Origin of the sequence: Streptomyces sp. NPDC102279, from assembly GCF_044766365.1 — a bacterium.
Classification (GTDB): Bacteria; Actinomycetota; Actinomycetes; order Streptomycetales; family Streptomycetaceae; genus Streptomyces.
This window is the reverse complement of record NZ_JBIWLU010000005.1, coordinates 571,922-623,869: the sequence shown is the minus strand read 5'-3', so window position 1 is coordinate 623,869 and position 51,948 is coordinate 571,922. Positions and strand designations below refer to the sequence as shown.

General features: G+C 72.2%; 50 protein-coding genes. 27 read left to right on the top strand and 23 right to left on the bottom strand.

The window, feature by feature from the left end; all coding sequences use genetic code 11:
• Positions 1-258: 258 nt before the first annotated feature.
• Both ACIRQH_RS15605 and ACIRQH_RS15600 read left to right on the top strand, forming a co-directional pair.
• Positions 259-486 (top strand): DUF3107 domain-containing protein, encoded by a 228-nt coding sequence (locus tag ACIRQH_RS15605; RefSeq protein WP_028801993.1) that lies wholly within the window; start codon positions 259-261, stop codon positions 484-486.
• A gap of 198 nt (positions 487-684) precedes the next feature.
• Positions 685-954: a hypothetical protein gene (locus tag ACIRQH_RS15600; RefSeq protein ID WP_358815613.1), complete on the top strand. Its 270-nt coding sequence runs from the start codon at positions 685-687 to the stop codon at positions 952-954.
• A gap of 164 nt (positions 955-1,118) precedes the next feature.
• On the opposite strand, the gene ACIRQH_RS15595 is transcribed toward ACIRQH_RS15600, so the two are convergent.
• A complete protein-coding gene (locus ACIRQH_RS15595; protein ID WP_388866890.1) occupies positions 1,119-1,880 on the bottom strand; it encodes a ferritin-like fold-containing protein in 762 nt (253 codons plus the stop codon).
• A 472-nt stretch (positions 1,881-2,352) separates the two neighbouring features.
• Between ACIRQH_RS15595 and ACIRQH_RS15590 the strand changes: the two genes are divergently transcribed.
• Positions 2,353-4,644, top strand: a complete 2,292-nt coding sequence (locus ACIRQH_RS15590) for a DEAD/DEAH box helicase (RefSeq protein WP_404226134.1) — start codon at positions 2,353-2,355, stop codon at positions 4,642-4,644.
• 169 nt (positions 4,645-4,813) lie between these two features.
• Complete coding sequence (locus tag ACIRQH_RS15585) at positions 4,814-5,683, top strand: alpha/beta fold hydrolase (protein ID WP_388866895.1); 870 nt, start codon at positions 4,814-4,816, stop codon at positions 5,681-5,683.
• Between the two features lie 145 nt (positions 5,684-5,828).
• Here ACIRQH_RS15585 and ACIRQH_RS15580 read toward each other — a convergent pair whose 3' ends face one another.
• Positions 5,829-6,725, bottom strand: coding sequence for an NYN domain-containing protein (locus ACIRQH_RS15580; RefSeq protein ID WP_358815609.1), 897 nt, complete (start codon positions 6,723-6,725; stop codon positions 5,829-5,831).
• Between the two features lie 226 nt (positions 6,726-6,951).
• On the opposite strand from ACIRQH_RS15580, the gene ACIRQH_RS15575 reads away from it, so the two are divergent.
• Positions 6,952-7,104, top strand: coding sequence for a hypothetical protein (locus tag ACIRQH_RS15575; protein WP_106983652.1), 153 nt, complete (start codon positions 6,952-6,954; stop codon positions 7,102-7,104).
• A 145-nt stretch (positions 7,105-7,249) separates the two neighbouring features.
• Here ACIRQH_RS15575 and ACIRQH_RS15570 read toward each other — a convergent pair whose 3' ends face one another.
• The 3 genes from ACIRQH_RS15570 to ACIRQH_RS15560 form a co-directional block, all read right to left on the bottom strand.
• Entirely contained in the window at positions 7,250-7,855 is a 606-nt protein-coding gene (locus ACIRQH_RS15570; protein WP_358815608.1) for a MarC family protein, read from the bottom strand.
• A gap of 367 nt (positions 7,856-8,222) precedes the next feature.
• Positions 8,223-9,080, bottom strand: coding sequence for a PHP domain-containing protein (locus tag ACIRQH_RS15565; RefSeq protein ID WP_388866899.1), 858 nt, complete (start codon positions 9,078-9,080; stop codon positions 8,223-8,225).
• Positions 9,081-9,259: 179 nt separating this feature from the next.
• The gene (locus ACIRQH_RS15560) at positions 9,260-9,901 is read right to left on the bottom strand and encodes a DUF6758 family protein (RefSeq protein WP_355864996.1); all 642 of its coding nucleotides are present in this window, start codon (positions 9,899-9,901) and stop codon (positions 9,260-9,262) included.
• Between the two features lie 161 nt (positions 9,902-10,062).
• Between ACIRQH_RS15560 and ACIRQH_RS15555 the strand changes: the two genes are divergently transcribed.
• Positions 10,063-11,316 carry an MFS transporter gene (locus tag ACIRQH_RS15555; protein WP_358815606.1) on the top strand — a complete coding sequence of 418 codons (1,254 nt, stop codon included), beginning with the start codon at positions 10,063-10,065 and terminating at the stop codon, positions 11,314-11,316.
• 92 nt (positions 11,317-11,408) lie between these two features.
• Here the strand turns inward: ACIRQH_RS15555 and ACIRQH_RS15550 are convergent, their stop codons facing one another.
• On the bottom strand, positions 11,409-11,993 hold the full coding sequence (locus tag ACIRQH_RS15550; protein ID WP_358815605.1) for a suppressor of fused domain protein: 585 nt from the start codon (positions 11,991-11,993) through the stop codon (positions 11,409-11,411).
• Positions 11,994-12,613: 620 nt separating this feature from the next.
• Here ACIRQH_RS15550 and ACIRQH_RS15545 point away from each other — a divergent pair.
• Positions 12,614-13,726: a magnesium and cobalt transport protein CorA gene (locus tag ACIRQH_RS15545; protein ID WP_358815604.1), complete on the top strand. Its 1,113-nt coding sequence runs from the start codon at positions 12,614-12,616 to the stop codon at positions 13,724-13,726.
• A 24-nt stretch (positions 13,727-13,750) separates the two neighbouring features.
• On the top strand, positions 13,751-14,293 hold the full coding sequence (locus ACIRQH_RS15540) for a hypothetical protein (RefSeq protein WP_388866903.1): 543 nt from the start codon (positions 13,751-13,753) through the stop codon (positions 14,291-14,293).
• 28 nt (positions 14,294-14,321) lie between these two features.
• Here ACIRQH_RS15540 and ACIRQH_RS15535 read toward each other — a convergent pair whose 3' ends face one another.
• Positions 14,322-15,083 (bottom strand): hypothetical protein, encoded by a 762-nt coding sequence (locus tag ACIRQH_RS15535; RefSeq protein WP_388866906.1) that lies wholly within the window; start codon positions 15,081-15,083, stop codon positions 14,322-14,324.
• Positions 15,084-15,269: 186 nt separating this feature from the next.
• Between ACIRQH_RS15535 and ACIRQH_RS15530 the strand changes: the two genes are divergently transcribed.
• Genes ACIRQH_RS15530 through ACIRQH_RS15520 form a run of 3 tightly spaced genes read left to right on the top strand, consistent with a single transcriptional unit; the run spans position 15,270 to position 18,431 of the window.
• Positions 15,270-16,667: a magnesium transporter MgtE N-terminal domain-containing protein gene (locus tag ACIRQH_RS15530; protein ID WP_388866908.1), complete on the top strand. Its 1,398-nt coding sequence runs from the start codon at positions 15,270-15,272 to the stop codon at positions 16,665-16,667.
• Positions 16,657-17,253 (top strand): DUF1003 domain-containing protein, encoded by a 597-nt coding sequence (locus tag ACIRQH_RS15525; protein ID WP_358815600.1) that lies wholly within the window; start codon positions 16,657-16,659, stop codon positions 17,251-17,253. Before ACIRQH_RS15530 ends, ACIRQH_RS15525 begins: the two co-directional genes overlap by 11 nt.
• A 44-nt stretch (positions 17,254-17,297) precedes the next feature.
• On the top strand, positions 17,298-18,431 hold the full coding sequence (locus ACIRQH_RS15520) for an Mrp/NBP35 family ATP-binding protein (protein ID WP_388866911.1): 1,134 nt from the start codon (positions 17,298-17,300) through the stop codon (positions 18,429-18,431).
• Between the two features lie 86 nt (positions 18,432-18,517).
• Here ACIRQH_RS15520 and ACIRQH_RS15515 read toward each other — a convergent pair whose 3' ends face one another.
• The 5 genes from ACIRQH_RS15515 to sigE all read right to left on the bottom strand — a co-directional run bounded on the left by ACIRQH_RS15515 (position 18,518) and on the right by sigE (position 24,303).
• Positions 18,518-19,174, bottom strand: a complete 657-nt coding sequence (locus tag ACIRQH_RS15515; protein ID WP_358815598.1) for a hypothetical protein — start codon at positions 19,172-19,174, stop codon at positions 18,518-18,520.
• Between the two features lie 297 nt (positions 19,175-19,471).
• Entirely contained in the window at positions 19,472-19,909 is a 438-nt protein-coding gene (locus ACIRQH_RS15510; protein WP_358815597.1) for a sec-independent translocase, read from the bottom strand.
• A 218-nt stretch (positions 19,910-20,127) separates the two neighbouring features.
• Positions 20,128-22,137: a trypsin-like peptidase domain-containing protein gene (locus ACIRQH_RS15505; RefSeq protein WP_404226124.1), complete on the bottom strand. Its 2,010-nt coding sequence runs from the start codon at positions 22,135-22,137 to the stop codon at positions 20,128-20,130.
• Positions 22,138-22,621: 484 nt separating this feature from the next.
• On the bottom strand, positions 22,622-23,608 hold the full coding sequence (locus ACIRQH_RS15500) for an anti-sigma factor family protein (RefSeq protein ID WP_404226121.1): 987 nt from the start codon (positions 23,606-23,608) through the stop codon (positions 22,622-22,624).
• Positions 23,605-24,303, bottom strand: coding sequence for an RNA polymerase sigma factor SigE (sigE, locus tag ACIRQH_RS15495; RefSeq protein ID WP_388867089.1), 699 nt, complete (start codon positions 24,301-24,303; stop codon positions 23,605-23,607). Before sigE ends, ACIRQH_RS15500 begins: the two co-directional genes overlap by 4 nt.
• A 392-nt stretch (positions 24,304-24,695) precedes the next feature.
• On the opposite strand from sigE, the gene ACIRQH_RS15490 reads away from it, so the two are divergent.
• A complete protein-coding gene (locus tag ACIRQH_RS15490) occupies positions 24,696-25,229 on the top strand; it encodes an O-methyltransferase (protein WP_388929674.1) in 534 nt (177 codons plus the stop codon).
• A 178-nt stretch (positions 25,230-25,407) separates the two neighbouring features.
• On the opposite strand, the gene ACIRQH_RS15485 is transcribed toward ACIRQH_RS15490, so the two are convergent.
• Positions 25,408-25,575: a DUF3117 domain-containing protein gene (locus ACIRQH_RS15485; protein WP_003966491.1), complete on the bottom strand. Its 168-nt coding sequence runs from the start codon at positions 25,573-25,575 to the stop codon at positions 25,408-25,410.
• A 362-nt stretch (positions 25,576-25,937) separates the two neighbouring features.
• On the opposite strand from ACIRQH_RS15485, the gene ACIRQH_RS15480 reads away from it, so the two are divergent.
• The gene (locus ACIRQH_RS15480; protein ID WP_404226118.1) at positions 25,938-26,741 is read left to right on the top strand and encodes an enoyl-CoA hydratase/isomerase family protein; all 804 of its coding nucleotides are present in this window, start codon (positions 25,938-25,940) and stop codon (positions 26,739-26,741) included.
• Positions 26,742-26,895: 154 nt separating this feature from the next.
• On the opposite strand, the gene hutI is transcribed toward ACIRQH_RS15480, so the two are convergent.
• The 4 genes from hutI to hutU form a co-directional block, all read right to left on the bottom strand.
• Positions 26,896-28,071 (bottom strand): imidazolonepropionase, encoded by a 1,176-nt coding sequence (gene hutI / locus ACIRQH_RS15475; protein WP_388874309.1) that lies wholly within the window; start codon positions 28,069-28,071, stop codon positions 26,896-26,898.
• A 101-nt stretch (positions 28,072-28,172) separates the two neighbouring features.
• A complete protein-coding gene (locus ACIRQH_RS15470; protein ID WP_388874312.1) occupies positions 28,173-29,531 on the bottom strand; it encodes a formimidoylglutamate deiminase in 1,359 nt (452 codons plus the stop codon).
• Positions 29,528-30,751 (bottom strand): allantoate amidohydrolase, encoded by a 1,224-nt coding sequence (locus tag ACIRQH_RS15465; RefSeq protein WP_388874315.1) that lies wholly within the window; start codon positions 30,749-30,751, stop codon positions 29,528-29,530. Before ACIRQH_RS15465 ends, ACIRQH_RS15470 begins: the two co-directional genes overlap by 4 nt.
• Positions 30,748-32,421 (bottom strand): urocanate hydratase, encoded by a 1,674-nt coding sequence (gene hutU / locus ACIRQH_RS15460; RefSeq protein ID WP_388874318.1) that lies wholly within the window; start codon positions 32,419-32,421, stop codon positions 30,748-30,750. The genes ACIRQH_RS15465 and hutU overlap by 4 nt, the downstream gene beginning before the upstream one ends.
• 409 nt (positions 32,422-32,830) lie before the next feature.
• Between hutU and ACIRQH_RS15455 the strand changes: the two genes are divergently transcribed.
• From ACIRQH_RS15455 to ACIRQH_RS15435, 5 genes are all read left to right on the top strand, one after another.
• Positions 32,831-34,216, top strand: coding sequence for a diaminopimelate decarboxylase (locus ACIRQH_RS15455; protein WP_388930799.1), 1,386 nt, complete (start codon positions 32,831-32,833; stop codon positions 34,214-34,216).
• A gap of 485 nt (positions 34,217-34,701) precedes the next feature.
• A complete protein-coding gene (locus tag ACIRQH_RS15450; protein ID WP_358817591.1) occupies positions 34,702-35,109 on the top strand; it encodes a hypothetical protein in 408 nt (135 codons plus the stop codon).
• Positions 35,106-35,921 carry a transcriptional regulator gene (locus ACIRQH_RS15445; RefSeq protein ID WP_404226115.1) on the top strand — a complete coding sequence of 272 codons (816 nt, stop codon included), beginning with the start codon at positions 35,106-35,108 and terminating at the stop codon, positions 35,919-35,921. The genes ACIRQH_RS15450 and ACIRQH_RS15445 overlap by 4 nt, the downstream gene beginning before the upstream one ends.
• A gap of 64 nt (positions 35,922-35,985) precedes the next feature.
• Positions 35,986-36,504, top strand: coding sequence for a roadblock/LC7 domain-containing protein (locus ACIRQH_RS15440; protein WP_358817589.1), 519 nt, complete (start codon positions 35,986-35,988; stop codon positions 36,502-36,504).
• A gap of 16 nt (positions 36,505-36,520) precedes the next feature.
• On the top strand, positions 36,521-36,895 hold the full coding sequence (locus tag ACIRQH_RS15435) for a hypothetical protein (protein ID WP_081217684.1): 375 nt from the start codon (positions 36,521-36,523) through the stop codon (positions 36,893-36,895).
• Positions 36,896-36,917: 22 nt separating this feature from the next.
• On the opposite strand, the gene ACIRQH_RS15430 is transcribed toward ACIRQH_RS15435, so the two are convergent.
• The 3 genes from ACIRQH_RS15430 to ACIRQH_RS15420 all read right to left on the bottom strand — a co-directional run bounded on the left by ACIRQH_RS15430 (position 36,918) and on the right by ACIRQH_RS15420 (position 40,190).
• Positions 36,918-37,487: a hypothetical protein gene (locus tag ACIRQH_RS15430; protein ID WP_388874330.1), complete on the bottom strand. Its 570-nt coding sequence runs from the start codon at positions 37,485-37,487 to the stop codon at positions 36,918-36,920.
• 166 nt (positions 37,488-37,653) lie between these two features.
• Positions 37,654-38,652: a MurR/RpiR family transcriptional regulator gene (locus ACIRQH_RS15425; protein ID WP_388874333.1), complete on the bottom strand. Its 999-nt coding sequence runs from the start codon at positions 38,650-38,652 to the stop codon at positions 37,654-37,656.
• Positions 38,649-40,190 carry an aromatic amino acid ammonia-lyase gene (locus ACIRQH_RS15420; RefSeq protein WP_358817586.1) on the bottom strand — a complete coding sequence of 514 codons (1,542 nt, stop codon included), beginning with the start codon at positions 40,188-40,190 and terminating at the stop codon, positions 38,649-38,651. The genes ACIRQH_RS15425 and ACIRQH_RS15420 overlap by 4 nt, the downstream gene beginning before the upstream one ends.
• Before the next feature lie 142 nt (positions 40,191-40,332).
• Here ACIRQH_RS15420 and ACIRQH_RS15415 point away from each other — a divergent pair, with 142 nt between their 5' ends.
• The 5 genes from ACIRQH_RS15415 (at position 40,333) to ACIRQH_RS15395 (ending at position 44,147) form a co-directional block, all read left to right on the top strand.
• Positions 40,333-41,367 carry an ABC transporter ATP-binding protein gene (locus ACIRQH_RS15415; RefSeq protein WP_404226110.1) on the top strand — a complete coding sequence of 345 codons (1,035 nt, stop codon included), beginning with the start codon at positions 40,333-40,335 and terminating at the stop codon, positions 41,365-41,367.
• Positions 41,364-42,005 (top strand): ABC transporter permease, encoded by a 642-nt coding sequence (locus tag ACIRQH_RS15410; RefSeq protein WP_358817584.1) that lies wholly within the window; start codon positions 41,364-41,366, stop codon positions 42,003-42,005. Before ACIRQH_RS15415 ends, ACIRQH_RS15410 begins: the two co-directional genes overlap by 4 nt.
• Entirely contained in the window at positions 42,005-42,667 is a 663-nt protein-coding gene (locus ACIRQH_RS15405; RefSeq protein WP_358817583.1) for an ABC transporter permease, read from the top strand. The genes ACIRQH_RS15410 and ACIRQH_RS15405 overlap by 1 nt, the downstream gene beginning before the upstream one ends.
• A 13-nt stretch (positions 42,668-42,680) precedes the next feature.
• Positions 42,681-43,616 (top strand): ABC transporter substrate-binding protein, encoded by a 936-nt coding sequence (locus tag ACIRQH_RS15400; RefSeq protein WP_388874338.1) that lies wholly within the window; start codon positions 42,681-42,683, stop codon positions 43,614-43,616.
• A 93-nt stretch (positions 43,617-43,709) separates the two neighbouring features.
• Positions 43,710-44,147: a hypothetical protein gene (locus tag ACIRQH_RS15395; protein ID WP_358817581.1), complete on the top strand. Its 438-nt coding sequence runs from the start codon at positions 43,710-43,712 to the stop codon at positions 44,145-44,147.
• A gap of 452 nt (positions 44,148-44,599) precedes the next feature.
• On the opposite strand, the gene ACIRQH_RS15390 is transcribed toward ACIRQH_RS15395, so the two are convergent.
• Positions 44,600-45,994, bottom strand: a complete 1,395-nt coding sequence (locus tag ACIRQH_RS15390) for a cystathionine beta-synthase (RefSeq protein ID WP_358817580.1) — start codon at positions 45,992-45,994, stop codon at positions 44,600-44,602.
• Between the two features lie 144 nt (positions 45,995-46,138).
• On the opposite strand from ACIRQH_RS15390, the gene ACIRQH_RS15385 reads away from it, so the two are divergent.
• The 3 genes from ACIRQH_RS15385 to ACIRQH_RS15375 all read left to right on the top strand — a co-directional run bounded on the left by ACIRQH_RS15385 (position 46,139) and on the right by ACIRQH_RS15375 (position 50,041).
• Positions 46,139-47,167 carry an SGNH/GDSL hydrolase family protein gene (locus tag ACIRQH_RS15385; protein WP_358817579.1) on the top strand — a complete coding sequence of 343 codons (1,029 nt, stop codon included), beginning with the start codon at positions 46,139-46,141 and terminating at the stop codon, positions 47,165-47,167.
• Positions 47,168-47,719: 552 nt separating this feature from the next.
• Entirely contained in the window at positions 47,720-48,940 is a 1,221-nt protein-coding gene (locus ACIRQH_RS15380) for an acetyl-CoA C-acetyltransferase (RefSeq protein WP_404226105.1), read from the top strand.
• Between the two features lie 294 nt (positions 48,941-49,234).
• Positions 49,235-50,041: a hypothetical protein gene (locus ACIRQH_RS15375; RefSeq protein WP_404226103.1), complete on the top strand. Its 807-nt coding sequence runs from the start codon at positions 49,235-49,237 to the stop codon at positions 50,039-50,041.
• A 60-nt stretch (positions 50,042-50,101) separates the two neighbouring features.
• Here the strand turns inward: ACIRQH_RS15375 and ACIRQH_RS15370 are convergent, their stop codons facing one another.
• Positions 50,102-50,413: a hypothetical protein gene (locus tag ACIRQH_RS15370; RefSeq protein WP_404226101.1), complete on the bottom strand. Its 312-nt coding sequence runs from the start codon at positions 50,411-50,413 to the stop codon at positions 50,102-50,104.
• Between the two features lie 104 nt (positions 50,414-50,517).
• On the opposite strand from ACIRQH_RS15370, the gene ACIRQH_RS15365 reads away from it, so the two are divergent.
• Entirely contained in the window at positions 50,518-50,748 is a 231-nt protein-coding gene (locus tag ACIRQH_RS15365; protein ID WP_355872289.1) for a DUF4287 domain-containing protein, read from the top strand.
• 107 nt (positions 50,749-50,855) lie between these two features.
• Here the strand turns inward: ACIRQH_RS15365 and ACIRQH_RS15360 are convergent, their stop codons facing one another.
• On the bottom strand, positions 50,856-51,737 hold the full coding sequence (locus ACIRQH_RS15360; protein WP_358817575.1) for a Bax inhibitor-1/YccA family protein: 882 nt from the start codon (positions 51,735-51,737) through the stop codon (positions 50,856-50,858).
• Positions 51,738-51,948: the final 211 nt, after the last annotated feature.

Below are 51,948 nucleotides of genomic sequence, written 5' to 3'. Positions count from 1 at the left end.
GTGGCGCGCGCTGGCGGGGGGGGGTTTGGGGGTTGCCCGGGTGCCCGGATTCGCCCCCAATTGCGGGGGCCCGGCGCGGTTCAACCCCCCCCCCCCCCCGGGGGGGGGGGCCCCCCCCCCCGCCCGCTTCTTTGTTCCCGCCCCCTGTTCGCTCCTGGCGTTCCCGGGCGGAACGTGCGGGCCCCCTCACCGGGCTAATGTGTGCTGCGTACGGCGCGTACGAACGCGCACATGACTGACCGTCGGAGGGACAAAGCCGTGGAGGTCAAGATCGGCGTGCAGCACGCGCCCCGCGAGATCGTTCTGGAGAGCGGTCAGACCCCGGAAGAGGTCGAGCGCGCGGTGTCGGAGGCGCTGGCCGGCAAGTCGCAGCTGCTCAGCCTCGTGGACGACCACGGCCGCAAGGTCCTGGTTCCGGCCGACCGCCTGGCCTACGTGGAGCTCGGCGAGCCCACGCAGCGCAAGGTCGGATTCAGCGCTCTGTAAGAGGTTCGCAGAGCGGCACGGAGGTACACGAAGGGTCCGGTGGCGATGTCACCGGACCCTTCGCGTGCATTCCGCCCCGCGCGAACTCCTCCACAGATGGAGCACAGTTCGAGCACAGGGGAGGGTTGCGTTCCGCACGCCACGGGTAGGACCGGCTACGACCGATTTGCACCGGCCGTGAGGGAGGGACACCCCGCCATGTTCTTGGAAGCGCTCGGCTCCGCACTGCTGGGTCTGGCTCTGGCGTGGGCGGCCTCGTACCGCCTGCCCCACCGTCTGCCGGCCCGCAGTCTGGTCCTGTCGACGGGAGTGGCGGGAGGACTGTTCGGCGCCTTCCTGACGCACACCGCGCTCGGCTCGGGCCACTACCTCGTCATCCTCGTCGGAGCGGTGGCCGTCTCCGCGGCGCTGCTGTCGCTGCTGCTCCGCCCGGAGGAGCGTTTTCGCCGGCACTCGGCGACCGCCTGATCCGTTCCGCGGCATCCGCGGATTCCGATCGCGCGGGCGCCACGGCGAACGCGAGAGGGAGCGGCAGCCGCGCGGATAGCCGCCGCGCAGCCGTCCGCCGCACCCAGCACCCAGGACGGGTCCGTGACCCCGGAGGCCAGGACCCCTGTCCGAGCCCGCCCGTCCTAGGCCGCCAGCCCCAGCGCGGCCATCCGCTTGGTGTGCGCCTCGGTGATGCGGGAGAACATCCGGCCGACCTCCGCGAGGTCGAACCCGTCCGCCACGCCGCCCACGAGCATCGTCGACAGGGCGTCGCGGTCGGCGACCACACGCTGCGACTGCGACAGGGCCTCGCCCATCAGCCGTCGCGCCCACAGCGCGAGCCGGCCGCCCACGCGCGGGTCGGCGTCGATCGCGGCGCGCACCTTCTCGATGGCGAAGCTCGCGTGCCCGGTGTCGTCGAGGACGCCGAGGACCAGCCCACGGGTGTCCGAGTCGAGGCGGGCGGCGACCTCACGGTAGAAGTCACTGGCGATCGAGTCGCCGACGTACGCCTTGACGAGACCCTCCAGCCAGTCCGAGGGAGCCGTCTGCTTGTGGAAGCCGTCGAGGGCGGCGACGAAGGGGTCCATGGCCTGCCCGGCGTCGGCGCCGACCGCGGAGAGCCGGTCCGACAGCTGCTCGAAGTGGTGGAACTCGGCCGACGCCATCTTCGCCAGCTCCGCCTTGTCGCTGAGCGTGGGCGCCAGCTTGGCGTCCTCGGCGAGGCGCTCGAACGCCGCCAGCTCGCCGTACGCGAGCGCTCCGAGCAGGTCCACCACCGCGGCGCGGTACTGCGGGTCGGCGGAGGCCGTGTCCCAGTTCTGCGCGGCGACTGCGGTGGCCGTCGGAGCGGTGTCTGCGGGGGCGTCGGCGGGCTTCTCAGCGGCGTTGTCAGGCGTCGTCATGAAGCGCACAATAGCCCTCTCACCGCACGGGGGAAGTCCCTGGTCAACCAGCGTGACGGCGACTACGTGACCAAACCGGCCATCGCATATGCGCGATTCCGGGGTATGGTGGTAATGCGCCCGGCGAGTACGTGTCGGGCCGCACGAATGAGGATGCCCGGTCGGTGGCCCGATCGGCTCCGACCCGACAGCCCTCCTCGTCGGTACGGCACATTGCGTACGACATCCGGAGGGAACCCTCAGCGGCACGAGAGCTCGAGCGTCGGCAGTGGTCCCATGCCACTCGGCCCGCCCGTCACAGAGCGGCCGACGTCCCCGGCACGGTCCCGTCACGACCCCCGCGCTCGCCTCGCACCGCGTACACAGAAGAGGCAGCACCCTGACTACGACTTTCCGAGAGCTCGGAATCCTTCCCGAGACGGCCGAAGCCCTTGAGGCCGTCGGCATCATCAACCCCTTCCCCATCCAGGCGATGACGCTCCCGGTGGCCCTTTCCGGCTCCGACGTCATCGGCCAGGCCAAGACCGGCACCGGCAAGACGCTGGGCTTCGGCCTCCCGCTCCTGGAGCGCGTCACCGTCCCCGCGGACGTCGAGGCGGGCCGGGCGACGCCCGAGCAGCTGACCGACGCCCCGCAGGCCCTCGTCGTCGTCCCGACGCGCGAGCTGTGCACCCAGGTGACCAACGACCTGCTGACCGCCGGCAAGGTCCGCAACGTGCGCGTCCTCGCCATCTACGGCGGCCGCGCCTACGAGCCCCAGGTCGAGGCCCTGAAGAAGGGCGTCGACGTCATCGTCGGCACCCCGGGCCGCCTGCTGGACCTCGCGGGTCAGAAGAAACTCAACCTCGGCCACATCAGGGCGCTCGTCCTCGACGAGGCCGACGAGATGCTCGACCTGGGCTTCCTGCCCGACGTCGAGAAGATCATGAACATGCTGCCGCCCCGCCGCCAGACGATGCTGTTCTCGGCGACCATGCCGGGCGCGGTCATCGGTCTCGCGCGCCGCTACATGTCGCAGCCCACGCACATCCGCGCCTCGGAGCCGGACGACGTGGGCGCGACGGTCGCGAACACGAAGCAGTTCGTCTACCGCGCGCACAACATGGACAAGCCGGAGATGGTCTCGCGGATCCTGCAGGCCGACGGCCGCGGTCTCGCGATGGTCTTCTGCCGCACCAAGCGCACGGCGGCCGACCTCGCCGACCAGCTCCAGCAGCGCGGTTTCGCGTCCGGCGCGGTCCACGGCGACCTCGGCCAGGGCGCCCGCGAGCAGGCGCTGCGCGCCTTCCGCAACGGCAAGGTCGACGTGCTGGTCTGCACCGACGTCGCCGCCCGCGGTATCGACGTCGAGGGCGTGACCCACGTCATCAACTACCAGTCCCCCGAGGACGAGAAGACGTACCTGCACCGCATCGGCCGCACCGGCCGCGCGGGTGCCAAGGGCATCGCGATCACCCTCGTCGACTGGGACGACATCCCGCGCTGGCAGCTGATCAACAAGGCGCTGGACCTCGGTTTCCCGGCCCCGCCGGAGACCTACTCGACCTCTCCTCACTTCTTCGAGGAGCTGAGCATCCCGGCCGGCACCAAGGGTGTCCTGCCGCGTTCCGAGCGCACCCGCGCCGGGCTCGCGGCCGAGGTGGTCGAGGACCTGGGCGAGACCGGTGGCCGTGGCGGTCCGCGTGGCCGCGGTGGCCGTTCGGCCGCGCCGGCGACCCCCGCCACCACCGAGCACGAGCGTGACCGTTCGGAGCGCACCCCGCGCCGTCGGCGTCGTACGCGTAACGGTGAGCCGTCCGCGGCGCCTTCCGCGGCTCCCGAGGGCACCACGGAGGCTCCCGCGTCGGAAGGGGCCACCGAGCCCCGGACGCCGCGCCGCCGCCGTCGTACGCGCGGTTCATCGGGCTCCGAGCAGGTGGCCCCCGCGGCCGCTCCGGTGGCCGAGGCCGCGGTGACCGCCGTGGCGACGGCCGAGGGCGTCACCGACGAGGCGGCCAGGCCGCGCCGTCGCCGGGCCCGCAAGACCGCTGAGAGCATCGAGGCGATCGAGAACGCCGAAGCCGCGGTGACCGCGGCCGAGGCCGTGGTCGAGAGCGTCGCCGCCGAGGTTGTCGCGGACGCCGTCGAGACGCCGGCCAAGCCGGCCCGCCGTCGGACCCGCAAGACCGCCGAGGCCGCGCCCGTCACCGAGGCGGTCGTCGAGACCGCCGAGGTGACCGAAGCGCCGGCCAAGCCCGTGCGGCGCCGGACCCGCAAGGCCGCGGAGGCCGTCGTCGACACCGTCGAGGCCGCCGCGACCGAGGTTGCCGAGGCGGTCGCCGAGACCAAGCCGCGGCGCACCCGCGCCAAGGCCGCGACCACCGACACGGACACGGCCGAGACGGCCGAGGCCAAGCCCGTCCGCCGACGCACCCGCAAGGCCGTCGCCGACGCCGACATCCCGGCCCAGGCCACGGACGACGCGGAGGCCAAGCCGGCCACCGGCCGCCGCACCCGCAAGGCCGCCGAGGCCGTGGTCGACACGGCGGAGGGTGTCGCGGAGGCCCCGGCCAAGCCGCGGCGCACCCGCGCCAAGGCCGCGACCACCGACACGGACACGGCCGAGACCGCCGAGACGGCCGAGGCCAAGCCCGTCCGCCGACGCACCCGCAAGGCCGTCGCCGACGCCGACATCCCGGCCCAGGCGACCGACGACGCGGAGGCCAAGCCGGCCACCCGCCGCCGCACCCGCAAGGCGGTCGCCACGGAGCCCGCGGAGAGCTGATCCCCTGCCCGACGGCCCGGTCCCACCTCCCGGTGGGACCGGGCCGTCGGCGTTTTTGGCCCCGGACGGTGCACCCGTCCGGGCGTGGGCCGCCCTGCCACGGCGGGCCGGGCCCCGGGCCCCTCACCTCCCCGAGCGGCCTTCACCGGTGCCCTATAGCCTCCTGTTCATGAGCAGGCCCCACACGTTCGTCCCGCCCGCAGGTGTCCGCGCATACCGCCTGGCGACCGCCCGCGGTGAGTTCGCCGTGCTCGACGCGGCGGGGCACGGGGCTCTGAAGGGGACCGTGCTGCTGCTGCCCGGGTTCACCGGCAGCAAGGAGGACTTCATCGCGCTGCACACGCCGCTCGCCGCGGCGGGCTACCGGACGGTGGCCGTCGACGGGCGCGGGCAGTACGAGAGCAGCGGGCCACTGGACGACGAAACTCCCTACGCGCAAAGCGAGTTGGCGCGGGACGTCCTCGCGCAGGCCGCCGCGATCGGCGTCCCCGTCCACCTGTTGGGGCACTCCCTGGGCGGTCACATCGCCCGGGCGGCGGTGCTGCTCGACCCCTCGCCGTTCCTCTCGCTGACCGTCATGGCCACCGGTCCCGCGCAGGTCTCCACGCCCCAGCAGCAGCGCGTGAAGCTGCTGCGGGACGCGCTCGCGGTGATGGGCATGGACGAGGTGTGGGAGGCGATGCGGGCGATGGAACCGCCCGAGGAGACCGACACCGGCGGACTCGACGCGGGGCTCGACGACCTCGACGCCCTGCGCCGCCGCTGGCTCGCCAACAGCCCGGCCCAGCTCGTCGCCACGGGCCGCCAGCTCTGCACGGAACCCGACCGCGTCGCCGAACTGGCCGCCGTGCCGCTGCCCAAGCACGTGGTCTCCGGCGAGCACGACGACGCCTGGCCCGTGCACCTGCTGGACGACATGGCCGTACGGCTCGACGCCCGGCGTACGGTCGTGGAAGGGGCGGAGCACTCCCCCAACACGGATCAGCCGCTGGAGACCGCCCGCGCCTTGGCCGCCTTCTGGGACACGACGGCCGACTGACGGCACGCGACGGACGGCTGACGGAGGACCGCCAGAGGACCGGCGGAGGACCGGCGGACGGCCGGGGCACGCGTCGCCGAACGGTGGCACTCGAACACCACCCCGCAGCACGGACGTCTGCTCCGCGCCGCACGCCCGGACCCGTCTAGTACTGCGCCTGAAGGTGCTCCCAGAATCCGTCCCGCAGGGCGCGGCGCAGGTCCGACTGTCCGCGCAACGAGTACTGGAGCAGCCCCTCGGCCTCGACCAGCAGGTCCTGGTCGACCGATCCCGGGAGGTAGGGATGACCGGGCAGCAGCTCCACGAGGGACTCCCGGCCTCGCGCGGCGAGCCACTTCGCGGCGATCTGGGCGCCCACGAAACGCACGTCCTCCCGGCTGGGCCGTACCGCCGCCGTCGGGTCGTACGACTGGGCGGTTCGCCGGGACACGTACGGCTTGAAGAAGTCGAGGTCGAACGTGCGCTGGCTGTCGACCTCCCAGAGCAGCGGCTCCGCCTGGTTGCGGCCCTCGGGCGCCTCGATACCCCAGAGGTGGACCCGGGCCCCGTACCCCTGCGCCGCCTCGACCGCGGAGACCAGGTCCTCGTCGCCGCCGAGCAGGGCCGCGTCGCTGATGGCGCGGTGCCGGGCGAGGGATTCCAGGTCGGACCTGATGAGTGAGTCGACGCCCTTCTGCTGGTTGTTGGCGTTCAGGTTGCCCAACCGGACCTTCACGTCCGGGAGTTCGGCGATCGACTGCTGCTCCGAGGTGTGGATGCGGCGCCGGGCGCCGTCGTACCAGTAGACGCGGAGCAGCCGGCTGTCGGCGAAGATCGTGCGGGCCCGGTCGATGAGTGCCTCGATGAGGCCCTCGGTGTCCAGGTCGAACGAACGGCGGTCCTCCGTGCCGGCGACGAGCCGTCCCGCCGCCGCGTACAGATAGCCGGCGTCGACGAAGATCGCGTGCGTGGAGGGAGTCTTCGCCACCTCGGCGAGCATGCGCTGGAGCAGCTCGTTCGTGCGGTCGATGCGGGCGGCGAGCGCCGCGTGGTCGTCGTTCATCAGCACCATTGTCCCGGCGGTCACGCTGCGAACACAACCGGCGGCGGTCAGTCTCCGCCACCCTGCTTACCACTCAGTAATTAGGTTCTCGAAAAATTTCCTTAGCGTAGGGAATGTTTGTAACAAGCATCCCGTTGGATACATACGGAGGCCGAGGCAGCGATGCCGCGGCCCCCTCATACAAGTAGTTCTCCTCAGGAGGATGACCAGACGAAGGGAGAAGCCCATGCGCTTCGAAATCATGCGACTCGACGATGTCGACGGAACCCCCGTGGACAGCACTGTCGTGGATGCCGCCTCCGTCAACAGGATCGTTCAGCAGGCCGCCGCCATCGGACAGCGCCTGTGGATCCGCCCCGCCGATTCGACCGCTTCGTAATACTTCCCGTAGTGCGAGGACGCGAGTGGTGGCGCCGAGACGCGGCGCTGCGGACCGCGGCCGTCTATTGATCCAGAGACTTCAGAACCCCGTACGGCATGTATGCCGTGCGGGGTTCTGCGTGTGTTCGGGGGGCGGCGGGGAGTCAGCTCCCGCGGATCACCTGGGTGACGCCGTTGATGATCTGCTGCACCGCGATCGCGGAGAGCATCATGCCCGCGAGCCGGGTCACGAGCACCACGCCGCCGTCCTTGATGACACGGATGATCAGCAGCGAGTAGCGCATCACGATCCAGAGCACGACATGGATGGCGAGGATCGCGGTCCACACCGAGACCTGGGTGGCGACCGTGTCGGCCTTCTGCACCGCGAGGATCACGGACACGATCGCTCCGGGCCCGGCGAGCAGCGGCATGCCGAGGGGGACGAGCGCGACGTTGACGTCCTTGGTCTGCTTCGGCTCGTCGGTCTTGCCGGTCAGCAGGTCGAGGGCGATGAGCAGGAGCAGCAGTCCGCCCGCGATCATCAGCGCGGGCACGGAGACGTGCAGGTAGTTCAGGATCTGGTGGCCGAGGAGCCCGAAGACGGTGATGACGCCGCCGGCGACGCAGACCGCCTGGAAGGCCATCCGCCGCTGCACCTTGGCGGGGCGGCCCGCGGTGAGCGCCAGGAAGATCGGGGTGATCCCGGGGGGATCCATGATGACGAAGAGCGTGAGGAAGAGGGAGCCGAAGACGGCGACGTCGAACATGGTGAGGAAGAGCCTTGCGCGTGGTGAGCGGGGGCGGACGGGTGTTCCGTCCGCCGGGGTGGGCGGGCGTCCCGCGGGGCGGGACGGGACCTGGCGCGTACGGGCCGCGTACGAGCGCCGGGCGGCGGGACCGGACCGGCACCGGGGGCCTGTGCGCCTCGACGGCACGGGACCGGCCCTGCGGGCCAGGTGTGCGGCGGGGCGGCACGGACCGTCCGGATCCGACGGAGCGCCTACAGGGAAGGACCGTCCGGTACGGCGGATGCGCCGTACCGGTGGGGATCCGGATCACGTCGGTCGCGCGTGGGCGACCGGTGGCCGGCGGGTGTCCGCCCGCCGTTACGGACCTGGAGCCGAGCGTCCGGGATCAGGCTCCGCCGGCGCCCGGGACGGGGAACGCCCCGGTGGAGCGGCGGGTGATCTCTCCGTAGACCTCGGGGTCGGTGGTGAACTCGCCGAGCACACAGGTCTTGCGGCTGCCGTGGTAGTCGGAGGAGCCCGTGGTGAGCAGCCCCAGTTCGGCGGCCAGGCCGCGCAGCCGGGCGCGGGTGGACGGCTCGTGGTCCATGTGGTCGACCTCGATGCCGTCGAGGCCGGCCGTGGCGAGCTCGGCGATCACCGGCTCGGGCACGGTGCGGCCCCGCTTGGCGGCCGCGGGGTGCGCGAAGACCGTGACGCCTCCGGCTCCCTTGACGAGCCGGATCGCCTCGAAGGGGTCGGTCTCGTGCTTGGGGACGTAGGCGCGGCCGCCGTCGGCGAGCCACTCCTCGGTGAAGGCGTCGGAGACGGTGTCGACGACGCCCAGTTCGACGAGCGCGGAGGCGATGTGCGGGCGGCCGACGGACCCGTCGCCCGCGATACGCGCCACCTGCTCCCAGCTGATCGGCACGCCCGCGTCCCGGAGCCTGGCGATCATGGCCTGGGCGCGCGGCAGCCGGTCGTCCCGCACCAGTTCGCGCTCGGCGAGCAGGGCGGGCTCCTCGGGGTCGAAGAGGTAGGCCAGCAGGTGCATGCTGATGCCGTCGATGCGGCAGGAGAGTTCGGCGCCGGTGACGAGGGTGAGCCCCTCGGGCAGGGCGGCGACGGCCTCGGCGTATCCGCGGGTGGTGTCGTGGTCGGTCAGCGCGACGACGTCCAGTCCGGCGGCGGCTGCGTTGCGCACCAGCTCGGCCGGGGTGTCCGTGCCGTCGGACGCGGTGGAGTGGGCGTGCAGGTCGATGCGCACTACGCGGACTCCAAGCGGTGACGGGACGGACGGGGACGCTCAAGGATAACGGGAACCCGAGGCACTCCTGTCACACCCGAACCGCCCGAGCACCCCCTACCGTCCACACCCGCCTCCCGGGCGGGAACACGGCACCTCCGGACATCGCGGCCCGGGGCGGAAGCCCCTCGAGGCAGGCCCTAGGGCTCCAGGATCCGGGGGGACAGCGCTCCGCAGGGCAGCAGATCGACCTCCGCGCCGGCGTCCCGCAGATCCGTCAGCACCAGTTCGTCGTACATCAGCAGCCCGGTCTGCTCGGGCCAGACGACGGCCCACAGCCACAGCCCGAGCGCCTCGCCCGCGAAGACGGCGCGGTCGTCGGGAGCGCTGGGCACATGCCAGAGGGGGGTGGGGCGGCCGGCCGCGAGGACCTTCGCCTGCGGGGGCTTCTCGACGTTCATGTACGGGCCGGGGTCCGGTCCGTCGACGCCCGCGTACCGGGCGCCGAGGCCCACGCCGAGTTCCTCGGCGACCAGGATCAGCTCACCCATGCCGCCGAGTGGTCCGGGGCCCGAACAGGCGACAGCGGTGGCCCGGCCTCCGCTGCGGTCGTCCCCGGCGAAGGAGGCGCCGGTGAACAGCCAGCCGACGGGCAGCGGCCAGGGCATCCACACCGGCACCCGGGCGCGGTGCACGACCACACCGAGGGCCTCGACGCTGGGCGGGATCACGGGCTGCAGCGGATGCACCGTGCCGTGCACATCGCACTGCCACGAGTCGGCAAAGAGGCCGGGAGCCCTGACCCGGCCACCACACTTCGGGCAACTGGGTTCGCCCCTCATAGGGTCCAACGGTCCTCCCCGTCCTTCCCCGCGTCAAGGACGATCACCCGTCCGGCGCGTGCCTGACACGGCAAAACTGCGTGTACCTTGCATTAATTAGCCCACCTAACTTATTGTGTGTATAACACAACGATCTGGCGGTACGCAGTGAAGGAGCGGGCATGATCATCACCACGGAAGCCCCCGCCGAAGGGGACACGTTCGACGCGGGTGCGGGCGGCCTCCTGCGTCAGCCCAGGGCCGTCTGGGCGACGGCCGGCGCGTCCGTCGTCGCCTTCATGGGCATCGGCCTCGTCGACCCGATCCTGCCGTCCATCGCCAAGGGCCTCGACGCCACCCCGAGCCAGGTGTCGCTCCTCTTCACCTCGTACTTCCTGATCACCGCCGTCGCGATGCTGGTGACCGGCTTCGTCTCCAGCCGCATCGGCGGCAAGAAGACCCTGCTGCTCGGCCTCGCGCTCGTCGTGGTCTTCGCCGGACTCGCGGGCACCTCGGGGTCGGTCGGCGAACTGGTCGGCTTCCGCGCGGGCTGGGGTCTCGGCAACGCGCTGTTCGTCTCCACGGCCCTGGCCGTGATCGTCGGCGCCGCGGCCGGCGGCAGCGCGGCGGCGATCCTGCTCTACGAGTCCGCGCTCGGCCTCGGCATGGCCTGCGGCCCGCTGCTCGGCGCTCTGCTCGGTGACGCGAGCTGGCGCTACCCGTTCTTCGGCACCGCGTTCCTGATGGCGATCGGCTTCCTGTGCATCACGGTGTTCCTCAAGGAGCAGCCGAAGCCCGCCCGCAAGACCTCCCTGCTCGACCCGCTGCGCGCCCTCGGACACGGCGGCCTCGCCTCGGCGGCGACGTCCGCGTTCTTCTACAACTACACGTTCTTCACCGTGCTGGCCTTCACCCCGTTCGTGCTGAACATGACGCCCTACAAGTCGGGTGCGGTGTTCTTCTGCTGGGGTGTGCTGCTCGCGGTCTTCTCGGTGATCGTGGCGCCGCGCATGCAGGCCCGGTTCGGCTCGCTCAAGGTGCTCGGCGGCTCGCTGGTGCTGCTCGCGGCCGACGTCCTGGTCCTCGGGTACGGCGACCACACCACCGCGATCGTCTGCACGATCCTGTCCGGCGCCTTCATCGGCGTGAACAACACCGTCTACACGGAGCTGGCCCTCGGGGTCTCCGACGCGCCGCGACCGGTGGCGAGCGCCGGCTACAACTTCGTGCGCTGGTTCGCGGCGGCCGCGGCGCCGTTCTTCGCTCCGAAGATCGAGGAGTGGACGAACATCCGCATCCCGTTCGTGGTGGCCGCCATCACCGCGCTGCTGGGCGCCCTGGTGGTCCTCGTCCGGCGGCACGCCCTGACCCACGAGGCGGAGGAACTGGAGCCGGCCCACGCCACCGAGGACGGCGTCACGGTCTTCGCGAACTGAGCCGGCCGGTCCGTGCCGGCCGGCACGGTCGCGCCCGAGATCACCGACTCACTTGAGGAACAGGACAGTTGACGTCCTGTCAGCCTCCGGGATCAGTCGAGCGGAACGGACTTGCGCAGCGGATCGCGCAGGTCCGTTCCACCGTTCAGCCAGCGCTCCTGAAGTGCGGCGGCGCCGTGCACGCGCTTCCAGGCCGCCTCGTTGGGTGTCATGGGGAGCAGCGGCAGGAACCGCACGGGATCGGCCGGCTCGTCGAGCTCCAGGTCCTCCACCAGGCCGCCGGACTCCGCGACCAGGACGGAGGTGAACGGCGCGCCGGGCCACAGGGGTTCCCCCACGTCGAGGGAGGCACCGGGGGCCACGATCAGGCCCTCGACCTGCGGCGAGGCGGCGAGCACGGCCAGCGGGCGGAGCACCTTGTCGGTGTCGGCACCGGCCGGGCGGACCGAGAGGATCAGCTCGGCGCGCGGGCCCTTCACCGGGTCGGCGAGCGCCTCGGCGGGGTCGGCCATCGGCTGGGCGGACATGCCGAGCGTGGCGTAGCGGACGACGTCGCCCTCCGTGAAGCGCACCACCTCGATGCGGTCCGTGCCGAGGAAGGTGACCGCGGCGCGCGCGTCGGGTTCGCCCAGCGCGGAGCGCAAACGGGCCTCGACCAGGGGAAGAACATCTGCCATGCACCGAGCATAGGCGGGGGCGCCCACCAGGGCGGGCGCCGCACCCCGTGGTCAACAACGCGCAAAGCGGCGCCTTGACACATCGGTGCGCTGATACTCTTGGCCGCTGGTCGGAGCAACTGGTATCGGACGCACCCCTCATGCCCTCATGGCGCTGCGGGAGTTGGCCCCGAAGGCTCCGGCGCACTGAGACTGATCCGACTCCCCTTCGGAGGGAGCCGGACTCCCCTTCGGGGGATGGCTCGTCCCTCACGGGGGACCGACCGGAGGAGGTGGGGCTGCAATGGATCGAAGTCGATCGTGCAGTACCACCCGCTCTTCCTGTCGCTGAGTCCGTAGCTGGTCCCGCTGGTTCTTCAGTCCTGCCGGCCGCCGTCTCAGGCAATCGTGTGCATACGTGTCAGCGTTGCCCGGTGCACCACGGAAGAGCGCTTCGTTTCCGCCTGATCTGTCCGATCTGAACCCCTGATCTGTCCGATCTGAATCAGTAGCGAAGCTGCCACCGCGACGGTGCGGTGCTCCCCGCTTTGTGGACGTGCCAAACATCCGCAGTCAGGACGTCCCCATTCCGGGTAGTTCCAACCGTCGCAGGCCGCCTCCGTTGCGAAAAGGAGCCTGCCATGTCGATGATCCGTGACCTGCGCGCCGCGGTCCGCCCCCGTCCGCCGCTGCGCAAGGACAGTGGCTCGTACGACACCACGCGTGACCCCGGGACCCCGTCGGCCGTGGTCGACTGCGCCGTCTACCGCGACGGTGCCCGCGTCCAGACGCGCACGCCGCTCACCCCGCACGAGGCGATGCGCCAGGTGCGGCGCGACGGCGGGTTCGTGTGGATCGGCCTGCACGAGCCCACCGAGGACGAATTCGCCGGTATCGCCCGGGAGTTCGGCCTGCACCCGTTGGCCGTCGAGGACGCCGTCCAGGCCCACCAGCGCCCCAAGCTGGAGCGCTACGACGACTCCTTGTTCACCGTGTTCAAGACCATCCACTACGTCGAGCACGACCGGCTCACCGCGACCAGCGAGATCGTCGAGACCGGTGAGGTGATGTGCTTCACCGGAGGGGACTTCTTCATCACCGTCCGGCACGGCGGGCAGGGCTCGCTGCGCGCGCTGCGGCACCGCCTCCAGGACGATCCCGAGCTGCTCTCCAAGGGCCCCTCGGCGGTGCTGCACGCGATCGCCGACCACGTCGTCGACGGGTACATCGCGGTCGCGGACGCCGTGCAGGACGACATCGACGAGGTCGAGACCGAGGTGTTCTCGCCCGGCCGCAAAGGCACTCCGCGCGGCACGGACGCCGGGCAGATCTACCAGCTCAAGCGCGAGGTGCTGGAGTTCAAGCGGGCGGTGTCGCCGCTGCTGCGCCCCATGCAGCTGCTGAGCGAGCGGCCGATGCGGCTCGTCGACCCCGACATCCAGAAGTACTTCCGCGACGTCGCCGACCACCTCGCGCGCGTCCAGGAGCAGGTCCTCGGCTTCGACGAACTGCTCAACTCGATCCTCCAGGCCAACCTCGCGCAGGCGTCCGTCGCGCAGAACGAGGACATGCGCAAGATCACGTCCTGGGCGGCGATCATCGCCGTACCGACGATGGTCTGTGGTGTGTACGGGATGAACTTCGAGCACATGCCCGAGCTGCACTGGCGCTACGGCTACCCGGTCGTCATGGCTGTCACCGTCGGGCTCTGCCTCTCCATCCACCGCATCCTGAAGCGCAACGGCTGGCTCTAGGAACGCCTGGATAGGCTGGTGCCCATGACGCACGAGCTGCTCGACCGGGCCCTCATCGAGGAGGCCACCAAGAAGTCCGGGCTGATCTGGGTGCGCGGCGGCGGCCTGCCGGCGCATCCAGGGCCGGGCCAGGAGGTGCCCACCCGTCCGCTCTGGCACGTGTGGGCGGACGGGGCCGCCTTCCTGGTCGGCGACGGGCCGGGCGAGCAGCCGCTGCCCGACCTGGCCGACGGGGGCGAAGCGGTCGTGACCGTACGCAGCAAGGACAAGGGCGGCCGGCTCGTCTCCTGGTCCGCACGCGTCACGGAACTCGCCGCGGGCACCCCGGAGTGGGAGGCCGCCGTCGGCGAGCTCAAGGGCAAGCGGCTGAACGCGCCCGACGGCGAGGCCATGCCCGAGCGCTGGGCCCGCGAGTGCCGGCTCGTCCGGCTGGAGCCGACCGGCGCGACCGCCGGACTGCCCGACGGATCGCTCGCACAGCGGCCGGTGCCGACCTCGGCGACCACCCGCCAGGAAATCCCCGCGGCGCTCCCGCGACTCCTGCTGAAGCGCCGCAAGCGCCGCTAGCGGGCCCGGGAGCGAGACCGGGCCGGGACTACGAGGAGGGCAGTTGCTGCCCGTAGTCCACCGTCTCCTTCTCCGAAGGCTCCTTTAGCGCGAAGTCCTTGCCCCAGTCGGTCAGCCGGAGCGTGCCGGCGTTGCCCGCGCGGACGAGCAACAGCGGGTACGGGATCCCCTTCAGCGAGACGTCCAGGGCGCCGCCCGATCCCTTGTCTCCGGTGATGCGGATGGTGCGGACCCCGGACTGCTCGTGGTGGCCGTCCGTGGCGAGCGCGCCGTGCAGGCCGAGCAGCCCGTCGAGCAGGACGTCCTTGTCGGTGAAGCCGCTGAACCGCTTGTACGCGGGGTCGCCGGTCGGCACCTTCACGTACATGCCCTCCAGCTTGTCGGCCGCTGCCGTGTCCCCCGGCTTGTCGCCGTTCTTGCCGTCCTGGTGCGCCCAGAACTCCGCGTCGGCCTTGAGGAAGAGGTGCTCACCGACGCGCAGCAGCCGGAAACTGGCGCCCTTGGAGGTGACCGAGCCGGTGCCGCCGTCGGACGTGAGGCGCATGTCGAGGGTGTACGTGGTCCCGTTCGACACGACGGTCCCGGACAGCCGTACGGTCTTCGCGTCCTCGGCGGCCTTCTTCGTCTTCGCCTGGATGGTGGCGGCGGGCAGCTTGCCGACCCCGTTCGTGCCCGCGTCCGGGTCCTCGCTGCCGCACCCCGTCAGCCCCGCCATCCCTGTCACGGCCAGGGCGCACACCGCGCTCGCCCTGGCGATTCTGCGGATACGGCCCGGGGGAATTGCAGTCACAGGTGGGGCTGCCTTTCGTGCGCGGTGCTGGGCGGCGTACGGCAGCGTACCGGTGCCGCGGCCGCCCGGCGGAGGCAGTCCGTCCGGACCGCCCACCAGGGCGTATCCGACCGGGACGGGCTAGCCTGAAGCCCACCCGAGCGGACAGACCGGCACAGAACGCTTCGAAGCGAAGGAGGCGCGGGCATGGCCGCAGGTGCCCCCCGGATCTTCGTCTCGCACCTGGCCGGTGTCGCCGTCTTCGACCCGAACGGCGACCAGGTGGGCCGCGTGCGGGACCTCGTCGCCATGCTGCGCGTGGGCCGGCGGCCGCCCCGGCTGCTCGGCCTGGTCGTCGAACTGTCCACGCGCCGCCGCATCTTCCTGCCCATGACCCGGGTGACCGGCATCGAGTCGGGCCAGGTCATCTCGACCGGGGTCCTGAACGTCCGCCGCTTCGAGCAACGGCCCACCGAACGGCTCATCTTCGGCGAACTTCTCGACCGGCTCGTGACCCTGGTCGAGACGGGCGAGGAGGTCACCGTCCTCGACGTGTCGATCCAGCAGCTCCCGGCCCGCCGCGACTGGGAGATCGACCGGGTCTTCGTGCGCAAGGGACGCACGGGCGGTGCCTTCCGTCGCGCCAAGGGCGAGACGCTGACCGTCGACTGGTCCGCCGTCACCGGCGTCGCGCTGGAGGAGGACGGGCAGGGCGCGGAGAGTCTGCTCGCCACCTTCGAGCAGCTGCGCCCGGCCGACCTGGCGAACGTCCTGCACCACCTGTCTCCGAAGCGGCGCGGCGAGGTGGCCGCGGCCCTCGACGACGACCGGCTCGCCGACGTGCTCGAAGAGCTGCCCGAGGACGACCAGATCGAGATCCTCGGCAAGCTCAAGGAGGAGCGCGCGGCCGACGTGCTGGAGGCGATGGACCCCGACGACGCGGCCGACCTGCTCGCCGAGCTGCCCGCCGAGGACGTGGAGCGGCTGCTCACGCTGATGCGTCCGGGCGACGCGGCCGACGTGCGCCGGCTGATGGCGTACGAGGAGCGGACGGCGGGTGGTCTGATGACCACCGAGCCGATCGTGCTGCGGCCCGACGCGACCGTCGCCGACGCGCTGGCCCGGGTCCGCAACCCCGACCTCTCCCCCGCGCTCGCCGCCCAGGTGTACGTGTGCCGCCCGCCCGACGAGACACCGACGGGCAAGTACCTGGGCGCCGTGCACTTCCAGCGGCTGCTGCGCGATCCGCCGTTCACGCTGGTCGGCTCGCTCGTCGACGACGATCTCCAGCCGCTCGCGCCGGAGGACGAACTGCCCGTGGTCGCCGGGTTCTTCGCCACGTACGACATGGTCGCGGCGCCCGTCGTCGACGAGAGCGGCTCGCTGCTGGGCGCGGTGACCGTGGACGACGTGCTGGACCACATGCTGCCCGACGACTGGCGGGAGACGGAGTTCCACCTCGACGAGAGCGTTCCCGAGGAGGTGCACCACGCCGTCCGCGACGACGAGCCGGCGGACGGCGCCCACGCCGTGGACGGCCGGGCGGACGCGGACCCCGGAGCGGGGCCGGGCGGCGGTTCCGGGGGGGGACGCCATGGGCACTGACCGCGAGACCCGGGAGCGGACCGCCACCGGGGCCACCGCCGCCCCCCGGCCCCGTGGCCGGCTCGACCAGCCGAAGCCGCAGCGGCGCCGGTTCCTGCCCGAGTGGGACCCCGAGGCCTTCGGACGGCTCTCGGAGCGCATCGCCCGCTTCCTCGGCACCGGACGGTTCATCGTCTGGATGACGATCGTCATCATCCTGTGGGTCGTGTGGAACATCTTCGCCCCGGGCGCCCTGCGCTTCGACAGCTACCCGTTCATCTTCCTGACCCTGATGCTGTCGCTCCAGGCCTCCTACGCCGCCCCGCTGATCCTGCTCGCGCAGAACCGGCAGGACGACCGCGACCGGGTCAACCTCGAACAGGACCGCAACCAGAACGAACGGTCCATCGCGGACACCGAGTACCTCACCCGCGAGATCGCCGCGCTGCGGATGGGACTCGGCGAGGTCGCCACCCGCGACTGGATCCGCTCCGAGCTCCAGGACCTGGTCAAGGAGCTGGAGGAGCGGTACGCGGAGGGGTCGGGGGACGGCCGGATCGTATTCCCGGCGGAACGGTCGCAGGGACGTGACGTAGACGACCGGTGACAGGGCTTTCCCGGGCCCATGGGGAGCGCCGTACCATCGTCCCTATGGCTACGGAAGACGCGGTGCGTGAAGCACTGGCGACGGTGAACGACCCCGAGATCAACCGACCCATCACCGAGCTGGGGATGGTCAAATCGGTGGAGATCGGCGCGGATGGCACGGTCGCGGTCGCCGTGTACCTGACGGTCTCCGGCTGCCCGATGCGGGACACGATCACCCAGCGCGTGACGGAGGCGGTCTCGGGCGTCGAGGGCGTCACCGCTGTCGAGGTCGAACTCGACGTGATGAGCGACGAACAGCGCCGCGAGCTGGCGACCGCGCTGAAGGGCGGTGCCGCCGAGCGCGAGGTGCCGTTCGCCAAGCCCGGCTCGCTGACCCGCGTCTATGCGGTCGCCTCCGGCAAGGGTGGCGTCGGCAAGTCCTCCGTCACCGTGAACCTGGCGGCGGCGATGGCCGCCGACGGTCTCAAGGTCGGTGTCGTGGACGCCGACATCTACGGCCACTCGGTGCCGCGCATGCTCGGCGCGGACGGCCGTCCGACCCAGGTCGAGAACATGATCATGCCGCCGTCCGCGCACGGCGTGAAGGTCATCTCCATCGGTATGTTCACCCCGGGCAACGCGCCGGTGGTGTGGCGCGGCCCGATGCTGCACCGCGCCCTCCAGCAGTTCCTGGCGGACGTGTACTGGGGCGACCTCGACGTCCTGCTCCTCGACCTCCCGCCGGGCACGGGCGACATCGCGATCTCCGTGGCGCAGCTCGTCCCGAACGCCGAGATCCTCGTCGTGACGACTCCGCAGCAGGCCGCGGCCGAGGTCGCCGAGCGTGCGGGCTCGATCGCGGTGCAGACCCACCAGAAGATCGTGGGTGTCGTCGAGAACATGGCGGGGCTGCCCTGCCCGCACTGCGACGAGATGGTCGACGTGTTCGGCACGGGCGGCGGCCAGTCGGTCGCCGACGGCCTGACCCGCACCACCGGCGCGACGGTCCCGGTCCTCGGCTCCATCCCGATCGACGTCCGCCTCCGTGAGGGCGGCGACGAGGGCAAGCCGGTGGTCCTCTCCGACCCCGACTCGCCGGCCGGCTCGGCCCTGCGCGCCATCGCCGGCAAGCTCGGCGGCCGCCAGCGCGGCCTGTCGGGCATGTCGCTGGGCATCACCCCGCGCAACAAGTTCTAAGGGCCCTCGCAGGGTCCCGGTACGAAGGAGGGGCACCGTCCGCACGGACGGTGCCCCTCCTTCGTACCGGCCGCGGCCGGTACGTCCTAGGCGTACGCCCCGATGTCCTTGATCATCGCGAAGCCGAGTCCGTACGCGCTCATGCCCCGCCCGTACGCGCCCACGTGGACGCCCTCCTGGGTGGAGCCGGCGAGCACCCAGCCGAACTCGGACTCGCGGTAGTGGAAGGTCGTGGGGACCCCGTCCACGGGGAGGGACAGCGTGGACCAGTCCGAGCCGTCCAGGTCGTCTGCCAGCACCCAGGCGGTCTCGGTCTGCTGGTCCAGCCAGTCGTCGCGCAGCGTGTGGTCCATCTGGCCGGGCCAGGTGAAGGACAGCAGCCCCACACCGGCCAGCCAGGCGGCCGAGGAGACCGAGGTGGCCTCCAGCAGGCCCGTGCCGTCGGCGCTGCGCCGATCGGGGTTGGCGGCAACGGTGACGACCACCGCGAACCGCTCCTTGTCGTCGGCCGGCTCTGGGCGCACCACCGGCTCGTCACCGTGGCCGATCGAACCGTGCTCGACGACGCCTTCCGCCGACATACCCACCTGCATGAGCCAGCGCGGCCCCGTGAAGGCCTCGTCGAGGCCGTACCAGGGGAAGGGCGCCAGCAGGTAGCCGTCGACCGTGCGCCGGGTGGTGGGGACCTGCTGTCCGTCATCCGCGGCCGGCGCCTGCGCGCCTACCCGACTTGTCGTCTCCATCTGCCGGACGCCTCCTCGTTCTCGGCGGACCGGGTGGCCCGCCCCCCTCGGGCGTCCTTCGGTCCGCACAACAACTGGGCAGCATAGCCACACCGCCGCGAGCAGCGGCGAAAGCGCCCGGCGCGTGGGGCGTGTGCACGGCGGAAACGGGCCGGTCGGGGCATGTTTCCGGCCCCGGCACGCCGTCGCGGAGCCGGTCTCGCGACTCGGCGTTCCGGCTCGGTGGTACGGCTCGGCGTTCCGGCTCGGTGGTACGGCTCGGCGTTCCGGCTCGGCCGTACGGCTGGACGCCGTGGATCAGGTGGCGTCGGCGTCGTAGGGCGGGCGCTCGTCCGGGTCGGCCTTCTCGGGCTTCTTCGTCATGTCGAGGGAGCCGCCGGCCGAGCCCTTCGAGGAGGCGGAGGAGTCGGACTCCCGGTTGTGCACCGCGTCCGTGACCTCGGCCATCTCCTTCTTCAGGTCGAAGCCGTTACGGATCTCCTTGAGCCCCAGCTCGTCGTTGTCCAGCTGCTTGCGCAGGAACGTCTTGGGGTTCAGGTCCTCGAACTCGAAGTCCTTGAACTCGGGGCCGAGCTCGTCACGGATGTCCGCCTTGGCGCTCTCCGAGAACTCACGGATCTTGCGGATGGTGCGCGTGACGTCCTGAATCATCTTCGGGAGCTTGTCCGGACCGAACACGAGCACGGCGAGGACGACGAGCGTCACCAGCTCGAGAGGTCCTATGTCATTGAACACCTGGTAGCTCCTTGCGATGTCCGGGCCTCGGCCCTCGGGAGTGTTCCGTGGTCCGGGCCGTGACCAAAGGTACCCGGCGTTCCCGTCCGTCCGGAACTGTCCAGGGGCTTCCGACTTGCTGTGCACCTCTGGTTTTCCGTGATGTTTGCCGTCCGGAGCTGCGGTGTCGTCCTCCGCTGTGAGGTTCGTGTCATTCCCGGGCCGGGGCTCGCGGGCCCTCAGTCGCCGTCGGCGGATCCGAGGACGAGCGTCACCGTGCGGTCCGCGCCGCCTCGGTGAAGGGTGATTCGGAGACGGTCCCCGGGCCGGTGGGCGCGGGTCTTCACGATGAGTTCCTCACCGGAGTGCACCCGCGTGCCGTCGACCTCAGTGATGACGTCGCCCGCCTTGATGCCCGCCTCGGCACCGGGTCCGCCCGAGCTGACCGGCGGGCCGCCGTCGGCGGTCTTCGTGCCGACCCGCGCGCCGTCACCCGAGTAGTTCATGTCGAGCGTGACACCGATCACCGGGTGCGTGGCCCGGCCGGTGTTGATGAGTTCCTCGGCGACCCGCTTGGCCTGGTTCACGGGGATGGCGAAACCCAGGCCGATGGAGCCGGCCTGACCGCTCTCCAGGTCGGAGCCGTTGTCGGCGGAGCGGATGGCGCTGTTGATGCCGATGACCCGGGCCCGCGAGTCGAGGAGGGGGCCGCCCGAGTTGCCGGGGTTGATCGGGGCGTCGGTCTGCAGGGCGTCCACGTACGAGACGTCGGTGCCGTCGCCCTTCTCACCGCCCGCCGTGATGGGCCGCTCCTTGGCGCTGATGATCCCGGAGGTGACGGTGTTGGCGAGGTCGAAGGGCGCGCCGATGGCGACGACGGGGTCGCCGACCTGGACGCTGTCGGAGTTCCCGAGCGGCATGGGGGCGAGTCCCGAGACGCCGGAGACCTTCACGACGGCGAGGTCGTAGCCGCTGTCGTGCCCGACGACCTTCGCCTTCGCCGTTTCGCCGCCGCTGAACGTCACCGATATCTCACCGCTGTCACCGGCGGGTTCGATCACGTGGTTGTTGGTGAGGATGTGTCCCCGGCCGTCGAGGACGAACCCGGTGCCCGTGCCCTGCTCCTCACTCCCCCGCACATGCAGGGTGACGACGCTGGGGAGCGCGTGTGCGGCGATGCCGGCCACGCTGTCCGGGGCCCGCCCGGGGGCCTCCTTGGCGGCCTGCGGCAGCTCGACCCTCGTCGTCCCCTCGTCGCGCTGCAGATACGCGCCCACGACGCCGCCGACCCCGCCGGACAGCAGCGCGAGTACGACGGCCGCGAGCACGAGGGTCTTCCGCGTCCGCTTGCGGCGCTGCGTCACGGTGGGCACGGCGCCCCCGTTCTGCTGGAGCGGCGCCGGGGCCGCCCAGGGGTCGTAGTTCCGCCAGGGGTCCGGGGCCTGCTCCTCGGGGGTCTGCGGGGCGCTCGGCCCGGCGGGGGCCGGGGGCGGGACGTCCTGGGGCACGGGGTCGAGGGGGGAGGCGGCCTGGGCCTGCGCCGGGATCGTCGCGGAGTGGTCGGAGCCCTCGGCGTGGGGGGTGTGGGAGGTGGTGGGGTGCTGGACGGGCGGAGCGGGGGCCCAGGGGCCGGGGTGGCCGTAGGGAGGGGTGCTGTAGGGGTCGGACGCGTGCTGGGGCTCCGGACGCGCCACAGCGGGCCGCGCCAGCTCGTAGTCCCCGTCTTCACGGAGGCCGGTGCCGTCACCGGTGAGGGACGGTACGGCGGAGCCCGGGCCGTGCGGCCCGCTGGGTCCGGCGCCGGACTGCGCCGGACGGACGGCGTCGGCGGCCTCGGACGGCCCGTCGGAGTCGGAGTCCAGGCCGGAGCCGGAGTCGGAGTGCGGGGAGCCGGAGTGCGCGGGGACGGGCTCCCGGGCCGGGCCGGTGCTCGCCGAGGCAGCCTCTTGCACCACCGAGCCGGTGCTCGCCGAGGCAGCCTCTCGCACCACCACCACCGGACCGGCGTTCGCCGGGGCAGCCTCTCGCACCGGGGCGGGGTTCGCGGCAGGCCGCGCCAGCTCGTAGTCACCAGTGTCGGACTCACGGGCTCCCGGCAGGGCCGAGTCGACGTCGGCACCCTCGCCGGCGCCGGCCACGTGCAAGTCGTCGGCGTCGGCATCCGCATCGGGCTCACGGACCCCGGGCAGGCCCGACTCACCGGTGCCGCTGACACGGCCTCCGGGGAGATGGGAGTCGCCATCGGTCACGGCCCGGCCCGCATCACCGGCGTCGGCCTCACGTACCCCGGGCACGGGCGAGACACCGGTGTCGGCCTCGGGAGCTTCCGGCAGGTGGGCGTCCCGTGGTGCGCCCTCCCGGGCCCCCGGCACGTGCGCTCGGGGTGCGGGAATGCTCGGCTGCGCGGGACCGGATTCGGGCTCGGAAAGGGAAAGGCCGGGGCGGTCGGCTGTGCCGTCCGGCTCGGTCGCCGGTCCGGTGGCAGGGCCTTCGGCGTCCGGGTTCGTGAGAGGAGCCGGTGGGGTTTCGGGGCCCGGACCGTGCGGCCGGGGCCTGCTCCACCACTTCGCCTTCGTGGGCTTCCCCTCGTTCATGCTCTCCCCACACCTGGCCCGCGGCACAACTCGCCGACGGTCACCACAGACCGGTCGACGCCACGCCCGGAATCCCTCCCGCGGGCGCGGCCCACCCCGGATTCAACCAGGTTCACGGGCCGCCGCGCAGAGGGCAGGGTCAGCGAAGACTACGAGCGGAGGGGGAAGTGGGGGACGTGGACGAAGAGGGGGACGGTGTGGCGGCGGGGGCGGCGAGCAGGCCCGGGGTCGTGGTCTCCGAGGCGGCGGACCACGTGTTCAGCGCGACCGGCTGGGCACTGGTGAGCGGGCGTATCAGCGGGGACATGGCGGCGGCACCGGCGACCACCGGGGTCGTCAGCGTGTGCACGGCGTCGGCGTCGGCGCCGCGGTCCGCCGGAGCGGGAACTCCGGGCAGCAGCGGGGCGGACACCTCGGTCGGGGCGACCGGACCGTTGCCGAGGGAGCGCTCGCCCTGGGCGAGCAGCGGCCCGGCCGACCGGCGGCGCTGAGCCTCCGGGGTCGTGGGAGTGCCGGTGCCCTGGGTCCGCGCCGGCGTGACATTGCTGCCGACACCGGAGCCTCCGCGCGCGTCCGCGGTGTCCCCGGGGATTCCGGTCGACACCCCGCCGAGCGCGACGGCGGCCAGCGACACCGCGCCGGCCGCGGCGAAGGCGAGGCGCAGTCCGCGTGAGGCCGACCGCTCGGCCTCGTGACGGCCGACGTCATGGATGCGGAAGCCGCCCCCGGAGGAGGGAGGCAACACGTCGGCGTGCGGCCCCGCGGGCACGTAACCGAAGGGCTCACCCCGCACCCCGAAGACGCCGGGCATGCCCGGGCCCCCGGAGCCGCCGGGAAGTCTTCCTCCGAACGCACCTCCGCCGAACGGCGAACCGCTGTCGGAGTCCCCTCCCCCGGGCAGCCCCTGGAGACGGGCCAGGAAGCTCTCGGACGGGGGCGGCGGGGCCATTTCGGCGAAGACGTTCTTCAAACGTCGCTGGGCGTCGGCCTCGACCTTGCACTTCGCGCAGGTCGCGAGGTGGGCGAGGACACGGTCGCGCGACTCATGACCGAGCTCTCCGTCCACCAGGGCGGAAAGTCGGTCCCCTAGGTGCTGCTCGGCAGGGGTGGGTCGGGTTCCACTCACGCGGTCGCGCCCCCTCCCCCCAGCACGGGCACACGGGCCGCGAACGAGCGTCGCTCGGCGCGGGCCTCGGGGGACCGGTGTGCCAGGGCCTTGCGCAGCTGGGAGCGGCCGCGGTGGATCCGGGAACGGACCGTGCCGAGCTTGACGCCCAGGGTCGCGGCGATCTCCTCGTACGACAGTCCTTCGATGTCGCAGAGGACGACGGCGGCGCGGAACTCGGGCGCGAGGGTGTCCAGCGCCTGCTGGACGTCGGCGTCGAAGTGCGCGTCGTTGAAGACCTGCTGCGGGGAGGGCTCTCTGCTGGGCAGGCGCTCGGCCGCGTCGTCGCCGAGGGCGTCGAAACGGATGCGCTGCTTACGGCGCACCATGTCCAGGAAGAGGTTCGTGGTGATGCGGTGCAGCCAGCCCTCGAAGGTGCCGGGCGTGTAGGTGGACAGCGAGCGGAAGACGCGGACGAAGACCTCCTGGGTGAGGTCCTCGGCGTCGTGCTGGTTGCCCGTGAGGCGGTAGGCGAGGCGGTAGACGCGGCCGCTGTGGGTGCTGACGATCTCCTCCCACGTGGGCGGAGTCCACGGCTGCGACTCCGCGTCGGTGGTGAACGTCGCGGTCTGCACAGGGGCAGCAGCATGGGACTGGTCAGCTTTGTCGGTCACGGATTTCGGCTCACCCGCTGATCTGAGCAGGCGCCGGAGCACTCCGCCTCGATCCACAGGCGCAGCCGCACCTCCCCTGTCGGCTCTGGTGGTGTCCAGTGGAGCACCTACCATAGCCACCTCGCCCGTTAGCTCCGGATAAGCGGTTTTACGAGAATTTGATACGGGCTCATATGGGTGCGTCAGCACCTGCCCGCCGCCTCGCTCCGTGCGCTGGTCCATCTTCTTTCCCCCGCTCTGTTTCCCCACCCCTCTAAACGCCTGGTCCCATCGGCAGGTTCCCGGCACCAACGGATACAGTCACGCCCAGGCAACCACGGGGACAGGAGAGGGTCATTACCGGCAACCGGCAGACGAGCTGGGCGTTCGCCGACGCCTTTGTCGCCGAGGACGAGACGCTGCGCTGGGCCCGGGACCGGGCCCGCGAGGCAGGCATGCGCTCGGTGTCCCCCGGCACGGGCGCGGCGCTGCGGATGCTCGCCGCCACCGTGGACGCGAAGGCGGTCGCGGAGATCGGGACCGGGACCGGCGTCTCCGGAATCCATCTGCTGCACGGCATGCGGCCGGACGGGGTACTGACCACCGTGGATCCGGAGCCGGAGCGCCAGCAGCTCGCCCGCCAGGCCTTCCGTGCCGCCGGTTTCGCCACCAACCGCGCGCGGTTCATCCCGGGCCGCGCGCTGGACGTCCTGCCCCGCCTCGCGGACGCCGGATACGACCTCGTCTTCTGCGACGGCGACCGTCTGGAGTGCCTGGACTACCTCGCTGAATCGTTGCGCCTGTTGCGCACGGGCGGGCTCGTCGTCTTCGAGGGCGTCTTCGCGGACGGCCGCACCGTGGACTCGGGACCCCAGCCGGTCGAGGTGGGCCGGCTGCGCGAACTGCTGCGCGCGGTACGCGAGAGCCAGGAGCTGGTGCCGTCGCTGCTGCCGGTGGGCGATGGCCTGCTGTGCGCGGTCAAGCGCTGACCTGCCACGCCCGCCCGTCCCGCACCGCGCACCCCATCGCACGCCTCTGACCAGGCCATACAGCGCCGCAGCGGGCTCCGTCCCGGGCGGCGGGGCAGTGTTCTCCGTCCGAAAAGACAGCTTCCCCGACACCAGGTACGGTGCCGGGGAAGCCGAAGAGGTAGGGTCGCGTTCCGCGTCAGCCGACGACCTTCTTGAGAGCGTCGCCGAGCGCGTCGGCCTCGTCAGGGGTCAGCTCGACGACGAGCCGACCGCCGCCTTCGAGCGGAACGCGCATGACGATGCCCCGCCCCTCCTTGGTCACCTCGAGCGGGCCATCGCCCGTCCGCGGCTTCATGGCCGCCATGCTCGTTCCCCTTCCTGAAACCAGCTCATCGTCGCCGACGGCCCCCTCGGAGGGCACGCGTGTCCTCTCATAGGACACACGTCACCGGCATCGAACACATTGCTTCCAGGCCATTATCCCGCATCTCAGGACCCGATGACCAACATCAGTCGGCATCGCTTGCGCAACGCGCTTGAGCAAAACCACTCAATTCGGCGATGTGACTGCGATACTGCGCCGCCGCATGGACTTCCAGGGCGCGGAATTCTTTGACGCAGGTCACATGACCGCCCGGCTCCACCGCCGGTGATCTCCGCCATGCTGTCATCGGACAGGACGTACCGGCCGGTACGACGGAGCCGCGACACCGGAGGGGACCCACCATGGCCGACACCGTGCTCTACGAGGTGAGCGACGGACTCGCGACGATCACGCTGAACCGCCCCGAGGCGATGAACGCGATGAACACCGGGACCAAGGTCGCCCTCCGCGACGCGGCACAGGAGGCGGCGGCCGACGAGGGCGTGCGGGCGATCCTGCTGACCGCCGCGGGGAACCGGGCGTTCTGCGTCGGGCAGGACCTCAAGGAGCACATCGGGCTGCTGGCCGCCGACAAGCAGTCCGGGGAGGGCCGGACCATGAGCACCGTGCGCGAGCACTACAACCCCATCGTGCGGGCCCTGACCGGTGCCGCGAAGCCCGTGGTGGCCGGCGTCAACGGCGTCGCGGCGGGCGCCGGCTTCGGGTTCGCGCTCGCCGCGGACTACCGCGTCGTCGCCGACACGGCCGCCTTCAACACCTCGTTCGCCGGGGTCGCCCTGACCGCCGACTCCGGGGTCTCCTGGACGCTGCCCCGGGTCGTGGGACCGAGCCGCGCCGCCGACCTGCTGCTCTTCCCGCGCAGCATCAGCGCGCGGGAGGCCTACGAACTGGGCATCGCGAACAGGCTCGTTCCGGCCGCGGAGCTGCACGCCGAGGCGGAGAAGGTGGCGCGGGCGCTGGCCGCGGGGCCGACGCTCGCCTACGCGGCGCTGAAGGAGTCCCTCGCCTTCGGGCTGACCCACTCCCTCGACGAGACCCTGGAGAAGGAGGACGAACTCCAGGCGCGGGCCGGTGCCTCCGAGGACCACACCATCGCGGTCCAGGCGTTCGTCGACAAGGAGAAGCCGAAATACCTCGGACGCTGACCGTCCGACGGTTGACGGGGGAGGGGGGGGGGGGGGGGGGGGGGGGGGGGGGGGGGGGGGGGCGCCGCCCCCCCCCCCCCCCCCCCGCTCCGTCTTCCGCTCCGTTCCGTGCCTGCGCCGCCCCTGCTCCGGACCCCGCTCCGTCCGGCGGGCCTCAGACCGCGCGGACGCCCCGCCGCCAGACGCCGCTGACCAGCGGGACGCCGGGACGGTAGGCGAGGTGGACGTGGCTCGGGGCGTCCAGCAGGGTCAGGTCGGCGTACGCGCCGGGGGCGAGGCGTCCTACGTCGTCGCGGCGCAGGGCCCGCGCGCCGCCCGCCGTCGCCGACCACACGGCCTCGTCCGGCGTCATCCCCATGTCCCGCACCGCGAGCGCGACGCAGAAGGGCACGGACGACGTGAACGACGAGCCCGGGTTGCAGTCCGTGGACAGGGCGACCGTGACGCCCGCGTCGATCAGCCTGCGGGCGTCCGGCCACTCGGCGCGGGTCGAGAACTCGGCGCCCGGCAGCAGCGTCGCCACGGTGTTGCCGTTCGCGAGGGCGTCGACGTCCTCGTCCGTCAGGTGCGTGCAGTGGTCGGCGCTCGCCGCGTCCAGCTCGACGGCGAGCTGCACGCCGGGACCGTACGTGAGCTGGTTGGCGTGGACGCGGGGGTGCAGGCCCCTGTCCCGGCCCGCCGTGAGGATCGCGCGCGCCTGGTCCCCGTCGAAGGCGCCCTTCTCGCAGAAGACGTCCACCCAACGGGCGTGCGGGGCACAGGCGTCGAGCATCTCGCCGGTCACCAGGGCGACATAAGCGGCCGGGTCGTCGGCGTGGTCCGGCGGGACGATGTGCGCGCCGAGGTAGGTGACCTCGTCGGTGTGTGCGGCGGCGATGCGCAGCGCGCGGGCCTCGTCGTCCACCGTCAGGCCGTAGCCCGACTTGGTCTCCATGGTCGTGGTGCCCTGCCGGAGCGCCTCGTGGAGGTAGCGCGTGAGGTTCCGCTCCAGGTCCTCGTCGGTGGCGGCGCGGGTGGCGGCGACGGTGGTGCGGATGCCGCCGGCGCTGTAGGCGCGGCCGGACATCCGGGCGTTGAACTCCTGGGTGCGGTCACCGGCGAAGACCAGGTGCGAGTGGGAGTCGACGAAGCCGGGGATCAGCGCGCGGCCCTCGGCGTCGAACCGGTTGTCGGTGGCGGGTGCTTTGCTGGATTCACCGGTCCACACGACGCGGTCGCCGTCGATGACGACGGCCGCGTCCTGGATCAGACCGAGCGGGGACCCGTCACCTTGGGAGGGATCGTTGGTGACCAGACTGGCGATGTTGGTGATGACGGTCGTGCTGCTCATGGCGTCCTCAGGGGTGGCGGGACTGCGGGTGGGGGGACGGCCGACGGGGACGGGGGTCCGCCGGCCGCTGCCGGATGACGGGCCCCGCCGTCCGGGCCGTGTCAGGCGCGCAGTGCCTCGACGGCGCTCGCGAGCGCCGTCGGCACATCCGGTACGAGGGTGTGCGCGCCGTCGCGCACGATGTGGCGGCCCGCGACGACCGTGTGCCGCACATCGGCCGCCGTGGCCGCGAATACGGCGGTCTCGGCCCCGAGGCGCGGCAGCGGCCCCGCGGTTCTGACCGAGTCGAGGGCGATCGTCGTGAAGTCGGCGAGCGCGCCGGCCTCGATGCTGCCCGCGTCGTCCCAGCCGAGGGCCGCGTGGCCGTCGGCGGAGGCGGCGCGCAGCAGGGCGGCGGCCGTCCAGTGACCGCGGGTGCGGGTGCGCAGCCGTTCGTTCAGCTCCATCGCGCGGGCCTCTTCGAGGAGGTCGATGACGGCGTGGCTGTCGGAGCCGAGCGACAGGGGTGAGCCGGCGCGCTGGAGGGCGACGGCGGGGCCGATGCCGTCCGCGAGGTCGCGTTCGGTCGTCGGGCACATGCAGGTGCCGGTGCCCGAGCCGCCGATGAGGGCGATGTCCTCGTCCGTGAGGTGCGTGTTGTGGACGCCGGTGGTGCGCGGGCCGAGGACGCCGTGGTCGGCGAGGAGCTGGGCGGGCGTGCGGCCGTGGGCGGCGCGGCAGGCCTCGTTCTCGGCGGTCTGCTCGGACAGGTGCACGTGGAGCGGGGCGCGCCGCTCCTCGGCCCAGCGCGCGACCGTGGCGAGTTCCCCGGCCGGCACGGCCCGTACGGAGTGGATCGCCGCGCCGATCCGTGCGTGGTCCCGGTCCTTGAGAAGGGAACAGCGTTCCGCCCAGGCCTCAGCGGTGCCGTCGGAGAACCGGAGTTGGTGATGATTGGGCGGCTGCCCGAAGCCGGAGGAGAGGTAGGCCGTGTCGAGCAGGGTGACGCGGATGCCGGCGTCCGCGGCGGCGGCGACGAGTGCCTCACCCATGGCGTTGGGGTCGGCGTAGGGGGTGCCGCCGTGGGCGTGGTGAAGGTAGTGGAACTCGCCGACGGCGGTGACTCCGGCGAGCGCCATCTCCGCGTACACCGCGCGGGCCAGCGCGTGGTACGTCTCCGGGGTCAGCCGGTCGGCGAAGGAGTACATGATCTCGCGCCAGGTCCAGAAGGTGCCGGAGCCGACCTGGACGGTGCCGCGCAGGGCGCGGTGGAAGGCGTGCGAGTGGGCGTTGGCGAGACCGGGGAGGGTGAGTCCGCGGAGGATCTCGGCGCCGGGCGGCGGGGTGTCGACGCCGGTGCGGACCTCGGTGATGCGGCCGTCCGACCCGGCCGTGGAGCCGCCGGTGGACACGGTCACGGCGACGCCCGGCTCGACGTGGGTGTCGAGCCAGGCGTGTTCCAGCCAGTACGTCTGCGTCACCTGCAGGCCAGCCCTTCGAGTACGTCGGCGAGTGCGGTCACCCCGGCCACGCAGTCGTCCTCGGCGGCGAACTCGGCCGGGGAGTGCGAGACACCCGTGGGGTTGCGTACGAACAGCATGGCGGTCGGGACGGTGCCGGAGAGGATTCCCGCGTCGTGTCCGGCGCCGGTGCCCAGTACGGGCACGCTGAGGGCGGCGTCGCGCTCCTTGCCGAGGATGCGGGCGAGTTCGTCGCGCAGGGCGTGCTCGAACTCGACGACGGGGGTGAACGACTCGCGCACGACGTCGAGTTCGACGCCCTGCTCCTCGGCGTGGGCGCGGGCCGCCTTCTCGATGCCGGTGACCACGGTGTCGAGGGTCGCCTGGTCGGCGGCGCGGGAGTCGAGCCAGCCGCGCACGAGGGAGGGGATGGCGTTCACGCCGTTCGGCTCGACGGCGATCTTGCCGAACGTGGCGACGGCGCCGGCGAGCCGGGCCTCCCGCCGGGCGCTGAGCACGGTCTCCGCGTACGACAGCATCGGGTCGCGGCGGTCCACGAGGCGGGTCGTGCCCGCGTGGTTGGCCTCGCCCCGGAAGTCGAAGCGCCAGCGGCCGTGCGGCCAGATGGCGCTGGCGATGCCGATCTGGTCGCCGCCGATGTCGAGGGCGCGGCCCTGCTCGACGTGGAGTTCGACGAAGGCGCCGATCCGGCCGAGCCGCTCGGGGTCGGGGCCGATGGCGGTGGGGTCGTACCCGGCGCGCTCCATGGCCTGGGGCAGGGTGATCCCGTCGGCGTCGGTGAGGCGGTGCGCCTGCTCGACGGTGAGCTGTCCGGCGGCCAGCCGGGAGCCGACGCAGGCGAGCCCGAAGCGGGCGCCCTCCTCGTCACCGAAGTTGACGACGGCGAGCGGCCTGGTGAACTCCACGCCGCGGGCCCGGAGTTCGTCGAGCGCGGCGAAGGAGGAGACGACGCCGAGCGGGCCGTCGAAGGCGCCGCCGTCGGGGACGGAGTCGAGGTGCGAGCCCGTGACCACGGCGTCGCCCGCGGCGGGGTCGCCGAGCCAGGCCCACTGGTTGCCGTTGCGGTCGAGTTCGCAGGTGAGCCCGCGGGACTCCGCCTGCTGCCGGAACCAGGCGCGGCAGTCGGTGTCGGCGCCGGTCCAGGCGAAGCGGCGGTAGCCGCCGGAGGCGGAGCTGCGGCCGATCGGCAGCAGCTCCGCCCACATGCTGTGGAAGGTCACGCGGTGCCGCCCTCGGCGCCTTCGCGCATCGGGATGCGCACACCGCGCTCGTCGGCGACGGACTCGGCGATGTCGTAGCCGGCGTCGACGTGGCGGATGACGCCCATGCCCGGGTCGTTCGTCAGGACGCGGCGGATCTTCTCGCCGGCCAGCTCGGTGCCGTCGGCGACGCAGACCTGGCCCGCGTGGATGGAGCGGCCCATGCCGACGCCGCCGCCGTGGTGGATGGAGACCCAGGAGGCGCCGGAGGCGACGTTCACCATGGCGTTCAGCAGCGGCCAGTCGGCGATCGCGTCGGAGCCGTCGAGCATGGCCTCCGTCTCCCGGTACGGGGAGGCGACGGAGCCGCAGTCGAGGTGGTCGCGGCCGATCGCGAGGGGGGCGGCGAGCTCGCCGGAGGCCACCATGTCGTTGAAGCGCTCACCGGCCTTGTCGCGCTCGCCGTAGCCGAGCCAGCAGATCCGGGCGGGCAGGCCCTGGAAGTGGACGCGCTCGCCGGCCAGCTTGATCCAGCGGTGCAGCGACTCGTTCTCCGGGAAGAGGTCGAGGATCGCCTTGTCCGTCTTGTGGATGTCGGAGGCCTCGCCGGACAGGGCGGCCCAGCGGAAGGGGCCCTTGCCCTCGGAGAAGAGGGGGCGGATGTAGGCGGGGACGAAGCCGGGGAAGGCGAACGCCCGGTCGTACCCGGCGAGCTGGGCCTCGCCGCGGATGGAGTTGCCGTAGTCGAAGACCTCGGCGCCGGCGTCCATGAAGCCGACCATGGCCTCGACGTGCTTCGCCATGGACTCGCGGGCGCGGGTGGTGAAGCCCGCCGGGTCCTTGGCGGCCGCGTCGGCCATGTCGTCGAGGTCCATGCCGGAGGGGAGGTACGCGAGCGGGTCGTGGGCCGAGGTCTGGTCGGTCACGATGTCGATGGGGGCGCCCTCGGCGAGCATCCGCGGCAGCAGGTCGGCGGCGTTGCCCAGGAGGCCGATGGAGAGCGGCTTGCGCTGGTCGCGGGCCTCGACGGCGAGCTGGAGGGCGTGCTCCAGGGAGTCGGCCTTCACGTCCAGGTAGCGGTGCTCGATGCGCCGCTCGATGGCGCGCGGGTCCACGTCGATGCAGATGGCGACGCCGTCGTTCATCGTCACGGCGAGCGGCTGGGCGCCGCCCATGCCGCCGAGACCGGCGGTCAGCGTGATGGTGCCCGCGAGGGTGCCGCCGAACTTCTTCGCGGCGACGGCGGAGAAGGTCTCGTAGGTGCCCTGGAGGATGCCCTGGGTGCCGATGTAGATCCAGGAACCGGCGGTCATCTGGCCGTACATGGTGAGGCCGAGGGCCTCCAGACGACGGAACTCCTCCCAGTTCGCCCAGTCGCCGACCAGGTTGGAGTTGGCGATGAGGACGCGCGGGGCCCACTCGTGGGTCTGCATGACGCCGACGGGGCGGCCGGACTGGACGAGCATCGTCTCGTCCTGCTTGAGGGTGCGCAGCGTGCGGACCATGGCGTCGAAGGAGCGCCAGTCGCGGGCGGCCTTGCCGGTGCCGCCGTAGACGACGAGCTTGTCGGGGTGCTCGGCGACCTCGGGGTCGAGGTTGTTCTGCAGCATCCGAAGGGCGGCCTCCTGCTGCCATCCCAGGGCGCTCAGTTCCGTACCGCGCGGTGCTCGGACGGGGCGGGGTCCTGACATGGTCTGCCTCCCAGCGGACTGTTGCTATGGATATTCACATCCTCACCCTTTGAATAGGGCTAGTCAATAGGTCCACGGGCTGCTCCTGGCGGTCACCGATGTTTGGCTGGGATCCATGGGCGCAGAGATGGACGGGGCGGGAGATCCGCCGTTCGACGGGGTGAGTGGGGCTGCGATGTCTTCGGCAGGAACGTCCGGACCGTCTTCGGGCGACACGACGGGGAGCGGGAACGGCGTACCTGAGCGGGCCGGAGCCCCGGGCGGGAACCGGCCACCGAGGGGCGGCCGGGCCGGTGCGCCGGACTTCGGCGGCTTCGGGAGCGGAGCGGACGACCCGCGGGCGGGCAGCGGGACACCCGACCGGTACGGAAGCGGCGCCGCCGACGGGAGCGGTACCGGGAGCGACGCCGTGGCGGCGGCGGACGCCGAGCGGGTCGCCCGGCGGGACGACGCCGTGCGGGCCGCCGTGGAGCAGGGCCTCCTCACCCCGGAGCAGCCCGTCGTCGCCCTGCTCGACGTGCCGGGCATCCGGGCCTCGGCCGCCGCGCTGCGCGCCGCGTTCGACACGGTGACCGCGCCCGGCACCCCCGTGCTGCACGCCTTCGCGGTGAAGGCGGCACCCCTCGTGCCCGTCCTGCGGCTGCTGGCCGACGAGGGGATCGGCGCCGAGGTGGCGAGCCCGGGAGAGCTGGCGCTCGCCCGCGCGGCCGGGCTTCCCCCCGACCGGACCGTCCTCGACTCCCCCGCCAAGACCTCCGCCGAACTGCGCGAGGCGCTGGCGCTCGGCATCGCGGTGAACGCGGACAACCCGCAGGAGCTGGAGCGCATCGACGCCATGGTGCGCTCGGCACCCACCGGCTCGCCCATCGGACTGCGGATCAATCCGCAGGTCGGCGGGGGCTCCATCGGAGCGCTGTCCACGGCCACGGCGACCTCCAAGTTCGGCGTCGCGCTCCGGGACGAGGGCGCCCGCGCGTGGATCCTGCGGGCGTACGCCGACCGGCCCTGGCTGACCCGGCTGCACGCCCACTCGGGGTCGCAGGGCATGCCGCTCTCGCTGATGGCGCAGGGCGTGGCGGAGACGTACGCGCTGGCGGAGGAGATCAACCGGCACGTCGGACGGCGGCAGGTCGACACGATCGACATCGGCGGCGGACTGCCGGTCAACTTCGGCTCCGACGCGACGGCCCCGACGTACGCGCAGTACGCGCGGCTGCTCGCCGAGGTGGTGCCGGGTCTGTTCGACGGGCGGTACGGGCTGGTCACCGAGTTCGGCCGGTCATTGCTGGCCAAGCACGGAACCGTCCTGGCGCGGGTCGAGTACGCGAAGACCGCGGGGGGCCGCGCGATCGCCGTCACGCACGCCGGCGTCCAGGTGGCGGCCCGCACGGTGTACGCGCCGGGGGCCTGGCCGCTGCGGATCGCCGCGTACGACGCCAAGGGCCGCCCGAAGACCGGGCCGGACGTGGTCCAGGACATCGCGGGTCCCGCCTGTTTCGCGGGCGACCTGCTCGCCGAGGGTCGGGCGCTGCCGCTGCTCGAACAGGGCGACCACGCGGCCGCGTTGGACACCGGCGCGTACTACTTCGCGCACCACTACGCGTACAACTCCCTCGCGCGGCCGGGCATCTACGGCTTCGGGCCCGACGGCGACGGCACGGACGGCGGCAGCGGAGCCGACGGCGGTGGAGGCACCGGCGGTGTGCGGTTCGCGGTCGTGCGCGAGCCGCAGACGGTGGAGGAGATCGTCGCGGAGTCGGGCGGCACCAACAGCCCGTCGCTCACCTCGCTGTAGGGCTTCCCCTCGCTGCAGGGCTTCCCCTCGCTGCAGGCCTTCCCCTCGCTGCGGGGCCTCCCCCTGCAGGGCCCCCTCGCCGCAAGGGTTCCCGCGCGGCCCCGTTCGGGTTCCGGTTCCGGTGCCGCACGGAACCCGAAGGCGGGCCGGCGCGTCCGAGGAGCGTGCCGTCGGCGTGGATCTCCCGCCGGAACCGGCGGCACGCCTTGTCGAGCCGCCGTCGCGCAGCCGTGGCGCGGGCAGCTTCCCGGCGCGTGCGGCTGACCGCGCGCCCCGGCAGGCCCGTGAGCGCCCCCGTCGTGCGCCCCAAGGCCACACAAACCGCCCACCTGCGGTTTCAAGAACGCCGGAAAATATGGTCAGTTGACCCACCTTAGTCATCCCGGGCATGTTCCACAGGAAAATGCCGGATCACTCACTCATCGCGCACACAGTGCGTAACTTCTGCGTCACTCGGCCGAACCCTTGGCGGGAGGGGAGACACGGTGCCCGGAATCGACGAGTGCCTGCTGGAAGCCATGACACTGCCCGGTGCGCGGGGTGCCTCGGTGGTCGACTGGACCAGCGGGCTGGCCCTGGGCACGGTCGGCGACGCGCCGGGCGACGACCACGAGACGACCGCGGCGGAGGCGGCCGAACTGGCCCGACTCGCCGCCGAGAACCGGTCGTTCGCCCCGAAGGGCGGCTCCGACTGGTCCGAGTGGTCGGACCAGGAGACCCCCATCGAGGACCTGATCATCAGCAACCGCGACAGCTACCACGTCCTCCGGTTCGTGCGGACCAGCTTCGACAGCAGCGTGTTCCTGCACCTGTGGCTGGGCCGCTCGGACGGCAACCTCGCGCTGGCCCGGATCCGGCTCGGCGAGATGGCCGGACGGCTGGTGCTCGTATGACGACCGTCAGAACCCCTCCTCCGCCCCGGCTCCCGGTGCGCGACAGGGCTCCGAGCACCGACGCGGGCGGCGTCTCGCCCATGCTCAGCCGGCTCGCCGCCGAGCGGGCCACCGGCGTCCTCATCCGCGAACGCGGGACCCTCTACCTCGACGAGGGCGAGGTGGTGCACGCCGAGAGCCCGGCCACCCCCGGTATCGACGTGCTGTTCTCCGCCCGCGGGGTGCTGGAGCCCGAGGTGTGGCGCGAGGCCGTCGCCCTGGCCGGCGCCCGCCGCCGCGTGGGCCGGTTCCTGATCGACAGCGGGCGAATAGCGGAGGGCGCGCTGCAGCTGTGCCACCTCGGCTCGCTGTACGACGCCGCGTACTTCGTGCTCGGACCGAGCAGCACCCCGAGCCGCTTCCGGTACGGCGCCGCGCACTGGTTCGGCCCGCTCCGCCCCGTACCCGTGGCCGCGCTGGAGCGCGAGACGGTGCGCCGCCGCGAACTGCTGCACCGAATATGGCCCGACGCGGCGACCGACACCGCCCCGTTGCGGCGCGCCGGCCTCGCCGCGGGGCCCGCGGTACCGCTGCGGCAGGAGGCCGTGCTCGGACGGGTGGACGGTGTCCGCACGGCGGCCGACGTGTCCGCCGCGCTCGGCCGGCCCGCCTTCCACACGCTGGTCGACCTGCGCCGGCTCGCCGCCGCCGGCCACGTGACGGCCGCGCCCGCACCGCAGCCGCCTTCCGTGCCCGGCGTACTCACCCAGTCCTCCACCGATCCCGACGTCGCCCTGCTGCGACGTCTCAGAGACGCGCTGGAGGCCTTGTGAGTACCGAACCGCGGGAGGCCTTGTGATCCGCGCGCTGCGACAGCGTGCCGAGAGGAGACTGCTGATGGCGGCGGAACCCGAAGTCCTCGACGAACTCCATCGGTTACGGGCCCGTGTGCCCCAGCTGACCGGAGCGCTCGCGGCCAGCGCCGACGGTCTCGTCCTCGCCCACGACACCCCCGGCGTCGAGCCGGACGGTCTGGCCGCGCTCACCGCGGCGGCCCTCGGGGTCGCCATCCGGATGGCGGAGGCCACCGGACAGGGCGACCTGCGCGAGCTGCTCGTCCGCGGCGTGCACGGCTATGTGGCGACCTACGCGGCGGGTGGCTCCGCCGTACTGACGCTGCTGGCCCAGGACCGCGTCAACGTCGGCCGGCTGCACCTGGAGGGGCGGCGCTCCGGCACCCGGATCGGGGAGCTGGTCGACGCCGCCACGGCGCGCGGCGAACCGCCCGCCGCTCCGGCCCGGACGACGGCGAAACCCTCACCGGGCCCGTCGCGCACCCGCGTCCCGCGCGGCACGACGCCCGCCCGGCCCACGACCACCCCTGTCACCAACCGCCCCAGCACATCCGAGAGTTGAGAAGGAGCACCACATCATGACGAACACCGAGACCGCCCTCAAAGAGGCTCTGGCGTCCATCGAGGGCGCGACCGGAGCGGCACTCGTCGACTACACCAGCGGTATGGCGCTGGGCACGATCGGCGGCAGCAAGAGCTTCGACCTCACCGTCGCGGCGGCCGGCAACACCGACGTCGTCCGCGCCAAGCTGCGCACCATGGAACACCTGGGCCTGAAGGGCGAGATCGAGGACATCCTGATCACGCTCTCCGACCAGTACCACCTGATCCGGCTGATGAAGGGGCGCGGCGGGAACGGACTGTTCCTGTACCTCGTGCTCGACCAGAAGCGGGCCAACCTGGCGATGGCCCGCCACCAGCTCAAGCGGATCGAGACCGATCTGGAGGTCTAGGGCGGGCACGACCCGCCACGGGTCAGCGACGCCGTGCCCCTCCGGGCGCGGCGTCGCCCGCTGCCGGGCCGGTGGACCGTACGGCCTTGACCGGCTTGCCGGCGGGAGCGCCGGCGCGCGGTCCGAGCCAGTCGACGCGCACCCAGATCAGTTCCTGGCCGGCCCGTTCGATCCGGCCGAGGCGTCCGGCCTTCAGCCACAGTCCGACGCCCGCCCCGGCGAGCAGCATGCCGCCCGCGGCGGGGAGCGCGAAGGAGCTGCCGAGCGCGGCGGCGAAGGCGAGCAGAAGCCACCAGCGGTGGCCCCGGCGCCAGTTGCGAACCGTCACGGCACGGTCCTGGAGCACGTCCTGCTTGCCGGCGCGGGCGGCCGACCGGACCAGGACGGCGTACCGCTTCCTGCGCCGGGCCGCCACGACGACCGCCGCGACGAGGAACAGCGCGGCCCCCGCGAGAACACCGATCCTTCGCCCGGTCAGACCGGGGACGAGCACCCCGACGCCGGCCGCGAACACCCCGCACCACCACAGCGGTGCGGCTCCGGCCCGCACCACGACGGCCATCCGGGCCAGTCCCTGTCCTCCGCGCGCCACGATCTGTCTCCTGTCCCCGAGCGTCCGCGCAACGGGACGCGCCACCGGCAGGCGCCGCGCCCGTTGTGTCTTCGGGCGCGCAGGCTAGCCGCGGAACGTGAGACGAATCTGAGAGCCCGCGGGCCGTCCCGCCGCCGTGGGCGACACCCGGGCCGGAGCGCGCCGCCTACTCCACGAACAGCCCGCGCGCGGCGGCCCGGGCGTCGAACTGCTCCAGCCGCGCCTGCGCGTCCGGCAGGTCGTCGCACATGGCCTCCAGCAGCACGCGGCCCAGCAGCATCGGCGCGCACGCCGTGTCGAAGGCGAGGCCGGTGCCGACGGCGGCGGGGATCAGCAGGTCGGACACCTTGGCCACCGGTGCGAACGCCGAGTCCGCGACGGTGACGACGGTCAGTCCCGCCTCCTTGGCGTGACCGAGGGCGTCGACGACCTCGCGCGGATGCCGGGGCAGCGCGAAGCACAGCAGGGCGGTGGCCCCGGCCCGCACCGCCGCGTCGATCCGGTCCTGGAGCATCGTGCCGCCCTCGTGCAGCAGCCGGACGTCGGGGTGGACCTTGGCGGCGAAGTAGGCGAAGCCGTAGGCCTGGGAGGCGGCGGCCCGCAGTCCGAGGACGGGCAGCGGACGGGACGCGGCGAGCAGCCGGCCGGCCCGGGCGACGGGCCGCGGGTCGGCGAGCGCCTCGGCGAGGTGACGCAGGTTCTCGATCTCGGCCTCGACGGCCTGCTGGTACTCGTTGTACGCGGTCGTGTCGGTGGCCGCTTCGGCGGGCGCGACCTCGCGCAGGTGCCGGCGCAGCGCCGGATAGCCGTCGAAGCCGAGGGCGACGGCGAAGCGGGTGACGGAGGGCTGGCTGACCCCGGCGAGTTCGGCGAGTTCGACGCTGGAGAGGAACGGCACGTCGGCGGCGCTGCGCACCATGCTGTGCGCGATGCGCCGCTGGGTGGGGGTGAGCCGGCGTCCCTCGAAGAGGGCCTGGAGGCGTCCGGCGGGGCTGTCGTTCACCCGCGCCCCGCCGTCCTGGGCGGCGCCTCCGGTCCCGGTCGCGGCCCCGTCCGCGGCTCCGGCCCCGTTGATGCCTCCGCCCGTGTCCTCGCCGGTGTGCCTGCCTGTGTCCTTGCCGCCGGCCTCGCCGCCGGCCTCGCCTGCGGCCTTGTCCGCGCTCATGGCGTGCTCCCCCTCCAGATGTCCGTGAACCGGTCGAGCAGTGCGGCGGCCGCTGTCACGTCGTCCGTGAGCGGCCGGTCGGCCTGCTCGGCGTCGAGCACGGCCTCGGCCAGTTCCAGCGCCCGTCCGGCCGGCAGCTCCGGTTCGGGCCGCAGGCCACGCTGGCGCAGCGCCCGTACGGCGGCGACCAGTTCACAGCCGACGACGAGACGGTACGCGTCGCAGGCCCGCAGCGTCTGACGTGCGGCGAGCGAGGCGAAACTCGCCTGCTCCTCGACGCCTCGGGAGAGTACAGCGTGGCCGAGCGAGGCGGGCGCGGAGAACGCCCGCAGGTCACCGAGCGCGGCACCGGCGGCGTACTCCAGGATCATCACGCCGGAGGACGCCGCCTCCTGGCCCGCGAGGAAGGGGCGCAGTCGGGTGTAGGCGGGTTCGTTGAGGGTGGACAGCCGCGAGGTGGACAGCCGCGCGACCTGGGTGACGGCGAGCCGGAAATGGTCCAGGGCGAGGGCGAGTTGGGCCTGGTAGAAGCCGCCGTGGTGGTAGGCGGCCATGTCCTCGGGGGAGATGAGCGGGTTCTCGGCCGCGGCGTTGATCTCGACGGCGAGCACCTCCTCCAGCGCGTCCGCCGCGTCCTGCGCGGGGCCGTGTATCTGCGGGAGGCAGCGGAAGCCGTACGGGTCCTGGATGCGGCCGAGCGGCGGGGTGGGCCGGTCCGCGGCGCCGATCAACTCCCGCATCCTGCGGGCCACTTCGACGGAGCCCCGGTGCGGCCGGGCGGCGTGCACGGGGGCCGCGTACGCCTCGTGGGAGCCGTCGACGGCCAGCAGTGACAGAGCGGCGACGACCTGGGTGGCGCCGATCAGCCCGCGCAGTTCGTGCAGCGCGAGCGCGGCCTGTCCGAGGGTGAGCGCGTTGCTGCTGATGAGGGCGAGGGCGTCGTTGTTGTCGAGCGGCTGCGGCGCCGGCGCCAGGGCGGCGGGCGCGGTGCCGCCGGGCCCTCGCCAGGGGTGTTCGCCGGCGAGGGCGAGGCCCACCTGCGCGAGGGCGGCGATGTCGCCGGTGCCGACCGAGCCGAACTCGTTGACGACCGGGTGGGCGCCGGACTCCAGGGCCTCGCAGAGCGCCGTCACGACGCTGGGGCGCAGGCCCGCGCCGCCGGCCAGCAGTTGGTTCGCGCGGACGGCGAGCATGGCGCGGACCTGGCGTGCGGGCAGTTCCTCGCCGATGGCTCCGGCGTGGCTGCGCAGCAGGCGCAGGCCGTGGTCGGCGGCCGCCTCGGTGGGCACGTCCTCGTTCCGGTTCGCGCCGACCCCGGTGGAGCGGCCGTAGACGCGGCCGGTGGCGGCGATCTGCCGGGCGGCGTCCCAGGACGCCTCGGCGCGCTTCATGCCGTCGGTTCCGGCGACGGGCCGCGCGATCCCGTCGGCGAGACGGACCACGTCGTCCACTCCGGTGCCCCGGCCGTCCAGGACCACGAGCGGGACGCTCGCGGGGGGTGCCACCACACTCGACGTGTCCACGGTCTGAGACGACATCACTCGCACACCCTCCTCAATCCGGACATCGGATCTTGCCTGGCGGCCATGAGTGACCACCGATTACCGCCGACCCGTTGACAACCTATTCAGGTAGAGAGAACTCTGCATGACGATATGCAGACCGGGCAAGGGACACCTCATGATCCAGTTCGACGCGGTCCACAAGCGTTTCCCGAACGGCACGACAGCGGTGCACGACCTCTCCCTGGAGATGCCGGACGGGGGCGTGACCGTCCTCGTCGGATCTTCCGGTTGCGGTAAGACGACCACCCTCAGGATGGTCAACCGGATGGTCGATCCGACCTCCGGCACCATCCGGGTCGGCGGCAAGGACGTCCTGGAGCAGGACGCCGCCGAACTGCGCCGCTCCATCGGATACGTCATCCAGCAGTCGGGGCTCTTCCCGCACCGAACCGTGCTCGACAACGTTGCCACCGTGCCCCTCCTCCTCGGCTGGGGCCGCCGCAAGGCACGCGCCAGGGCCGCCGAACTGCTGGAGACCGTCGGCCTCGGAGCCGACACCGGCACGCGGTACCCGCACCAGCTCTCCGGCGGTCAGCAGCAGCGCGTCGGCGTGGCCCGCGCGCTCGCCGCCGACCCGCCCGTGCTGCTGATGGACGAGCCCTTCGGCGCGGTCGACCCGGTGGTGCGCACCCAGCTCCAGGACGAACTGCTTCGCCTCCAGAAGGACCTGAACAAGACCATCGTCTTCGTCACGCACGACATCGACGAGGCGGTCCGCCTGGGCGACCGGATCGCGGTCTTCCGCACCGGCGGTCACCTCGTGCAGTGCGCGTCCCCCGCCGAACTGCTGGCCCGCCCGGCGGACGACTTCGTCGCCGACTTCCTCGGCGCCGAACGGGGACTGAAACTGCTGTCCCTGAAGACGCTCGCGGACGTGCCGCAGCGCCCCGCCCCGCAGGGCACCGGCTGGGAGCTGGTCCTCGACGGCGCCCGCAGGCCCCGGCACTGGCGCGACGGGGACACCGAACTCCCCGTCAGGCCGCTGAAGGACACCGACTCGCTGCTGCGGGCCCTCGACGAGTCGATCGCCTCCCCCACCGGACTCGTCGTCCGCGTGGACGCGGCCGGGATCCTCACGGGCGTGACGTCCCGCGACGACATCCACGAGCGCGCGGGCCTCGCCCACGCCGAGGCGAGTGCCGCCATATGACCATCGACTGGTCGTGGATCGGCGACCACACCGACGACCTCACCTCCCTGACCGTCTCCCATCTCGAAGCCGCGCTCTCCGCCGTCCTGTTCGGGCTGCTGATCTCGCTTCCGCTGGCCGTTCTCGCCCACCGCGTCCGCCCGCTGCGCGGCCTGCTGCTCGGGCTCTCGAACGTCCTGTTCACGATCCCCTCGATCGCGGTCTTCGTGCTGCTGCTGCCGGTCAGCGGTCTCACCCGCACCACCACCGTCATCGGCCTGACGATCTACACCCTGGTCGTCCTCCTGCGGAACACCGTCGAAGGCCTCGACTCGGTGCCGGCGAAGACCCGGGAGGCCGCGAAGGCCATGGGCACGCGCCCGCTGCGCATCCTGCTGACCGTCGAACTCCCCCTCGCCCTCCCGGTGATCATGGCGGGCGTACGGATCGCCACGGTCATGTCGATCTCCCTGGTCTCGGTCGCCACGTACATCGGCGACGGTGGCCTCGGCCAGCTCTTCACCGACGGATTCCAGCGCGACTTCCCGACGCCGGTCGTCGTCGGCGTCGTCCTGACCCTGCTGCTGGCACTGGTCGCGGACGCGCTGCTGGTCGGCGTGCAGTACGTACTCACCCCGTGGACGAGGCGGCGAGCCTGATGTTCGAACTTCTCAAGAACCTCGGCGCGTGGCTGGTCGACGGCGACCAGTGGACCGGCACGGACGGCATCGCGCACCGGCTCGCCGAACACCTCCAGTACTCGCTGCTCGCCACCCTCGTGGCCGCCGCGATCGCGCTCCCGGTCGGCCTGCTCATCGGCCATACCGGCAAGGGCGCCTTCCTCGCGATCAACCTCTCCTCGTTCGGCCGCGCCCTGCCGACCGTCGGCCTGGTCGTCCTCGTCTTCCTGGCGAGCGGCCTGTCGATGTGGCCGGTCTACATCGCGCTCGTCGCCCTCGCGGTCCCCTCGATGGTGACCAACACGTACGCCGGGATGACCGCCGTCGACCCGGATGTGAAGGATGCCGCGCGCGGCCAGGGCATGCGCGGCCACCAGGTGCTGTTCCGGGTCGAGTTGCCCCTGGCGCTGCCGCTGATCATGACGGGTCTGCGGCTCGCGCTGATCCAGGTGGTCGCGACGGCGACGATCGCCGCGTACGTCTCCTTCGGCGGCCTCGGCCGCTACGTCTTCGACGGCCTCGCCCAGCGCGACCTGGTGCAGGTCCTCGGCGGCGCGGTGCTCGTCGCCGTGGTCGCCGTCGTCCTGGACCTCGCCCTGTCCGCGCTGCAGCGCGTCATCCTCCGCCACCGCCCCGCCTAGGAGCCCACCTCTCATGAACCGTCGTACCCTCCTCGGCGCGCTCGCCGGAGCGGCCGTCTCCGTCCCCGCGCTGTCCGCCTGCGGCAGCGGCGTCACCTCCCTCGACGGCGGGGGTTCCTCCGCGGGCGGAGGCGGCTCCAGCAAGGGCGGCGTCACCATCGGCACCGCCAACTTCACCGAGAACCAGGTGCTCGGCCATCTCTACGCCGCCGTCCTGAAGGCCGCGGGCGTCAAGGCGACGGTCCGCCCGAACCTGGGCACCCGCGAGATCCTCATCCCTGCGCTCAAGGGCGGCGACATCGACCTGCTCCCCGAGTACCAGGGCGCCCTGCTGCACTACCTCGCGCCGAAGTCGAAGGTCACGGAGGAGGGCGAGATGCAGAACGCCCTCGCCGTAGCCCTCCCGGCGGGCCTCCAGATCCTTCCGTACGGCCTGGCCGAGGACTCGGACGCCTTCGTCGTCACCCGGGAGACCGCGAGGAGGTACCGGCTCGGCTCGCTGGCCGACCTCGCCCGGCAGAACGGGAAACTGGTGATCGGCGCCGCCCCCGAGGTGAAGAAGCGCCAGGTCGGCGCGGTCGGCCTCAAGGACGTGTACGGGGTGGAGTTCAAGGAGTTCAAGTCCCTCGACTCCTCCGGGCCGCTGGTCAAGGGCGCGCTCAAGAAGGGCGACGTCGACGTGGCGAACCTCTTCACCACCGACACCGACATCCGGGCCAACGACTGGGTGGTCCTGACCGACCCGAAGAACCTCGTCCCGGGCCAGCACGTCGTCCCTCTCATGGCCGACCGCAAGGCCGACTCCACGGTCCGCAGGGCGCTCGCCCGGCTCGGCAACGTCCTGACGACCGCCCAGCTCACCGAGCTGAACCGCCAGGTGGACAAGGACAAGAAGGACCCCGAGGACGTGGCGAACACGTACGCCCAGCGGCACGGGCTGTCCGCGTAGCGGCCGAGGAGACGGGCGCCGGGGGTCTGCCCCGCCGCAACAGGGGGGCTAACCCCAGTGCCACGGGGCCCGCGGCTGCCTAACGTGAGGGGCATGACCGGTATGGATGCCCGCCACGGCGACGCCGAACTGAAGAAGGAACTCGACGCCACCCTGCACGCGCGCAGGGAGCTCGGCGACGAGTACGAGTCCGTGCTCGTCGACTCGTTCCTGGAGAAGGTCGAGCAGCGCCTCGACGGAGCTGTCGACCGCCGGGTGCGGCGCCAGCTCGCCGAGCAGCAGATGGTGGCGGCACGCGGCGCGCGTTCGCCCCAGTCGTCCGACTCCTGGGGCGAGCGGTTCGGCTTCGGGATCGTCTCGCTCGTACTCGCCATCCCGCTGTCCGCGATCGGCGGCGGGGTCGCGCACCTGCCAGGGCTGCTCGTCGCCTGGGGCGGCATCGTGGGGGTGAACGTGGTGCAGGCCGCCCGCCTGTCCCCGAACTTCTTCGGCCGCCGCAAGTCGGGGCAGGAGTCGGACTGGGAGGACTAGAAAACCAGGGGACCCATGGGGCCGGGGGCGCCAGGGGGACGGACATACGCGAGGGCCCGGCACTCGATGCGAGTGCCGGGCCCTCGTGACGTCTTGCGCGGGGACCGCCGCACCCCCGTTACCGGGGGGCGGGACGACGGCGGTCCCCGCGAGGGACGCGTGCCGGGTCAGGGCCGGGCGTGCGCGTCCTTGGCGTCCATGGAGGTCCGGGAGCCGCTCCGGAGGTCCTTGGCGCCGTTTTGGCGTCGGCCGGGGCGGGGAGCCGCTCCCGCCCTGCCGACATCCACCAATGTGCCGGACGCGTGTTAAGCGGGTGCTGCGCGGACGTGACGCGCTCGTACCACTTCCGCGAAGTTCGCCCCGGACCCGGCGGGAAGATCCATCACGGTCCGGCCGGCCGGACCGAAGCACGGCACCAGGGCGGTGCCGTGCGCCGGGCGGGCGTGCCCGGGTTACTGCCGGACGCCGCCCTTGGCCAGGAAGGACAGCAGGTCCTGACGGCTGACGACGCCGGTGGGCTTGCCCTCGACCAGCACGATCGCGGCGTCGGCGGTGCCCAGCACGGTCATCAGGTCGCCGACCGGCTCACCGGAACCGACCTGCGGCAGCGGCGCCGACATGTGCTTCTCCAGCGGGTCGTGCAGCGAGGCCCGCTGGGTGAACAGCGCATCGAGCAGTTCGCGCTCCACGACCGATCCGATGACCTCGGCGGCCATCACGTCGGGGTGGCCGGCTCCCGGCTTCACGATCGGCATCTGCGAGACGCCGTACTCGCGCAGCACCTCGATGGCCTCGCCGACGCTCTCCTCCGGGTGCATGTGGACGAGGGACGGGATGGAGCCGTGCACCTTGTCCCTGAGCACGTCGGCGACGCGCGCGTTCGGGCCGGTGTCCTCCAGGAAGCCGTAGTCGGCCATCCACTCGTCGTTGAAGATCTTGCTGAGGTAGCCGCGCCCGCTGTCGGGGAGCAGCACCACGACGACGTCGTCCGGGCCGAGGCGCTCGGCGACGCGCAGCGCGGCGACCACGGCCATGCCGCAGGAGCCGCCGACGAGCAGGCCCTCCTCCTTGGCGAGGCGGCGCGTCATCTGGAAGGAGTCCTTGTCGGACACGGCGACGATCTCGTCGGCGACCGTACGGTCGTACGCGGTCGGCCAGAAGTCCTCACCGACGCCCTCGACCAGGTACGGGCGGCCCGAACCGCCGGAGTAGACGGACCCCTCGGGGTCGGCGCCGATGACCTGGACGCTGCCGTCGCTGGCGTCCTTCAGGTACCGGCCGGTGCCGGAGATGGTGCCGCCGGTGCCCACGCCCGCGACGAAGTGGGTGATCTTCCCCTCCGTCTGCGTCCACAGCTCGGGGCCGGTCGAGTGATAGTGCGAAAGGGGGTTGTTCGGGTTGGAGTACTGGTCGGGCTTCCAGGCTCCGGGCGTCTCCCGGACCAGCCGGTCGGAGACGTTGTAGTACGAGTCCGGGTGCTCGGGGTCGACGGCGGTGGGGCAGACCACGACCTCCGCCCCGTACGCGCGCAGCACGTTGATCTTGTCGGTGGAGACCTTGTCGGGGCACACGAAGATGCACTTGTACCCCTTCTGCTGCGCCACGATGGCGAGGCCCACACCGGTGTTCCCACTGGTCGGCTCGACGATCGTGCCGCCCGGCTCGAGGGCGCCGCTCTCCTCCGCGGCCTCGATCATGCGCAGGGCGATGCGGTCCTTCACGGAACCGCCGGGGTTGAAGTACTCGACCTTCGCCAGGACGGTCGCCTGGATGCCCGCGGTCACGTTGTTGAGCCTCAGCAGCGGGGTGTTGCCGACGAGGCTGATCATCGAGTCGTGGAATTGCACCGTTGTCTCCGGAGCTGCGTTTTTTACAGGAATGGTCCCGTCAGCCTACGGCCCTGGGCAGTCGTTCACGCGCCGTTGAGATTGGCCGACCTCCTCTTCGGGGCAAGCAGTGGTTGTACGGCTACGAGGAGGTGGCGGCGACGGATGTCGAGCTTGTCGAGGGCGAGGGTGGCCCGGCGGATCGCTGCGGGAGCGGCGTACGGCGGTGGCGGGGTCGGGCTGGTGGGCGCGGCTGCCGTCGGTCTGGTGCTGGCGGAGGTGCAGCTGGCGAAGCGGCACGTGGGCAACGGACACGCTCCGTACGCCCCGCGCGCGGACGGTCTCTACGGGTACGACTACGCGGGCGCCTCCCCTGACGAGCCGCCGCTGCGTCTGATGATGCTCGGCGACTCGACGGCCGCGGGCCAGGGTGTGCGGCGGGCCCGCCAGACGCCGGGTGCGCTGCTGGCGTCGGGGCTCGCGGCGGTGGCGGAGCGGCCGGTGGAGCTGTGCAACGTGGCGCTGCCCGGTGCCCAGTCGGACGACCTCGACCGGCAGGTCGTGCTGGCCCTGACGGACAGCTCCCAGGTGCCGGACATCTGCGTGATCATGGTCGGCGCGAACGACGTGACGCACCGGATGCCGCCGACGCGTTCCGTACGCCATCTGTCGGCGGCGGTACGGCGCCTGCGGACGGCGGGTGCGGAGGTCGTCGTCGGGACGTGTCCCGACCTCGGGACGGTCGAGCAGGTCCAGCAGCCGCTGCGGTGGCTCGCCCGGCGGGCGTCCCGTCAGCTGGCCGCGGCGCAGACGATCGGCACGGTCGAGCAGGGCGGGCGCACGGTGTCGCTGGGCGACCTGCTGGGTCCCGAGTTCGAGGCGAACCCGCGCGAGCTGTTCGGTCCCGACCACTACCACCCCTCCGCCGAGGGGTACGCGACCGCGGCCATGGCGCTGCTGCCCACGGTGTGTGCCGCGCTGAGTCTGTGGCCCGCCGAGGAGGAGCGGCCGGACGTCTCGCGCAACGAAGGCTTCCTGCCGGTTGCCCGGGCTGCCGCGGAGGCGGCGTCCGAGCCCGGCACGGAGGTGGCGGCCGCGATGCCCACGGGGCCTCGCGGCCCCTGGGCCCTCCTCAAACGCCGCCGACGCCGCCGCCTCCCCGCCACGGACCCGACCCCGGCCCCATCGACCTGACCCCACCGGAGCCCACCCGGTCCCCCGGGCCCCACTCCTGACCGGGGTGCGGGGCACTGCTCGCGCAGTTCCCCGCGCCCCTGGGCATCCCACCCGGCCGCCACCAAATCCGACCCCGACGACCCACGCTCCACCCCACCGCTCCCGACCGCGGGCCGACGAGGGCCGGCCACGCAGTTCCCCGCGCCCCTGGGAACCTCACCCCAGCCGGCACCGAAACCCGACCCCGGCTCACCCGACTGCGGACCCCCGAGGGGCGGGGGGAAGATTCAGCCCCTCCGGCGTTTGAGGAGCGGGGTCTGGGGCGGAGCCCCAGGTGGGGGCCGCACGGGTCCGGGCCGGAGCCCCAGGTGGGGGCCGCACGGATCCGGGGCGACCTGACAGGCCCAGGTAGGGAAAACGCCCCCGACTCCCAAGGCGCCCCCGCCAGAAAAAAGCAAGCGCTTGGAAAGTGCGGCCCGTGTCACACGTCGAGACCGGTGACCCGGGCGGTACGTGCGGGTAACTTCCCAAGCAGCCCTGCACACATCCCAGAGCGCCAATGGAGCCGTGATGCCCGAAGCCGTGATCGTCTCAGCCGCCCGCTCCCCGATCGGCCGCGCCTTCAAGGGCTCCCTGAAGGACGTGCGTCCCGACGACCTGACCGCCACGATCATCGAGGCCGCCCTGGCCAAGGTCCCCGGGCTCGACCCGAAGGACATCGAAGACCTCATGCTCGGCTGCGGCCTCCCCGGCGGCGAGCAGGGCCACAACCTCGGCCGGATCGTGGCCGTACAGCTGGGGATGGACCACCTCCCCGGCTGCACGATCACCCGTTACTGTTCCTCCTCGCTGCAGACCTCCCGCATGGCCCTGCACGCCATCAAGGCCGGCGAGGGCGACGTCTTCCTCTCGGCGGGCGTCGAGATGGTGTCGCGGTCGATCAAGGGCACCTCCGACGGCATGCCGGACACCCACAACCCGCTCTTCGCCGACGCCGAGGCCCGCACGGTCGAGGTCGCCCAGTCGGAGGGCTCGTCCTGGCACGACCCGCGCGAGGACCGCCTGATCCCGGACGCGTACATCGCGATGGGCCAGACCGCCGAGAACCTGGCCCGCCTCAAGGGCGTCACCCGCCAGGACATGGACGAGTTCGGCGTGCGCTCGCAGAACCTCGCCGAGGAAGCCGTCAAGAACGGCTTCTGGGAGCGGGAGATCACCCCGATCACCACTCCGGACGGCACGGTCGTCAGCAAGGACGACGGACCGCGCGCGGGGGTGACGCTGGAGGGCGTCCAGGGCCTCAAGCCGGTCTTCCGCCCCGACGGCATGGTCACCGCTGCCAACTGCTGCCCGCTGAACGACGGCGCCGCCGCCCTCGTGATCATGTCCGACACGAAGGCCCGCGAGCTCGGCCTGACCCCGCTCGCCCGCATCGTCTCGACCGGCGTCACCGGCCTGTCCCCCGAGATCATGGGCCTCGGCCCCGTGGAGGCGAGCAAGCAGGCGCTCCGCCGCGCCGGCCTCACGGTGGACGACATCGACCTGTTCGAGATCAACGAGGCCTTCGCCGCCCAGGTGATCCCGAGCTACCGCGACCTGAACATCCCGCTGGACAAGCTGAACGTGAACGGCGGCGGCATCGCCGTCGGCCACCCCTTCGGCATGACCGGCGCCCGCATCACCGGCACGCTCATCAACAGCCTCCAGTTCCACGACAAGCAGTTCGGTCTGGAGACCATGTGCGTCGGCGGCGGCCAGGGCATGGCGATGGTCATCGAGCGCCTCAGCTAGGACATTCGCGAACTCCCGTTACCTTCTGGGTGACGGGAGTTGAACGCAAGGTGACCGAATCGGCCCAGAGTCCCCCAACCACCAGGGCTCTGGGCCGATTTGTGATCCAATCCCATCCAAGATGTGACCTATGTCCCTCCCGACAGGCGTTCGCGCAGGTCAAAGTGGTTGCGTGGCTAAACCCCGGCCCCAAAGTCCTGTCCCATTTGTGACGTTACGCACTGACAGTTTGATGGTTCGCCCTTCAAGCTGATGTAGGAAGTCGGGGGCCGACTTTGAACCGGGAGTACGTCAGTGAGCGCCATGCCGATTGCTTTGCTGCTCACCACCGCCGCCACCGCGGCCGTGGGCGTCGCCGCTCTGCGCACCCTGCGGGGTCTGCGCCGGCAGGTCGCGGCCCTGCACAACGAACTGGCCGAGAGCCGCGCCGGTGACGCGCGCGGCCTCGTGCCCGCGGCGCGTGGAGCGGCCGACGCGGACGAGATACGCACGGCCGTGGCCGAGGCGCTCGCCGAGGAACGGGAGCGCGAGCTCGCCGAGGCGCGGGCCTTCTGGGCCGCCCAGGAGGCGCGGGACGCCTCCGACGCGCCCTCGCTGCTCGGACTGCCCGACAGTGAGCTGTTCCTGCCGCGTCACTCGGACTTCGTGGGCCTGGAGCACCTGGAGCCGGTGACCGAGGCCGGTCCGGACGTCGAGGACTTCCTCCAGGGCGGCGCCTCCGGTGACTCGCCCGAACTCGCCGCGGCCCGCCGCCGGCACCCCTCGCACCCGGACTTCGTCCCCGTCCAGTCACCCGTGGTCAACGACCACGAACGCACGGTGGCCTGCCTGGAGGAGCTCGCCGAGTGCCGTACGGAGCTGGCGGACGTCCGTCCCGGCCCGCTCGGCACGCTCGACGTGTACGTCTTCGCCGACGGCACCACGCTGTGCATGACCCCGGGCCACCGCGAGACGGCCGAGCAGCTCGCCGCCGCGCTGGACGCCGGTGAGACCCCGGTCCTGCTGGGCGGCTCCGGCGTCTCGGGCGCGTACGCCCTGACCTTCGCCTTCGGCGAGGAGAACGTGTACATCCTGGCGGACCGCGTCATAGCGTCGCTGTGACGTCCGCGCCAGGAGCGCCCCACCGAGCACCACACCGCGCGCCGGAGTCGATCCAGTGGATCAGACCCCGGCGCGTTTCTGTGCCTGCGCGACGAGCGTGACCGCTTCGGCCAGTTCGTCCTCGTCCTTCAGTACGAGCGCCAAGTCGTGCGCGGCGACGGTGATTTGGTCGGCCGCCGCGAACATCCCGGCGTCGGGCATCTCCCGGCGCTCCCCCGAGGGGTCCTCGACCCGCTGGGTGCGCAGCGCGAACTCCCTGGCCAGACCCAGCGCCTCGGCCGCTGCGCTGCGCTGCAGGCGGCTCTGCGGCGCGGCGCGCAGCCGGTCGGCGAAGTGGTCCACGGCTCGGGTCAACGGCGTCGTATCCAGCACGCCGCGAGACTACGCGCAGCGGCGGGACTGTTGCCAACAACCCAACGCTCAGGCACGGTGGCGTGAAGGACCGGCTTACATCCCCTTTGCGTCCGGAGGCGCCGATGTCCCACGTCTTCTCCGAGGAGACCCATCGCAATCTGCTCGCCCGCATCCCCCATTGCACCGGTCGTGAGATCTCCGACTGGATCCGCACCGTCGACGAAGGCCCCTCCCTCTTCCGCTTCGAGGAGAAGGTCAGCTGGCTCCGCGCCGAGCACGACCTCGCGTACGGCCACGCGAAGGCGATCATTCACGAGTACGACCTGAGGAGGGCCGCGCGCAAGCTCCTGTGAGCGCGCGCACCGCCGAGACGAACGGCACCTACGACGAAGGGCCCGCGAACCGGTGAGGTCCGCGGGCCCTTCGTGTCGGTCGACGGCCGCCCGGGCCGCCGGCTCCGCTAGTCGTCGCCGCTGAAGATGGCGACCAGCCGCAGCATCTCGACGTAGATCCACACGAGCGTCAGGGTCAGGCCGAACGCGGCCAGCCACGCCTCGTCCTTCGGCGCGCCGTAGGCGATGCCGTCCTCGATCTGCTTGAAGTCGAGGGTGAGGAAGAAGGCGCCGATCAGGATCGCCAGGATGCCGACGATCGCGCCGAGCGGGCCGTTGCTGCGCAGACCGCCGTCCGGGGCGACACCGAAGGCGACCAGCAGCAGGTTCACCGCCAGGACGACGACGAACGCGATGGCGATGGTCATGCCGATGCGCGCGTACCGCGCGGTGACCCGGATCCAGCCCGCCTTGTAGACGAGGAGGGTGGCGCCGGTGACCGCCATGGTGCCGAGCACGGCCTGGAAGGGAGCGCCGGACCATTGCGAGTTGTACATCTCGCTGAGGACCCCGAGGAAGACACCCTCGAAGGCGGCGTACCCGATGATCAGGGCCGGTGTGGCCTTGCGCTTGAACGACTGCACCATCGCCAGCACGAAGGCGACGAGCGCCGAGCCGATGGCCAGGCCGTAGCTGGTGCTGGAGACCGGCAGCAGCGCCCAGGCCAGGACGGCACCCACGACGACGGTGCCGAGCGTCATGGCCGAGCGCAGGACGACGTCGTCCATCGTCATACGGCCGGCGGAGACCGGGGCCTGCGGCGGAGCGCCCTGCTGAAGGTCCTGCTGTGCGTACGGGTTCTGCGCGTAGGGGTTGCCGCCCTGCTGGGCGTACGGGTTCCCCTGCGTGCCGACAGCGGGTCCCCCGGCCTGCGGCGCCGCGTTGAAGCCCGCGTAGCCGTTGTCGCGGCTGAACCCCCGTCGCGAGAAGACCGGGTTACTGCTCCTCATTTCACTCCTCCATGGCCACCTGCGTGTGCCTTGGCTCAAGAGTAATAGGTAGGCAAAGGACCGACCCTAGTGCTTGGGGAGGATCTTTCCCTTGGTGGTGCCACCGTACGCGTGTGCCCCCACGCACGCCCGTACTGGTACGAAGCCGTGACCACCGGCTTCCGAGAGCTCTCGTGCCCTGTCAAGCAACCTTGATCCCTTCTTATTCCGC

What these genes read in the sequence shown, in the direction of transcription:
- ACIRQH_RS15600 (WP_358815613.1), top strand. Translation starts at nt 685, where the DNA reads ATGTTCTTGGAAGCGCTCGGCTCCGCACTGCTGGGTCTGGCTCTGGCG.
- ACIRQH_RS15595 (WP_388866890.1), bottom strand. Translation starts at nt 1,880, where the DNA reads ATGACGACGCCTGACAACGCCGCTGAGAAGCCCGCCGACGCCCCCGCA.
- ACIRQH_RS15590 (WP_404226134.1), top strand. Translation starts at nt 2,353, where the DNA reads ATGACGCTCCCGGTGGCCCTTTCCGGCTCCGACGTCATCGGCCAGGCC.
- ACIRQH_RS15585 (WP_388866895.1), top strand. Translation starts at nt 4,814, where the DNA reads ATGAGCAGGCCCCACACGTTCGTCCCGCCCGCAGGTGTCCGCGCATAC.
- ACIRQH_RS15580 (WP_358815609.1), bottom strand. Translation starts at nt 6,725, where the DNA reads ATGAACGACGACCACGCGGCGCTCGCCGCCCGCATCGACCGCACGAAC.
- ACIRQH_RS15575 (WP_106983652.1), top strand. Translation starts at nt 6,952, where the DNA reads ATGCGCTTCGAAATCATGCGACTCGACGATGTCGACGGAACCCCCGTG.
- ACIRQH_RS15570 (WP_358815608.1), bottom strand. Translation starts at nt 7,855, where the DNA reads ATGTTCGACGTCGCCGTCTTCGGCTCCCTCTTCCTCACGCTCTTCGTC.
- ACIRQH_RS15560 (WP_355864996.1), bottom strand. Translation starts at nt 9,901, where the DNA reads ATGAGGGGCGAACCCAGTTGCCCGAAGTGTGGTGGCCGGGTCAGGGCT.
- ACIRQH_RS15555 (WP_358815606.1), top strand. Translation starts at nt 10,063, where the DNA reads ATGATCATCACCACGGAAGCCCCCGCCGAAGGGGACACGTTCGACGCG.
- ACIRQH_RS15550 (WP_358815605.1), bottom strand. Translation starts at nt 11,993, where the DNA reads ATGGCAGATGTTCTTCCCCTGGTCGAGGCCCGTTTGCGCTCCGCGCTG.
- ACIRQH_RS15545 (WP_358815604.1), top strand. Translation starts at nt 12,614, where the DNA reads ATGTCGATGATCCGTGACCTGCGCGCCGCGGTCCGCCCCCGTCCGCCG.
- ACIRQH_RS15540 (WP_388866903.1), top strand. Translation starts at nt 13,751, where the DNA reads ATGACGCACGAGCTGCTCGACCGGGCCCTCATCGAGGAGGCCACCAAG.
- ACIRQH_RS15530 (WP_388866908.1), top strand. Translation starts at nt 15,270, where the DNA reads ATGGCCGCAGGTGCCCCCCGGATCTTCGTCTCGCACCTGGCCGGTGTC.
- ACIRQH_RS15525 (WP_358815600.1), top strand. Translation starts at nt 16,657, where the DNA reads ATGGGCACTGACCGCGAGACCCGGGAGCGGACCGCCACCGGGGCCACC.
- ACIRQH_RS15520 (WP_388866911.1), top strand. Translation starts at nt 17,298, where the DNA reads ATGGCTACGGAAGACGCGGTGCGTGAAGCACTGGCGACGGTGAACGAC.
- ACIRQH_RS15515 (WP_358815598.1), bottom strand. Translation starts at nt 19,174, where the DNA reads ATGGAGACGACAAGTCGGGTAGGCGCGCAGGCGCCGGCCGCGGATGAC.
- ACIRQH_RS15490 (WP_388929674.1), top strand. Translation starts at nt 24,696, where the DNA reads ATGCGCTCGGTGTCCCCCGGCACGGGCGCGGCGCTGCGGATGCTCGCC.
- ACIRQH_RS15485 (WP_003966491.1), bottom strand. Translation starts at nt 25,575, where the DNA reads ATGGCGGCCATGAAGCCGCGGACGGGCGATGGCCCGCTCGAGGTGACC.
- ACIRQH_RS15480 (WP_404226118.1), top strand. Translation starts at nt 25,938, where the DNA reads ATGGCCGACACCGTGCTCTACGAGGTGAGCGACGGACTCGCGACGATC.
- hutI (WP_388874309.1), bottom strand. Translation starts at nt 28,071, where the DNA reads ATGAGCAGCACGACCGTCATCACCAACATCGCCAGTCTGGTCACCAAC.
- hutU (WP_388874318.1), bottom strand. Translation starts at nt 32,421, where the DNA reads ATGTCAGGACCCCGCCCCGTCCGAGCACCGCGCGGTACGGAACTGAGC.
- ACIRQH_RS15445 (WP_404226115.1), top strand. Translation starts at nt 35,106, where the DNA reads ATGACGACCGTCAGAACCCCTCCTCCGCCCCGGCTCCCGGTGCGCGAC.
- ACIRQH_RS15440 (WP_358817589.1), top strand. Translation starts at nt 35,986, where the DNA reads ATGGCGGCGGAACCCGAAGTCCTCGACGAACTCCATCGGTTACGGGCC.
- ACIRQH_RS15435 (WP_081217684.1), top strand. Translation starts at nt 36,521, where the DNA reads ATGACGAACACCGAGACCGCCCTCAAAGAGGCTCTGGCGTCCATCGAG.
- ACIRQH_RS15425 (WP_388874333.1), bottom strand. Translation starts at nt 38,652, where the DNA reads ATGAGCGCGGACAAGGCCGCAGGCGAGGCCGGCGGCGAGGCCGGCGGC.
- ACIRQH_RS15420 (WP_358817586.1), bottom strand. Translation starts at nt 40,190, where the DNA reads ATGTCGTCTCAGACCGTGGACACGTCGAGTGTGGTGGCACCCCCCGCG.
- ACIRQH_RS15415 (WP_404226110.1), top strand. Translation starts at nt 40,333, where the DNA reads ATGATCCAGTTCGACGCGGTCCACAAGCGTTTCCCGAACGGCACGACA.
- ACIRQH_RS15410 (WP_358817584.1), top strand. Translation starts at nt 41,364, where the DNA reads ATGACCATCGACTGGTCGTGGATCGGCGACCACACCGACGACCTCACC.
- ACIRQH_RS15405 (WP_358817583.1), top strand. Translation starts at nt 42,005, where the DNA reads ATGTTCGAACTTCTCAAGAACCTCGGCGCGTGGCTGGTCGACGGCGAC.
- ACIRQH_RS15400 (WP_388874338.1), top strand. Translation starts at nt 42,681, where the DNA reads ATGAACCGTCGTACCCTCCTCGGCGCGCTCGCCGGAGCGGCCGTCTCC.
- ACIRQH_RS15395 (WP_358817581.1), top strand. Translation starts at nt 43,710, where the DNA reads ATGACCGGTATGGATGCCCGCCACGGCGACGCCGAACTGAAGAAGGAA.
- ACIRQH_RS15385 (WP_358817579.1), top strand. Translation starts at nt 46,139, where the DNA reads ATGTCGAGCTTGTCGAGGGCGAGGGTGGCCCGGCGGATCGCTGCGGGA.
- ACIRQH_RS15380 (WP_404226105.1), top strand. Translation starts at nt 47,720, where the DNA reads ATGCCCGAAGCCGTGATCGTCTCAGCCGCCCGCTCCCCGATCGGCCGC.
- ACIRQH_RS15365 (WP_355872289.1), top strand. Translation starts at nt 50,518, where the DNA reads ATGTCCCACGTCTTCTCCGAGGAGACCCATCGCAATCTGCTCGCCCGC.
- ACIRQH_RS15360 (WP_358817575.1), bottom strand. Translation starts at nt 51,737, where the DNA reads ATGAGGAGCAGTAACCCGGTCTTCTCGCGACGGGGGTTCAGCCGCGAC.